Below are 45,156 nucleotides of genomic sequence, written 5' to 3' on the forward strand. Positions count from 1 at the left end.
TGAAGAGTACAAGGTAGATAGGGCAGAGGTGGAAGTGCAGTAATGTATGGAGCTGACTGTTACTAATCGGTCGAGGGCATGACCCAAAGAGAATAACAAACGACAAGCGAAGCTTGAAGAGCTAAGAAGCGTCAAATATTTTTCGAGTTCAATGTGCAGTTTTGAAGATACAATTATGATAAGGCCCGATGGCTCAGTTGGTTAGAGCGCCGCCCTGTCACGGCGGAGGTCGTGGGTTCGAGTCCCATTCGGGTCGCTTTTAATTTTATATTGTTTTACCATGGGATCATAGCTCAGCTGGGAGAGCATCTGCCTTACAAGCAGAGGGTCACAGGTTCGAGCCCTGTTGGTCCCATTTTCATTTTGTAAATTAGTATTTGCCGACGTGGCTCAATTGGCAGAGCAGCTGACTTGTAATCAGCAGGTTATCGGTTCAAGTCCGATCGTCGGCTTGAATTGGGCGCTTAATGACAAATGATTGTTTTTTATGTTAGGTGTTTCATTTTATATGGATGGGTTCCCGAGCGGCCAAAGGGGGCAGACTGTAAATCTGTTGTCTACGACTTCGAAGGTTCGAATCCTTCTCCATCCATTTTTTAAGAATAGTTATTTAGTATATAGCTTACATTATCAAATTATTTATAAGTAATGCAAGAGTTCCATAATTACTTTTGAATAAAATATTAATAACGCGGGGTGGAGCAGTCTGGAAGCTCGTCGGGCTCATAACCCGAAGGTCGTAGGTTCAAATCCTGCCCCCGCAATTTTAAAACTGTATATTGGACATGCCCAGATAGCTCAGTCGGTAGAGCAGAGGACTGAAAATCCTCGTGTCACTGGTTCGATTCCGGTTCTGGGCATTAGATGGGATATTAGCTCAGTTGGTAGAGCACTTGACTTTTAATCAAGTTGTCCGGGGTTCGAATCCCCGATGTCTCATTTGTTATTATATAGGAAGTGTTAGTTTATAGCACTTCCTATTTTTGTATATTCTAATGTTAATTATAAAATAATCGGAATAAAGGAGGTAATATATATTGCTGTCATTATATGAGTTATTAAAAGAATATGATGAATCTAATTATTATCCATTTCATATGCCTGGACACAAGAGAAATCTTTTTAATAAGTTTATTAACCCATTTCAAATTGATATAACTGAAATTGACGGCTTTGATAATTTACATCATAGCGACGGCATTTTATTGGAAGCACAAAAGAGGGCCGCAAAATTATATCATTCTGAGGAAAGCTATTTTTTAATTAATGGAACTACAGTAGGATTGCTGAGTGCTATTTCTGCATGTACAACAAAGGGAGGAACAATATTAATTGCAAGAAATTGCCATAAAGCTGTTTATAATGGAATTTTCCTCAATGAATTAAATAGTATTTATAGTTATCCACAAAATTCGCTTAAATATTGTGTAAATTGTGGATTAAACCCTGAAAATATTAAACAAATGTTAATAAATAACAAAAATATTCAAACAGTTGTAATTACATCACCAACCTATGATGGTATTGTGTCTGATATTGAAAGTATAGCAAGGGAAGTACATAAATTCAATATACCGTTAATTGTAGATGAGGCACATGGAGCACATTTTGGATTTCATCCGTATTTTCCATATAATTCAATAAAAATGGGTGCTGATATCGTAGTTCATAGCGTTCATAAAACTTTACCCTCCTTAACACAAACGGCTTTAATTCATGTGAATGGGACTATTGTTGACAGGGAAAAATTAAAAAAATATTTAAACATATATCAGACAAGCAGTCCATCATATTTATTAATGGCAAGTATTGATTATTGTATAAATCTTATTGATAACAAAGGGAAAGATTTGTTTAGAGAGTATGTAGATCGGTTAATTTATCTGAGATGCGAATTGTCTAAATTAAAAAAGATAGAGATAGTTGATGAATCTATAGTTGGACATAATAGCATATTTGGGTTAGACAGGTCAAAATTAATTATATCTGTTAAAAATACCGATATAACCGGTATGGATTTATATAAAAGACTGTTAAATCAATATCATTTACAGATGGAAATGGCAGCAGGTGACTATGTGTTAGGTATGACATCAATAATGGATAGCATGGAAGGGTTTCAAAGATTAATAGATGCGCTAATTGAAATTGATAAAAGTATAAATTATGTTGATAGTAATTATGATTTCAATTCATGCTTAGAATCTGAGATTTATTATTCAATAGCAGAAGCTCAAAAGCAGGAAGCAGTGAAATGTAATATAGAGTATGCAAAAGGTAGAATTTCTGCGGAGTATTTGTATTTGTATCCGCCCGGTGTACCTCTTTTGGTTCCAGGAGAAGTAATTAGTGGTAATCTAATTAGAAATGTGAGAGAATATAAAAAGCAAGGACTTAGTATAGAAGGTATGTTAGATGAGGAAAATCAGATAATTCAAGTGATTAAGGAATAAATTTATTTAAATTAGTTGATTTAAGTTTTATAGAAATAAAGAGTTAATAAATAATAAAAGGTTGATAAGTGAAGGAATATGTGGATAAATGGGTAAAATATTTTATATTATTGGGAAAAGTTCATCAGGAAAAGATACGATATATAAAAGAGTTCAAAAAGATGCATCGCTCAATTTAAATAGTATTGTAATGTATACAACAAGACCAATTCGCGATGGAGAAACAAACGGCGTTGAGTATTTTTTTGTAAACGATGAAGAGCTTGATGCACTGAAAAGGGAAGGAAAAGTTATTGAAGTAAGAGCTTATCAAACTGTTTATGGACTTTGGAGGTATTTTACCGTAGATGATAATCAGATTAATATTGAAAATAATAATTATTTAATGATTGGAACGGTAGAATCGTTTATAAAAACAAAAAAATATTATGGAAATGATTTGATTATACCAATTTATATAGAGGTAGACGATGGGATTCGATTAGAGAGAGCACTAAGGCGAGAGCAGTTGCAAAAGTTTCCTAAATATGAAGAGATGTGTAGAAGATTTATTGCAGATCAGCAGGATTTTTCAGAAGAAAAGATACTGAAGGCAGGAATAGGAATAAGATTTCAGAACAATAATTTAGAAAATTGTGTCATGGAAGTTTCTAAATATATAAACAAGGTTGTAAATTAAAAATTCTTTATGGTATAATATAAATACATTAGGTAAATAAAGAAATTAAATATTTAGCTGATTGGTAAAGCAAGGATTTAAAATAGAAATTTAAATTAAAAGAGGTGAAAATGTGAATTTAAAGGTTAATGAAAGTTCATCTGCCGCTGCAATTGATAATACTCAAAAGCTACAGCAAAAGGATAATAGTTTTAAGTTTACTTTAATTAGCAGCATACAGGAGAAAGATTTACAAGATAAACTAAATGGCTTGATGCAAGAGATTGGAGAGCAGGGAGACAAGCTTGCCAAGCACATGGATATTCGCGACATGAAGAAATACAGAGGTCTGGTTAAGGAATTTATGAATGAAGTAGTTACCCGTTCACATGAATTCTCCAGAGAAAACTTTCTAGATAGAAGAGGTCGTCATAGAGTATATGGTATTGTGAGACTGGTGGATGAAAATCTGGATGAACTTGCCAAGGAATTAATGAGTGATGAGAAAGATCATCTTAATATTTTAAGTAAGATAGATGAAATAAAAGGATTATTATTGGATATAGCCACATAATAATAGATTGGAGTACCAAAAATGTCTGGATTTAAGAATATAATAGGTCATAAACAGGTTATTGAACATCTAAGGAGTGCAATTAAGCTTGATAAGGTATCTCATGCCTATATATTAAATGGGGAAGAGGGATCAGGTAAGAAAATGTTAGCCTCGGCTTTTGCAATGACGCTTCAATGTGAAACTGGAAATGATGAGCCATGTGGAAAGTGTAAGTCATGTATACAGGCAATGAATAATAATCATCCAGATATTATATGGGTAACCCATGAAAAGCCAGGTAGCATTGGTGTGGATGATATAAGGGTACAATTAAATAATGATATTGGAATTAAACCGTATAGCAGTAATTATAAGATATATATTATAAATGAAGCAGATAAATTGACTTTACAAGCTCAGAACGCATTATTAAAGACTCTGGAGGAACCTCCAGCCTATGCAGTTATTGTTTTACTGACAGTGAATCACGAAGCATTGCTTCAAACTATATTGTCAAGATGTATTACACTTAACTTAAGGTTTGTAGAAGATGATTTAATTAAGAGATATTTGATGGAAGTAAAACAGGTTCCGGATTATAAAGCGAATATAAGTGTAGCATTTGCACAGGGTAATGTTGGAAAGGCTATAAATCTGGCATCAACAGAAGATTTTGATCAGCTTAAAGATGATACATTTTCGATGCTTAGAAATATGAATGATATGGAGATGTATGAGGTAATAGAATATATTAAAAAAATAGCGGAAAATAAATTAAACATTGAAGATTATTTAGATTTAATTACAATGTGGTTTCGGGATGTTTTATTATTTAAAGCTACGAATGATGTAAATAGTTTAGTGTTTAAAGATAGTATATCAGATATTAAAAAGCAAGCAAATGAAAGATCATACAATGGAATAGAGAATATCATAGATGCGATTGATAAAGCAAAGGTGCGTTTAAAAGCAAATGTAAATTTTGAGTTGGTAATGGAGCTTTTATTGCTTACAATGAAAGAAAATTAATGATTTAATATAGAAAGACATGATGAAAGAGACGCGAAAGGAGCAAGGATGATAAAAATTATTGGTGTTAGATTCAGGGCTGCGGGCAAAATTTATTTTTTTGACCCAAAGGATTTTGACATAAATGTGGGAGATCATGTTATTGTGGAAACTGCGAGAGGAATAGAGTATGGTGCAGTTGTAATAGGTCCCAGAGAGGTTGAAGATTCAAAGGTTGTACAGCCATTAAAGGATGTTATCAGAGTTGCAACCTGTGATGATGATGAAATTGAAGCAAATAATAAAGCAAAAGAAAAAGATGCTTTTAAGATTTGCTTAGAGAAAATAAACAAGCATGGATTGGAAATGAAGTTAATCGATGCCGAATATACATTTGATAATAATAAGGTATTGTTTTATTTTACAGCTGACGGAAGAATAGATTTTAGAGAATTGGTTAAGGATTTAGCTGCTGTTTTTAAAACCAGAATAGAGCTTCGTCAAATTGGAGTAAGAGATGAAACAAAAATATTAGGTGGAATTGGAATTTGTGGAAGAAGTCTTTGCTGCAATACCCACTTATCTGAATTTGCACCTGTGTCAATTAAAATGGCAAAAGAACAGAATCTATCTTTAAATCCAACTAAAATATCAGGAGTTTGTGGCAGATTAATGTGCTGTCTTAAAAATGAGGAAGAAACTTATGAGGAATTAAACGGTCGATTACCTAATGTAGGAGATTTTGTAACAACTGATGATAACTTAAAGGGTGAAGTTCAAAGTGTTAATGTACTAAGGCAATTGGTAAAAGTAATTGTTACACTTAATGATGAGAAAGAAATCAGAGAGTATAAGCTAAACCAATTAAGGTTTAAACCAAAGAGAAAGAAAGAAAAAATTGATTTGTCTGATGCCCAGTTAAGAGAATTAGAATATTTAGAAAAAAGTGAAGGGAAATCTAAGCTAGATGACAATTAAGCTTAATCAGAATGAGAGACTGGATGAACTGCACAGAAACGGTTATTACATTATACAAAATCCTGGAAAATTTTGCTTTGGCATGGATGCTGTACTATTATCAGGATATACCAAGGTAAAGCAAGGGGAAAAAGCATTGGATTTGGGTACCGGTACCGGTATTATTCCTATTCTTTTAGAAGCAAAAACGCAGGGGAAACATTTTACTGGTCTTGAAATTCAAGAGGAAAGTGCAGATATGGCACGCAGAAGTGTATCTTATAATCATTTAGAAGATAAAATTAATATTGTAACAGGTGATATTAAGGGGGCCTCAGAATTATTTGGGGCTGCCTCTTTTGATGTTATAACAACAAACCCTCCATATATGACGAATAGCCATGGACTTATTAATCCAGAACAGCCAAAAGCAATCGCGAGGCATGAGATATTTTGCAGCTTGGAGGATATAATTAGAGAAAGTGCCAGAATTTTAAAAGTAAACGGTAGATTTTATATGGTGCATCGTCCATTCCGTTTAGCTGAAATTATGACAACTCTGGTTCAGTATAAATTGGAACCCAAAAGAATGAAGCTGGTATATCCGTTTATTGATAAAGAGCCAAATATGGTATTAATTGAAGCATTAAAGGGAGGAAAATCAAGAATAACGGTTGAGAAACCTTTGATTGTATATAAAGAGCAGGGAAAATATACAGATGAAATCTATGATATTTATGGTTATTAGTAGATGGCAATGCGAAGAGGCAAATTATTTACAAATGTGTGAATAGGAAAGCTTAAAGAGAGGAAAACATGTCAGGAAAATTATATTTATGTGCAACACCAATTGGAAATTTGGAAGATATTACTTTTAGAGTAATAAGAATTTTAAAAGAAGTTGATTTAATTGCAGCGGAGGATACCAGAAACAGCATTAAGCTATTAAACCACTTTGAAATAAAAACGCCAATGACCAGCTATCATGAATTCAATAAGTATGATAAGGCAAAGCAATTAGTTGATAAAATGCTTAACGGTAAGAATATTGCTCTCATTACAGATGCAGGAACACCAGGAATATCGGACCCTGGAGAAGAGTTGGTTAAACAGTGTTATGAAAATGGTATTGAAGTAACGTCTTTGCCCGGAGCAGTTGCATGTATTACTGCATTGACTCTTTCCGGCTTATCGACTAGAAGATTTTGTTTTGAAGCGTTTTTACCGGCTGATAAAAAGGAAAAAGCACTTATTTTGGAAAGTCTTAAAAATGAAACCAGAACAATAATTTGTTACGAAGCACCGCATCGGTTGCTTAAGACCTTAGAGGAGCTGTATCTTAATCTGGGAGATAGAAAAATTACGATTTGCAGAGAGTTAACTAAAAAGCATGAGACTGTATTTTTATCAACCTTTACTCAAGCGTTGGATTATTATAAAGAAAATGAGCCAAAGGGAGAATGCGTGATTGTAATAGAAGGAAAAAGCTTTCAGGAGCTGACTAATGAGAGTAGGCAAAAGTGGTGCGAGTTGTCCTTAAAAGAGCATATGGAGCATTATGAAGAACAAGGGATAGAGCATAAGGAGGCTATGAAATCAGTAGCAAAGGACAGGGGTATTTCGAAAAGAGAGGTATACAGTGCACTTCTAAACGGGAGGTGATATTTTATGGCAGAGGTACTTATCGTTGATGATGAACAAGAAATTGTAGAGCTTTTGACAATTTATCTTAAAAATAGCGGATTTCAGTCTTATGGTGTATACGATGGTCTATCCGCCCTAAAAATTTTAAAGGAAAGAAAAATTGATGTCATATTGTTGGATGTTATGCTGCCTGACACAGATGGATTTTCATTAATCAGAGAAATTCAGAAGACTTATGATGTACCTATTATGTTTTTATCTGCCAAAGGAGAAGATGCAGATAAAATATTGGGTCTGGGTCTGGGAGCAGATGATTATGTGGTTAAGCCTTTTAATCCACTTGAGGTTGTTGCAAGAATTCAGGTTTTATTAAGAAGATATAGAAAAATAAAACAGGGGGAAGAAAATTTAATTCATGAGGAAACGAACCTTAAAGTAGATGAACTTTGTATCAATAGGGCTAGATGTGAAGTGTTTAAAGGAGCTAAAAGACTTGTCTTAACCTCCATGGAATATAAATTACTGTTATTTCTTGCCTTAAATCCTAATCGTGTTTTTACAAAAAGACAATTATATGAAAATGTCTGGGAGGAGGAATATGAGGGAGATGAGAATATTATTATGGTTTATATTTGTAAACTAAGAGACAAGATAGAGGAAGATTCACAAAAACCTAAGTATATTAAGACAATAAGAGGCCTTGGTTATCGCTTTGAAGGGAAATTATTATGAAGCGTAAGAGAACAATTGGACAATTTCTTGTAGGTAATTCTATCACGGCAATTGTCTTGACTGTAATTATTTATATAATTACTATTTTGGTTGGCAATTGGATTTTTGAAAATTTGCTTGTTGTGAATTTGGATTGGAAAGGAATGGAAGCAGAAGACACCTATACCTATCCCTTTGAAAACATTAATTCAAAAAGTATTGAGGCCTTGGGTGGATGGATAGAAATTGCGGATGAAGCCGGTAAAGTGATTTTTGTCAAAGGAAGTAAGCAGGATGATACCTATGATTATGATGTCTATCAGTTGCTTGATTATTCTGTGACGCTTCATAAGGATTCCAAACAGTATCCTTATATCTATAATGTTTATCCGGTGGAAGGACCGGAAAAGGAACAATATCTTTATATTGTTAAGTTTCCAAAAGAGTTGTATCATGTTTCAATTATAGCCAATTTAGCATCTTTGATGAAGCATCCAAATAGTATGCAGCTAATTATTTTAATTTCACTAATGGGGATTTTTTTATTGCTTTTTTTAACGATAATGTATTTTTATCATAGATTTCGTGTCAGGCATATAAATAAACCACTAAAGCTAATGCTGTGTGGAATACAAGAAATGGAAGCACAAAATTATAAGTATAGATTGGATTTTAATGCAGAAAAAGAGTTTGCCTGTATACGAGACAGCTTCAATGAGCTTGCGAAAAGACTGGAAGAGAGTGAGGAGGATAAAAGGAGGATTGAAAAAAGCAAAATGCGTATGCTGACCGAAATCTCTCATGATTTAAAGACACCCATAACTTCAATTTATGGTTTTTCTAAATTGCTTTATGAGTCAAAATTGTTAAGCAGTGAAGAAAGGATGCGCTATATCGGTTATATTTATAAAAAAACGGATTACATTGCACAGTTGATTGATGAACTGTTTGAAATTGCTAAGTTAGATGACAAGGGCTTTGAATTTTCCTATAACAAAGTAGATATGGCAGAATGGTTAAGACAGCTCGTAAGTGAATTTTATCCGGAGTTTGAAAATAAAGATATGAATCCTGACATTGTAATTGATGAGGAGTCAGTTTTTATTGAGATAGATGAAAAGCAAATGAAGAGGGCTGTATGTAATTTGTTAAATAATGCAGTGATCTATAATCCGAATGGGGTAAGCGTGCAGATTTTGTTTAAGCGGGAAAGAAATAAGATTGTCCTTCAAATCGCAGATAATGGAATTGGAATATCAAATGCAATGAAAAGCAGGATATTTGAACCTTTTACGCGTGTAAATGAAAATAAAGCGGGTCAGGGAACCGGACTTGGTCTTGCAATTACTAAAAAAATAATTGAGAGACACAGGGGACGTATTATATTAACATCAAATCAAGAATACAAAACTATATTTAACATACAATTACCAGTATACGATGAGAAGAATATTTAAGATATCTAGATTCAAATTTAAGGCTGCATTAAGATTCCATTAATGGGATAGTAATGCAGCTTGTTTAATATGATATAAGAATCTGTTTATAATACAAGGAGTGGTACAATGAAAGTATTAGAGATGTTTATTCTTATTATTATGGTTGCTTTAGCCATAAATATTACATTTGTAAAAAGAGAAAAGGTAAGCTTAGTGCTGGCAGCAGGATTTGTTGTGACTAGTATTATTAATTTAATTGTTAATGGTTATCGTTTGCAGATGCTTTTGGCATTTATAATAGGCTTGGTGCTTATATCACTGGAACTTTTAGTAATGATAACAGGATTTCGAATTGAAAAAAGAGCAATAAGAATTTTTGTAATATTTTTATTTTCCATATTTATTAGTCTTGCAATCGTATTTCCAATTGTATTTCCGATTGTTACGCTTTCAAATCCTTCAGGAGATTATCAGGTAGGAACGATGGTAATGTCTTTTACTGATGAGTCAAGAACAGGGATTTTTACGCAGGAGAATGAAAGCAGAGAAATTGCGGTACAAATATGGTATCCTTCAACTGTTGAATCAAATCAAAATCCTGTCAATTATTTTTCTGATGGGGTTATAAGTACTTATATGGCAAAACGTCTTGGTTTACCTAATTTATTTAATTATTTTACAATGATAAAAACGCACAGCTATTTAAATGCTAATTTATCAGATGAAGAAAAAACGTATCCGGTTGTTTTGTTCTCTAGTGGGTATGGTAGCTTTGTCGGTCAGAATACACTTCAGATGGAAGAGCTTGCAAGTAATGGATATATTGTTTTTAGTATATCTCATCCTTATGAGGATTTTGCCAGCATCTATCCAGACGGGAAAATTTTATCGTTTAATACAGACCAGCTAAATCGGTTTCAAAATGAGTTAACAATCGTAAGCAAGGGATATTCAGGTGATAAAACAAGCAGTGACTTTGAACGATATGCGATCGCTAATTGTAGTATTGCTTATGAAAGTGTACAGATTTGGAGTGATGACACAATTTTTGTAGCAGATCAGATTGAAAAATTAAATAATGGAGAAATTAAAAGTATCTTTGAAAATAAGATAGATGTTACGAATATGGGAGTTTTTGGACATTCTTTCGGAGGTGCGACAGCAGGGCAAACTTGTCTGAAAGACAGCAGATTTAAAGCGTTTATTAATATGGATGGCACTGCCTTTGGAGATAGTATGAATCAGATAATTGAACAGCCGTTTATGGTTATGAATGGGAATGAGGATAAGGAATTAATTCAGGCAGGCTACGCCGAAGAACAGACAAATTACATAGTTGTTACAATCAATGGGGCAAAACATGCAGATTTTATGGATTTTACTGTATTGCTTCCTTCCTTTCGCTATATTGGTATGTTGGGTGAAATTGAGGGCAGCAGGCAGGAGGAAATTATGAATGACTATGTACTTTCTTTTTTTAACAAATATTTAAAAGGTACCTCAGAGTCACTTTTAACCGAAGGAACATCGAAATACGAAGAGGTGGAAGTAAAATATAAATAGAACTTTGATAGCATAAAGGTCATTGAAAAGGGAAGGATATTTTTGAAAAATAAGTTTTATAAGCCGTATAATAATAAAAATTATGTAGAGTTTATAAACGATAAACGAACTCAAAGATATAATCTTTCATATTAAGCAGAGCCTCTTTTTCTATACTCGATGGATAACACATAAGACAAAGAGGAACACTTTTCGTGTTTTTTTGAAGAATAGGCTGTAAATATTTAATATCGCTTAGTTTAAAATCAAGCCGTTCATAAAAAGAAATTCTACGTTTCGATTCCTTAGTAGCGAAAGCCTCCACTTCAATTATGACAGGACAATTTAGCTGCTTTTGATATTCTCGCATTATCTTTGATCCAAGGCCATTTCCTCTTGTTTTTGGATGCACAGCAAAATGCTCTATATAATGGAATTTTTCAAAGCACCATTCAGCAATAAAAGCTTCAATTATTTTATTTTTTTCTGCTATTAATATGCGGTAGCTTGGATTACTAAACAAAGTAATTGCATCTTGAAAGGATCGTAATTCAGCAGGCGGAAAAGATGCTTGCATTAATTTATAAACAGAAGAAAATTCCTCCTTTTTTAATAATCGATAAGTGATACTCATGATATAACCTCCTGAAATATTATGAAATAGCTGAATGTGATTCATTCATAAAACATTTAGCTATTTAGAATATTTGTTTTACATTCATTTTTAGCTGCCAGTGAGAGTCTTTTTAACAGAAAAAAGGCGATTAATAAAGTAATAACTTCAGTTAATGGCATGGTAAGCCATATTCCATTTACGTGAAATACAAGCGGAAGCAGGTATAAAAAAGTTAAGTTTAAAATGAATCCGCGCAAAAAGCTGATTAGGAGTGCCAGCTTAGGACGTAGCACTGATTGAAAATAAGTATTTAAAAAAATGTTTCCTGCCATTGTAAAAAAGGCAAAGGAATAAAAACGAATTGCCAGCATTGCCATCTCATAAATTTCTTTTGTAGGATTTAAAAATGCATGGATGACCAGATTAGGAAATAAAAAACAGGTTATTGTTAATATTGCACCTGCTGTAAAAGCAGAGAATAATCCATATTTCATAGTTGTCTGAACTCTGCTTTTTCTACCAGCGCCAAAATTTCTAGAAATAATAGGCTGTGCTGCTTGTGCAATTCCATTGTTTAGAGAGGAGACTACAGCAGCAGTATTGGAGAGAATACTGTAAACAGTAATACCTGCAACGCCGGTATAGATAAGTAACTGGCGATTAAAGGCAAAAATTACAATACCTGCAGAAATTTCTACAAAAAATGCTGATAAACCATTAACAATTATAGCGTTCACTCTTTTTATGGATACAGAGGAAAAGCGAAAGTGTAAGGTATTGTTTTTTGTAAATAAATGTGTGCATAAAATCAAAAAAGTAGTAAAAGTACCAATTACAGTTGCGAGTGAAGCTCCTGCCATATCCCAGTCAAAATTAAAAATAAAGATATAATCCAGTATTATATTTAAAATACCGCCGGTCACGACCGCTGACATAGCCTTCTTGGCTGCTCCATCATTTCTGATAAATATTTGTAAAAAAGGAGAAAATATAAAAAAGGGGATACCATATAATAAAAATTTACCATATATACTCACATATTCGTATGTAGTATCTGTGACACCCAAAAGGCGGATGAGAGGTTCGAAGCTGATTGCAAATAGTAATGTGAATAATACAGAAAATAAAAAAGCTAAAAGCAGCGCTGTTGAATAATATTGTTGAGCTCTTTTATAATCTTTCATGCCAAGAGAAACGGACATAAGGATTGCACCTCCGTTGCCCAAAAGATAGCCCAAACCAAAAAATAAGGAAAACATGGGAAGTATAATATTAAGACCAGCTACTGCATTGTCTCCAACTCCTTTTCCAATCATAATGGTATCTGCCAGTATATAAATAGATGTAACCATCGTTGCGCTAATGGATGGAAATAAGTATTTAAAAAACAAAGTTTTTATATTGTCATTTAGTAAATCTAAAGTTTTCATAATAAAGTCTTCTTTCTATTAAATGATGATGCTGTTTAAGAAGCACAAATGTTATTATAAACCTTAAAGCAACTTGAATGTCAATAGAAAGTGTAGTAAGCTATGTAAAAAAATACTTTTTAAGGAGAAATATATGAAACAACCGTTATCGATTGGAGAAATATCACAGCTTTTAAATGTTCCTAAATCGACTCTTAGATATTGGGACAGTGAAAACTTAATTGATTTAACCAGAAATGATGTGAATAATTATAGAGAATATTCGAGACATACATTGATTGCTCTGTCCGATATGGTTTATTACCGATCGCTTAATATGCCATTAAAGGAAATGAAGCGTCTAAAGGCTGTAACACCAAAAGATTTAAAAGACAGTCTGATTGCATTGGATAAAAATCTTGAGAATGAAATAGACAGACTGCTTAAATCGAAAGCGGAACTTAAGAAAAGAATGATCAATATTAATACCTATATGGAAATTGTAAACAGACCGTACCAGCAGGAGGCTATTGATTTTAAAGTGCTTTATTCCTTTGATTATCAAAATCCTGAGGCTTGGTCTGAATGCATAAGTGACCAATATGAGAACCTAATTTACTATGATAACGACACCTCATGTCCCCAAATTGGTATGACAAAAGCGTTTTCAACAAAAAGCAGATTGTTATGGAAAGAAAAGGATAAAAATCAAAGCTATATTACTTTTCCTCTTGCAGTGGGATATGGAAATCCAACAAGAGAAGATTTTTTACCTCATATTGATATATTAAAAAGCATGGGATATGAGACAGGAAAAATATTTGGAAGATATCTTTTTTCTGCTTTTGATAAAAAACACTGTGATTTTTATAAAGGATTTGTAGAGATTATAGATAAAAATAATGGAATTTAAAGGCTTAGAAATATTCTTTGATAATCATATCTATAAGGTGCCAGCACTATGTAGATATGATTATCAAATGAATAAATAATTTTTATAAGACTCTATTTATACTATAATATTTATTAATAAGACAAGTGGAGTCGTGTAATATAAGAAATTTCCTGCTATAGCAAGAGGCTACGCACAAATACGGTCAATATCATTACCGCTTAAGGATTCTTTATCGAGTAATTCGGCTGTTATTTTTTCCAGTAAATGAAGATTAACCTGTAATAGTTGTTTGGTTTCCTCATACAAGGAATTCATCATGCTTCTGCACTTTTCAATCAGATGACTGTCAGAGTCGTATTCAAGGCAGGATAAGCTAAACAATCCAAGCTCTGCATCCATACCTAATTTGTTAATGTAATTAAGTACAAGAGAGGAGGCCTTTTGAATATCATTACTGGCACCGGTCGTCACTTCCTCTGCACCAAAAATTAGTTCCTCTGCAATTCTACCACCCAAAAGAGTTTGTATGGTAGATTTGATTTGTCTTTGATTCTGATATAGTGTATCCTTTGGAATAGTCAGGTTAAAGCCGCCTGCACCATTAACGCTTGGAATAATGGTTACTTTTGAAATATAATTTTCAGGAAGTAACAATTTGGTTATTAGGGCGTGTCCAGCCTCGTGGTAAGCAGTAATTTTCTTATCGCGTTCGGTGATATAGGAGCGATCAATTTTGGGAGAGCCTGCCAAAACTGTATAAAAGGCTTTTTCAATATTTTCGTTTGTTATAATTTGTTGATTGTCATTGGCGGCATAGATGGCAGCTTCATTAAGTAGGTTTTCAAGCATAGCACCGCTAAAATATACCGTCGATTTGGACAGTGCATCCAAATCAATGTCAGAAGCAAGTGGTTTGGTATTTGCGTGAAGTGACAATATTTTCTTTCTGGAGTTGATATCGGGTAAACCAATTTCAATCTGTCGGTCAAATCGACCTGGACGTAGAAGTGCCTCGTCCAATGTATCTAATCGGTTTGTAGCTCCAATTACAATAATTCCAGAATTTTCATGAAAGCCCGACATTTCAGTCAACAATGCGTTTAAAGTCTGATCACGCTCATCATTACTGCTTGAGTTGCCTCGTGCTCGTTTTTTACCAATAGCATCAATTTCATCAATAAAAATAACAGCTTTCTCGCTTTTTTTGGCTTTCTGAAAAAGACTTCGTATACGGCTTGCACCTACTCCAACATACATTTGAACAAAATCAGAACCGCTCATTGCATAAAATGGAACATTAGCTTCACCTGCAACTGCTTTTGCCATAAGGGTTTTACCGGTACCGGGAGGGCCATATAAGAGTACGCCCTTTGGCATTCTGGCTCCAACGGATGCATATTTATCTGGTTCTTTAATAAAGCTTATTACATCTTCAAGCATATTTTTGGCTTCGGCATTTCCAGCCACATGATTAAGTGTAATCAGTGAATTTTTTTCTTTTGTCTTATTGACATTTTTTATTAAAGATTTATTTTTGCGGTTACGAACATACCAGATTCCCCCGCTTCCCAATACAAGAAAAATAAGTATCATTAAGTTCATAGGAACTAAGCCGCTTTTGCCATAGTTCACAGTAATATTTTGCAATAATAACGATTCTGTAAAATTTTCTGTTTTTGGATTGGGTACGCTATAAACAGTATCGTTGTCATTTACAAGCTTTGTTTGAAATGTATTTGTGTTATTTGTAAAAGTTACTTCTTTCACCTGCTGTTCTTCCACTGCTTTTAAAAATTCTGGGTAAGACATTTTAATTATAGTATTATTCTGATCATATATACCAAATAGAATGAAACAGGTTATCAGAAGCAATGAAACCAAAGCGACGATATATTTTTTAGGCATACAATACCTCCTGCTGTATCGTAAATCATTGTTTTATTGTTAAATGAAAAGTATTTTAATATTACTATTAAGTTTACATTTTAATTGTAACGTTTTTTATACATATATTCTATCGATAATTATTGGTAAGTCAGATAAAAATTTACTATTTGTGTAATGTGAAGGTTTGGTGAAGCTTATTGTAATAAATTTTTGATTATGATAATCTAAAATTTGTAAAAAAAAACTCACAATAAAGGCTGTTAGGTATAGGTATGAAGTCAATTGGAATTGTAATTTGTAATTATAATAAAAAGGATTATGTGCTTGCTTGTATACAGGCTGTTTTAGAATCTTCAATTAAAGATTATGATATTTATGTTGTGGATAATGCTTCTACAGATGGTTCAGCAGATGCAATACATAAGCAATATGGAAACACGGTAACGGTAATCAAAAACAAAATGAATTTAGGAGGATCAGGGGGCTTTAATACCGGCATTCGCATAGTGGTAGAACTTGGTTATACTTATGTATGCTGTTTAGATAATGATGCAATGATTGATGAAAAAGCATTGGAATCAATGAAATGCTTTCTTAATATGAATAAAGACGTTGGTATGGTTGGAGCAAAAATATATTTTTCAAAAAATACGAATATAATCCAACAATTTGGTCTTAGAATAGATTTTAAAAAGTTTCAGGCAGAAACGCTGTATAACGAGGTAGAGGATAGTGAAAAAGTGCCTGAAATAGTATATTGTGACACCGTTGCTGCATGTGTTGTTATGGTTCCGACATCGGTAATTAAAATAGTAGGGGGAATGCCAGATGATAATTTCATTTACTGGGATGATATGGAATGGGGATATTGTATTAAACAGGCAGGATATAAGGTCGCAGCGATAGGAAAAGCCAAAGCAATCCATGAGATGGGCGCTCATATCAGAAAAGATAATACATTTATTCAGTATTATATGTGGCGAAATCGTTTTCATTTTTTTATGAAGCATACAAAGGAGAAAGATTTAGATAAAATGAGTGTTAAAATGCTTCAAAATTTATTTGAAAGTGTTTTTGAAGCTATGTATAAAGGTGAATATAATGTAAGTCAAACTTTACTTATTGCATATAAGGATGCTCTGGATGGAATACGAGGACAAGCGATGGAAGGAAGAATTTTAAAAAATGATGGAAACATTAAGGATTTTATCCAGATTTTTCAAAAACTTACAAAGATTAGAGTGGAAAGTGATGTAAGCTGGTTGCAAGCCATTCTAAAAATTTTGTCTTTACCGGTAACAATAGCAGAAGGGTCTGATACATCGGCAGTACCAGTTAAGATTTGTAGTTCTGTGTTAAGAATAAAAGAATATCAAGAGGGTAATGTATATATTGATTATGATTTAAATGTTTTAAATAATAAGCAAGATGCAGAATTAATCAAAGGTTTTGATATGGCGCAAGGGCTTTTTCTGTATATGAACCAGTATTTGTTTTTGCAATCAACTAAAAGAATAAGGAGCAAATACAGGAAGCCTATTGCAAATAATGTATTGCAAGGAGATGAATTATTGTGTCAAGATGATTAACTTAAAATAGTGTAATGATTAGAATTAAAATGGCATAATATACTAAAAAGAATGTTATGGAGTTTACATGCTTAATTATTTATGGGGTGCCATGATTATTATTGGGATTGTATATGGAGCTTTTAATGGTACAATGACGGATATAACGGCAGCAGCTCTGGATTCTGCAAAAGAAGCTGTGGAACTTTGTATAACTATGGTTGGCATCATGGGGGTATGGGTAGGCTTGATGCAAATTGCTCAAGTGTCAGGTATTATAACGTCAGCTACCAATAAGATAAAACCATTTGTAGACTTTATGTTTCCTAATATTCCAAAAGGGCATAAGGCAAGAGAATACATAACAACGAATATAATTGCCAATATTTTAGGACTTGGGTGGGCCGCGACGCCTGCGGGATTGATGGCGATGGAACATCTTAGTGAATTAAACCATAATAAAGATACTGCCAGTATTGAAATGTGTACTTTTTTAATTATTAATATGTCCTCCTTGCAGCTTATTCCAATCAATGTTATTGCATACCGAAGTCAGTACGGATCTGTAAATCCTGCAATTATAACAGCTCCTGCTATAGTAGCAACTTTGATATCAACGATTTTCGGCATTATTTTTGCAAAGATAATGGCGGTGAAGCATAGATGAGCATCTTAATCTTTTTATCAAATTTCATTATGCCACTTATGATATTTTATATTGTAGGTTTTGGATTGTTGATGAAGAAAAATATTTATGATGAGTTTATTAAAGGTGCGGCCGATGGTTTTAAAACAGTAATTAGTATTATGCCTACTCTCATTGGATTAATGATGGGAGTTGGTATTTTAAGAGCTTCCGGCTTTTTAGATTTTATCTCAAAGATGATAGGAAGAGTTACAAATTTAATTCACTTTCCTTCAGCACTTGTTCCGCTTTCCATAGTGAGATTATTTTCCTCCTCAGCGGCTACCGGACTTGCACTTGACTTGTATAAAGAATACGGAACGGATTCACATATTGGATTAACGGCCTCTATTATGATGGGCTGTACGGAAACTGTATTCTACACAATGAGTATCTATTTTATGGCGGCTAAGGTTACGAAAACCAGATGGACACTTGCCGGGGCTTTATTGTCAAATATAGCAGGTATTGTGGCATCCGTTATTTTAGCAGGTATGATGTAGGGATAAGTCACTAGGCAAAAGACTTATCCCTATAGCACATTAAAATTTCTTTAATAAGATAGTGCAGATGACATTTATTTTACTAATCTGAACCGTTAATAAGAATAAGATGCTGTCATTCGATAATTTCAATTTCTAACATTCTCACCTCCAATGGCTCTAAAACAGAAGTAATGGTTAAGTGACCTCCAAGAATTTCCTCGTTATGAATGTATAAGCCTTCAGAGGAGGTTGCTTTTAACAACGCTAAATCTTCTTCATTTAAGGATTCGGCTCCCATACGAACCCAATTATCGAATGAAGAACCATAATTACGGTTTACAAAAAATTCTTTGATGGTGCATCGACGTCCCGGCAGGTTTGAAAGAGTAATTTTGGCAATTGCATCCTGCTCATTTGAGAAAGGAATGTAGCGTTCACTGTTCGTCATATCGAATAACTTTCCAGAAGCAAAGAGCTTTGAATAATGCTCATAGTTATAATAAACAATAATAATTCGGTTATCTTCCTTAGTAACAAACCAGCCATCACCTCTGCCTAGAAATCGGCTTCCGAGACGCTTCATCAGTCTTAGTACGTTATAGGAGGCTTTGGGAACGCCATTCATGGTCAATAAGCCAAATCCACCGTGATAAAGTGAGCTTGGTATTTGCATTTCCTCGTGTCGGTCCGTAATACTCCAATAGCCAAAGGATTGAAGGCGGTCGTAGTTTTCTAATAGATTTTTTGTCAAATAGCAGGATTTAAAACAGGTATCGTTAATTCGATTACGGCAGGATAAGGTAAGATTCCACTCGGAAAGATAGTGAGGTAGTTTTCCATATCCCAGCTCTTTCATATTATTTTTAAATTTATTTAAATAGAAAAAAAAGGCATTAGGGTCTGTATTTAAATTATTTAATATATCATATTGACTCAAATTACTAAAAAACAAAGATTTGTCAAAGCTTTCTTCAAGTTGAATGTTTGTTGCTGCCGCATCATCGTAGTAATGCAAGTCAATGTAATCAGGTGTGCAGTTCTTAGACTTGATATAATCATTAAATCTTTGAAACCATTCAAAGTTTAAAAAAGTCATTGGAGGTGTGCCGATTTTAACAGTAGGCAGCATTTGTTTAATGATACAGAATGTTTCGGTATAGAAGAAAAAGAAATCTTCTTCATCATCAAAGGAAAAGATGCTGGCCGCAGGTTCATTCCAAATATTGACAGGCCATGAGGAAACTTCTTTTAATCCATAACGCTGTATGAAATTCAAAAACAGCTTTTCAACCAGCAGAATCCATTTATTCATATCCTTTGGTTTACTTATGAAGTCTTTTTTAAAATACACCGTTTTAGAAGTATTGTTAGCTAAGTCTCTGGGAATATAATTAAGACGGATAAAAGGTTTTAATTTTTGTCCGATTATAAAATCCAGAATTTCATTGACATAAGTAAAGCTTAATATGGAGTCTCCATAAGCATTTTCATGATAAATCATCATATCATCAGAAAGAAGAGAATTGAAGCTAATATACTGAAAACCAATTTCACTTTGAGCTTTTCGTATCATATCCCGAACGGATTCATATAACAAGAGTTTTGCAGAATTGACGGTCAGCATACTGCGGTAATAGTGATGAAGTATACTAAGAGGAGCATTAAAATCAACTGAGCCGCAGTCTATGGTTTTTATCTGGTAGTCAGATTCCGGTATTTCATGGTCAAACAGCTTCAAATACTTACCGAGTTTTTCCAGTTTAGCTGTATCATTTAGGTTGATGTAAGTCCATTTTGCAGAGGATAGAATCGGCTTTGTAATGCTACAATTGTTTTTAACATAGTTTTTACGATATTCACTTGGGCGGATACCATAATTTTTCTTAAAGGCACTGACAAAGGAACGTGAATCAGAAAAACCATTATTAACAGCAATGTTTTCGATGGTAGCATCACTTGATAACAATTCATTTACAGCATGCTCTAACTTGATGCTATTATAGTAATGAATAAAATTGGTGTGCATGTGTTTTTCAAAAAATTTCGAAAGATAGGATACCGAAAGATTCTGATTTTGGGCTAAATCAGAAAGTGTTACATTTTCTCTGAAATGGTGCTTAATATATTTTGTAATCATACGAATCCGTTCATTATGCTTGTCCGAATGGGAGGAAAAAGAATGAATTTCACAAAAGGAGGTATTTAATTCGTTTAAAAGAGTATAAATAATAGCCATTGTTTTGTGATTGTTTTTAATATCAGAATTAGTCTGAATGATTCTTGCAAGCAAGTAACGAATATAGTTGTAATCTGCATAAGAGCTTTTTTTATTAGTAGAACAACATACAAAATAGTTCTCTAACTTTGCATTATTGTAATAGATGCGTTCTAAATCCATGTGTAATAGTATTATCTCGCAGGCCTCTGATTTTAAATCATGGATTGCATCACCGTTAATAACGATTAAATCGTCTTCATTTAAGGTATATACTAAATCATCTACGTTAACAACAAGCTGACCGCTTAAAACAAGTATGATTTCGCAGCTTGAATGCCAGTGCCTTGTTTCATATCCGCTTAGCTTGCTAATAAAAAAGCGAATTGGTATATCAGCGTCATAATGTATCAGCTCATGACTGTCATTTTCCATCTTTGTACAACCCTTTCTTCATCATTATAAAAATAAATCTATCATAATTAAGACAAGTTGTCAAAAATATGAGTTTTATATTAGCTTTTAAAAGCATAGTTACAATGTAAAGTTTATATTTGAAAGAAATAGAATAAAAAAATGAATAAAAAAAGACAAATATTTGAATAAATTTAATTTAATAAAAGCAATAATTGTTATAGTAAATTAAAATTAGCCCAAATGGACATTTTTTTGTAAAATATTAAATACTTTGTGATGTTGGAATTAAAAAATATTCTAATATAATAGTTTTAAATGAAAGAGCAAGAGTGGAATGAGGGAAATTAGTTTTAACATCTAATTGACAAAAGCAGCCGTGAAATTGGCGGTCTGATTAGAGAAAAATAGATATAAAAGTAAAGAAAGAAGAGGAAAATACAATGGATAAATATTTTGTTATTGATGTTGGTGGAACAGATACGAAATACGGAGTTTTGAATCAGGATGCAGATATTTTAGAAAAGGGTGTGACAAAGACAAGAAGTGACCAAGGCTTAGATGGTTTTCTTGAATTTATCAAGGAACTTTATGAAGAGCATGGGGCAGACACGAAAGGTATTGCGATAAGTATGCCTGGTGTGATTGACGAAGAAAATGGTTTTTGTCATACAGGAGGCTATTTAACATTTAACCAGAATCAACCATTTGCCAGCCTATTATCAAAGAAATGTAATACAAAAGTTCATATCAATAATGATGGTAAGTGTGTTGCACTTGCAGAATATTGGAAAGGTGCCTTAAAGGGATGTAGGAATGGTTTGGTAATGGTACTTGGCAGCGGAATAGGCGGTGGTATTATAATAGATGGAAAAGTTCTTAGAGGGCAGCATTTCTTTGCAGGAGAATTAAGCTATTTATGTACAAATATAAAAGACTACAAAAATCACCAAAGTATGTTTGGCGTGGGATGTTCTTCTGTTTCAATGATAAATAAAATAAAGGCTGCAAAAAACATAGAAGATGAAAACTTTGATGGATATCAGGCATTTGAATTAATACACGAGGGTGATGAGCAGGCGGTAGCGGTGTTTGAGGAGGTTACAAAAAGTTTAGCACTTGAGTTATATAATCTTCAGGTATTGCTTGATATGGAGGTAGTTGCAATCGGAGGTGGAATAAGCAGACAGCCGATATTAATAGAAACGATCAAGAAGAATTGGGATCATATTTTAGAAGAATTGCCTTATCATAAATATTCTAGCTATATGCCTCAGGCAGAAGTAAAAGCATGTGAATTTACAAGCGATGCTAATCTGGTGGGTGCATTATATAGCTATTTAAATCAATATAAACAGATGAAATAAGAAAGATTAGCAATTTCATATTCGACTACTGGGGCAAGAAAAACTTGCTCCTTTTTTGTGCTTGACATCTAGTAAAACTCGTATTAATATTGGTGTTGTATACATGATATAAACATAAACAATACATAAAAAATACGTTCTATTCGAAGTGCGAAAGGAGTTTTATGAAAGCATACACATTAGGAATTTATGAGAAAGCATTGCCGGTGTATTTAACCTGGCAAGAAAAGTTAGAAATAGCAAAAGATGCTGGTTATGATTTCTTAGAAATTAGCATTGATGAAAGTGACGAAAAATTGGCGAGGCTTAATATGAGTCGTGAAGAACGTCTTGAATTAGTTAAGACTATGTATGAAGTCGGTATTCCAATTCGTACTATGTGCTTGTCTGGGCATAGAAAATATCCTTTAGGAAGCCAAGATCCAAAGATTTGTAAGTATGGCATGGAAATTATGGAAAAAGCAATACAGTTGGCTGATGACCTTGGAATTAGGATTATTCAATTGGCTGGATATGATGTTTATTATGAGGAGTCCACTATAGAGACAAGAAAAATATTTGAACATAATCTTAGACAAGCCACACTTATGAGTGCGAGAGCGGGAGTATTGCTGGGATTTGAAACAATGGAAACTGAATTTATGAATACAGTAGAAAAATCAATGAAATATGTAAGTATGATAAACTCAACGTATTTAAATGTATATCCGGATGCAGGAAATATTACAAATGCAGCAGTTTATTATGGAACCTCTGTAGAGGAGGATTTAAAAAGTGGAGCAGGACATATTACTTCAATTCATTTAAAGGAAACGGTTCCGGGAAAGTTCAGAGAAATTTCATTTGGATCCGGTCATGTAAACTTTGAAAGTGTAATAAAAACTGCGTGGGAGTTAGGTATAAGAAAATATGTAACAGAGTTTTGGTATATAGGTCAAGAAAAATGGAAAGAAGATATATTTTGTGCCCGAAAAATGATTGGAGACATATTAGATAAGCAAATGAGAATGCCTACTATGGTCAGTAAAGGAGAAATTGTATGAAAATAGAAAAAAAAGTAATCTCTAATTTAAAAAAGTGCTACTTTCTTGCGCCCTTAGAATATAACAAGAAAAAGCATTTGTTAGTAGCAAGTGAGATAGTAGAACGTTGTCTGCTCTTTGACATGGAGGGAGAGCTGGAAGACACAATTTGGGAGCAGCCTGGCGGAACAATGGGAATGACTCAGGTACCTGGTACGAATGGTCAGTTTTTAGCAATACAACAGTTTTATTCACCAAATGATTCAAAGAAAGCAAAAATTGTTATTGTGACTCCAAGCAAAAAAAGTGATTGGGAGATTCGTACTTTAGTAGAGCTTCCGCATGTACACCGTTTTGATATTTTAAGTATCAAAGGAGTCAATTATCTCATAGCAGCAACGCTTAAATCAGGACATGAATATAATGAGGATTGGAGAAAACCAGGAAAGGTATATGCAGCAATATTACCAACTGATTTGAGTAGCGTTAATCAGGACAATCCCCTAATGCTTGAAGTAATCAAAGATAATCTTTTAAAAAATCATGGTTATTATAGAACAACATTCAATCAACGGCCAGCTTCTATTATTTCTTCAGAGAGCGGGGTTTATCTCTTTGAGCCACCAAAGCATCCAAATGAAAAATGGAGCATAAAAATGCTGCTGAATAAGCCTGCAAGTGATGCTTGTCTGCTAGATATGGATGGGGATCAAGTGCCAGAGTTAGTAACGATCTCTCCTTTTCACGGAAATGAATTAAAAATATATAAATTTACGAATGGTGAATATACTAAGGTTTATGAGCATCAGAGGATGGATTTTTTACACGCTATTTGCTGTGCAAAGATTGGAGGAAAAAATGCTGTGGTGATTGGACACAGACAAGGTAATAAGGCTCTGCTTTATTTTACATATGATAAAACAAAAAAAACTTATCATTGTGAAGTCATAGACCAAGAACGCGGGCCAGCTAATGCAATTTATTTAGAGTATCAAAATCAAGATATAATCGTAGCAACGAATCGAGAAACAGATGAAGTAGCAATGTACTATTTTTCAAAATAATTCATAAAAACCAAAAATATATGTGCATAATTAACAAAAAAATAGCATCATAAATAGTTGAATTGTCGATTGCATTATCTAATAAGTCTGTTGTATACTAGACGTACAGAAGATGCACATAAGAACTATAGAGCAGGTTCTAAAGAAAAGGAGAGAAGGATTATGAAGAAAAAACTATTGGCAATGGGTCTTATTTTAGCTATGACATTTTCAATGGTAGCGTGTTCAAGCGCCAAGGAAGTAAACCGTGATGCAGAAGAAACAAAAACGGAAACAACAACGGAAACAACAACCACAGAAACTAATGGGGCAACTGCAAGTACTAAAGAAGTAAAAAATCCATATGTAGATGACATCAAGATAGCATATGTGGCACATGATATCAGCACACCGGTAAATCAAGCATGGTTAGAAGGAATTCAAAGAGAATGTGAGTACTATCCAAACATTACAATTCAATCTTTCAATGGTGACAGTTCTGCTGAGAATCAAGTAAAGATTATGTCAGAAGTAATTAATCAAGATTATGATGCAATCATTATCCAATGCAGTGATGGAGCAGCTTTAGCAGATAGTGTTGCACAAGCAGAATCAGCTGGTATTCCGGTCATTACTTTAAACTTAGATGCAGACACAACTCACTCTGCACTTGTACAGATGGTGGATTATGATGCAGGTCGTTTGATTGCAGACAAAATTGCAGAAGAAATTGGACAAGAAGGCAATATTGTAGTAATTCAAGGTATTGCAGGGGTATCCAGAACAGATAATTTGGAGCAGGGCTTTAGAGATACCATGGAGAAGAGTTATCCTAATATAAAAATAGTTGCAAGTCAGGCGGCTGATTTTGAAAAAGAAAAAGCAACTACAGTAATGACAAGTTTCTTATCACAATTTAGTGATATCAAAGCAGTTTTTGCAATAAATGATGCTATGGCAGAGGGTGCATCCCTAGCAGTTCAAAATGCAGGCAGACTAAATGACATGGTTATATGGGGAGCTGATGGCGAGAAAGATGCATTGGCAATGATTGAGGAAGGTACACTGACTGGTACTATTTATACAAATTGCTGGGATCAGGGTTCTACAGCAGCTAAGATTGCATTACTAATGATTGGTTCTGAATATGATTCCAGTGTTTTGTCTAAAACACCACAGGTAATCATGGAACCTGTGATTGCCACTAAAGACACCGTAGGAGAAATTGCTGCAGAAGACCGTTGGTAATCTGAGGCATGAAAAAGTTATATCTGGTATTTAGTTAGTTAAGCTGACGGGGGCATAGCCCCTGTCATGCTAATGAGGTGAAAGTATGAAAATTTTTTTCACGACGACCAGAAAGTGCATGCAAAAATCGCACGAATGGAGGAAAATATGAAGCAGAGTAATATTAGAAGATTGATTTCACTTGGATTATTGCTTGTATTAATGATCGCTTTTTCGATATCAAGCACTTACTTTTTGACAGCGGCTAATTTGTTAGAAATCTTTCGTGATGCTTCCGTGGTTGGAATTATTGGAATTGGTGTAACTATGGTTATTATTACGGGAGGAATCGATTTATCTACAGGTTCTATTATGGCACTTGTTGGAATGACAATTGCAAATGTATATCGATATACCTTATTACCAATATGGATTATGATACTTATCGGAATTCTGGTAGGTGTTTTGGCTGGTTTATTTAATGGGTTTATTATTACCCGCCTCCATCTTCCTGAATTTATTGCAACCCTATCAACAATGAGTATTTACAGAGCGATAACATATTTAATTTCGATTAAAGAAAATGGAGTTATTAAAAGTCAGGCTTTAAAATCTTATTCTTACATTATATTAGGAAAATCAGTTGGAAATATTTATTATGTTATTTTAGCGTTTATTATTTTAGCAGTAATTGGTCAAATAATTTTGAAATATACAAGATATGGAACGACTCTGTATGCTGTAGGATCTAATATGAAAGCTGCCCAGCTTTCAAAAATCAATACGGAACGTACAAGAACAATTGCTTATGTAATAACGGGTGCATGTGCTGCTGTTGGAGCTGTTTTTACAACAGCAAGAATGCAGTCTACAACAGCGCTTCTTGGTCAGGGAATGGAATTTGAAGTAATTGCAGCAGTAGTTGTGGGAGGTTGTTCATTGGCAGGCGGACGAGGAGATATTATTGGAACCTTTATCGGAGCACTTTTTATGGCAACACTTGACAATGGTATTTACAAATTTCAAATAAATACAGCATATCAGTTAATTATAAAAGGCATTATTATCATATGTATTGTAGTTTTTGATTCCTGGTATAACAAATATATGGATGCTACTTCCAGGAATAAAAAAGTAAAGGAGGAGGCATCTGTATGAGTCAGGAATATATTTTAGAGGCAAAAATGATTAATAAAAGTTTTTCCGGTGTACAGGTGTTAAAGAATGTCAATCTTGGAATAAAAAAAGGTGAGGTTCATGCTTTAATGGGTGAAAATGGAGCAGGTAAATCTACACTGATTAAAATTATTACAGGAGTTTATACAAAGGACAGTGGCAAAATACTTTGGAAAGGCAAGGAAGTAGATATTAATAACAGCAAAGACTTGCAAAGTCTTGGAATTGCATGTGTGTATCAGGAGCTTTCAGTGATACCCGTATTAACGGTAGCCCAAAATATCTATCTTGGAAAAGAGCCTAAAATTAAAAATACCGGTTTGATTGATTATAAAAAAATGAACCAAATGGCACAAAGCTTAATTGATCAATATGAATTTCCGTTAAAATCAACGGATATTGTGGACACATTAGGAATTGGTTTAAGGCAGTTGGTAGAAATTTTGAAGGGACTAGCAATTGATTCGGAGCTGTTGATTATGGATGAACCTACCGCTTCCTTAAGTGGAAGAGAATCTGCCATTTTATTTAAAATTATTGATTCCTTAAGAAAAAAAGGAGTCAGTATTATTTATATTTCACACCGATTGGAAGAGGTTTATATGCTGTCAGACCGCCTTACCATATTAAGAGATGGAATGAATGCAGCTATATTGGAGAAAGAGGAAATAAAGCCTGTAGCGGTAATTCAAACCATGATTGGAAAAGTAGTAGATGAGTCAGCTGGTTCCGTAAAAACTTTAACTAAAAATAAAAATGAAATTACGCTGAAAGTAGATAATCTTACAAGAAAAGGTGTGTTTGAAGACATTAGCTTTGAAGTACATCGTGGAGAAATTGTAGGCTTTGGAGGTTTAATCGGTGCCGGAAGAACGGAGGTTATGCGTTGCCTGTTTGGTGTAGATAAATATAATAATGGAAAAATATATTTAGAGGGCAAAGAATTTGTTCCAACTTCGACAAGAAAAAGTATTAAAAGCGGTTTTGGTTTTATTCCGGAGGATAGACGTGGTCAGGGATTTATCCCACTTACTTCCATCAATAAAAATATAGCACTAACGAATTATGACATTATTAAAAAAATAGGACTTGCAGTATCATCTAAGGATGAATTAGAGATGTGCCTAAAAGCAATTAAAAAAATTGATATAAGGCCAAATAATCCAGATAAGTCGGTAGGTTTATTATCAGGAGGTAATCAGCAAAAGGTCGTTATCGGAAAATGGCTAATGAGGGATTTAAAGGTTTTAATGGTTGACGAACCGACCGCAGGCATTGACGTCGGTGCCAAAAATGAAATTTACAATATTCTTTCTGAGCTTGCAGATAAGGGTGTTGTAATATTATTGGTTTCTTCTGATTTGCAAGAATTATTACGTGTTTCACATCGAATTGTAATTATGAGAAAGGGTCATATTATAAAAGAATTTTCGGAGGGAACTGTTACGCAGGCGGACATTTTACAGGCAGCTTCTGGAATAGAATCAGATGAGGAGGTAGCATTATGATAAAGAAAATACGCTGGGAGAAATACAGCAGACTGTTTATTCTTTTATTGTTTCTAGTAGTGCTTACCATTATCAGACCGAACAGCTTTCCAACCGTAAATAATATTTCTAACGTATTATGGTCAATTTCTGTTGTAGGTATTTTAACCTCGGGTTCTATTTTTGTAATGCTGCTTGGGGGAATTGATTTATCGGTAGGTTCATTAATGGGATTATCTGCCGTAGTAACGGTACTTACCATACGTCATTTTAATTATTCTAATCAAAGCGTCTTGCTTGGAATAGGATTAGCGCTTTTGGTGGGTGCTGCAGCAGGTATTTTGCATGGACTTATCGTTATTAAGTTTCAGGTTCCTGCATTTTTGGTTACTTTTGCAACACAAAGCATCTTTTTGGGAATTTCAATGGTATTGACTAATAATAAAATACTAAGCTGTTTAGAACCTAAGCTGTTTACAGATATTGGTTTGGGAAAAATAGGTATGTTTACTTTTCCTATTTACTTCATGATTATTATTGCACTAATCAGTTATTTTGTATTAAACAAAACAGTTCTTGGACGCTATATTTACGCAGTTGGAGGTAATCCACAAGCAGCAACGATATCAGGCATTTCAAATGTAAAAATCACCATGATTTCTTATATTGTATCAGGTTTAACGGCAGCAATCGGAGGCGTAGTGTTAGCATCTATGACGCAGCAGGGTATGGCAAGCACTGGCTCAGGCTACGAAACAGAGGTTATTACAGCAGCCGTAATCGGTGGTGTCAGCTTGGTAGGAGGAGCCGGTACGATACAAGGTGCTATTGTAGGAGCTGTATTGGTGGGATTATTGAATAATGGTATGAATCTTATGAATGTGCCTTCAACGCAGCAGGGATTGATTAAAGGAATGGTTATAATAGTTGCAGTGGCAATTGATGTAATGCAAAAATATGAAAGAAAATTTAGCATAAAAAATTTATTAAAGAAAAAAGGTGAAGCAGTATGAAAAAAATAGATGCGCATCTGCATGTAGCAGATATAATAGCTGGCTATTGCAGACGAGGAGAGCTTCGTGCGATAGGTAATGGTAAGGCAATGTGGGGAAACTCAGAAGTATTTGATTTGCTTCCAAAAGGCTATGGGGACAAAAACTTTACAGTAGAATCGGCTCTCCAGATTATGGACCGTAACGAAGTAGAGAAAGCAGTATTAATGCAGGGAAGCATGTATGGTTTTCAGAATCAGTATCATATTGATATTATGAATCGTTATCCAGAGCGCTTCTGTCCATCCTGTACAGTTGATCCGTTTATGACAAACCACTTTGATACCTTATCATCTTACTTAAAAGACAAAAAATTTCATTTGGTTAAATTTGAGATTAGTTCAGGAGGTGGGTTAATGGGGTGCCATGATCCATTTCCACTAGTCACAGACAGAATGATGAAAATATATGATTTAATTGAGAAAAACGAAGGTGTCTTAGCAATGGATGTAGGTGATGTTTTTATGCCAAGTCATCAACCGGGAAACCTTGCAAAAATAGCAGATACTTTTCCAGGTCTTAAGCTTGTAGTTTGTCATCTTCTCGCACCAAATCGTGACAGAGAAAATGAACTGTGGGAAAGCCTTACATTACTTAAAAAAGAAAATGTTTGGTTCGATCTTGCCGCTTTACCAAAGATTATGGCTCCCGATGTATATCCATATCCGGATGTGAAAAGAGTTATAAAAAGGGCAAAAGATATTGTGGGTGTGAAAAGGCTTTTATGGGGAACGGATGCACCATTTGCGGCAACGCAGGATACTTATGAACACTTGGCTGATTATCTGGAACAATCAGACATGTTTAGCACACAAGAGCTAGAGGATATTTATTACAATAATGCAGAATATGTATATTTTACTAAATAATTTGGGGAAGTAAAATTTTTAACAGGTAAAGGAATGGTGGCAACAATGAAAAGAATTGTATCTTTTTTCGGTGATGATTCAGATATTTTTCAAGAATTAAATAAAAAGGCGGATGCATATGCAGCATCACTTGATATGGAATATGAATGGATTCCACAGCTTCCTTTTTCAAAGGATAGTGTGATTCAAGAGCTAAAAAAATCAGATGCAGGAATCATTGATATCGAGCCTTATGATGAAGATATCTTTAGTAAGATAGAAGACCGTGCTAAGATTTTAGTACGCTTTGGTGTAGGCTTTGATAAGGTTGATTTAGAAACTGCAAGTAAACATGGTATTGCAATTGCAAGGACTACAGGAGCGAATACAACCGCAGTGGCAGAAATGGCATTAACACTTATGCTCGCCTGCAAGCGACTGATTATTAAGGGTCAAAAGTGTGTTATGACCGGCAATTGGGTAAAAGATGTAGGACATGAAATCATCAATGGAACAGTTGGAATTATTGGCTTTGGTGTGATAGGGAGAAGACTGGCAAAGCTATTAAGCGGCTTTGATTGCAGAATCGTTGTATATGACCCTTATCCAAATTTGAATCTGATTCAGGAACTGGGGGTTGAACTTTTGCCCTTAGACGAGCTTTTGCAGATATCTGATGCAATTAGCATTCATGTACCATTGCTAAAGGAAACAACAAATATGATTGGCAGAAATGAATTGAAATTAATGAAAGAAAGTGCAGTTCTGGTCAATACCTCAAGAGGAGGAATTGTTGATGAAAATGCTCTTTATGAGGCTTTATCAAATGGTGTGATTGCAGGAGCAGGTTTTGATGTATTTGCAATTGAACCATTGCCACTGGATTCCCCATTATTAAAATTAGAGAATGTAATTTTAACACCACATGTATCAAGTCAGACGGTAGAATCCTTATGGAACATATATAAAATGGCAATTGACATTGTATATGACTTCTACCATAAAAAGGATTTCTCCAATATTTTAAATCCAGATTACATAAATGCAGATAAATACAACGTTTAGCAGGTTTTTAGTTTTTAGGTATTGATATGGGAGGTGATTTGTTGTGAAATATTTTTTGGGACTAGATAATGGTGGGACAGCAACAAAAGCGGCTTTATTTGATGAAACAGGAAAAGAAATTAGTAGTGCTTCAATGGATACTGCAATGATTGTTCCAAAGCCTGGATTTACAGAACGTGACATGAATGAAATGTGGGAGGCAAATTGCAGTGTCATAAAAAAGGCAATTGAAAGGTCAAAAGTAAACAAGGAAGATATTTTATGCGTTACAGTATGTGGACATGGAAAGGGTCTTTATCTTTGGGGAAAGGATGAAAAACCAGTTCGAAATGGGATCATATCTACTGACAATAGAGCGTGGGACTATCCGGTTCGATGGGAGAAAGAGGGGATAGTAGAGAAAGCATTTAAACTCTCTTGCCAGCATGTATTAAGCAGTCAGCCTGTATCTTTGCTTGCATGGCTTAAGGATCATGAGCCTGAGAGCATCAAAAGGACGAAATGGATTTTTTCCTGTAAGGATTATGTCCGCTTTATGCTGACAGGGAAAGCGTTTGGAGAAAGAACAGATTATTCGGGTGCTAACTTTATGAATTTACATACCGGTGAGTACGACGAAAATCTGCTTGCATTATTTGGAATTAAGGAATGCAAGAATATGCTTCCTCCTTTATGCAATGCAACCGATATTTGTGGTTATGTAACGAAAGAAGCGTCGATAAGCTGTGGACTGTACGAAGGAACACCTGTTGCAGGCGGAGCTTTTGATATTGATGCCTGTGCTATTGGTGTTAATGTAGTTGACGAAAATCATATTTGCATGATTGCGGGGACTTGGAGTATTAATGAATACATCAGCAGGCAGCCGATAGAGGATGGTTCTGTTATGATGAATTCTTATTTTTGCCTCCCTGATTATTACTTAATTGAAGAATGCAGTCCAACCTCTGCAGGGAATAATGAATGGTTTATGAAAAACCTTCTTCCAGAATTAAGAGAGGAATGTAGGAAAAGAAAAACAAATATTTATGAAATAATGAATGAATGGGTAGAAAGTATTCCAGCTAAAGAGATTTGTCCGATTTATCTCCCCTTTTTGATGGCCAGTAATGTTCATCCGAATGCACTTGGCAGCTTTGTTGGAATCAGCAATTATCATACCAGAAAACATTTACTTAGAAGTGTATATGAGGGAGTTACTTTTTCTCATCGCTATCATTTGGAAAAACTAATGCGTACGAATCGAAATCAGGTAGAGTCTATTCGCCTTGCCGGAGGTGCAGCAAGATCACGGATGTGGACACAAATGTTTGCAGATATAATGAATCTTCCGGTAGAGAGTGTATCTGTCAATGAGACGGGAGCATTAGGGTGTGCCATTATAGGAGCAGTTGCAACAGGGCTTTATAAAAATTTAAAGGAAGCGGCCGACAAAATGTCTTTGGTAGGAGAACTTATCAAGCCCGATCCCCAAAATGTATTAATTTATAACAAAAAGTATCAATTGTATAAGAAGACGATAGATGCTTTGGATGCGGTATGGGATGATTTTCAAATTATAAAAGAAGTGTAAAATAAAGCTATGGATTTCTTCTACATTTTGTAAAAGAAATCCATAGCTGCTTTACGGCAATTTGCAATATGGGAACGCATCTGGGATGCGGCCTGTTCATAATTTTGTTCAATTAAAGAATCTAAAATCTCAATATGCTCTTGACGTGCGTCATGTATATGTGAGCTGTTTTGTTTGCTGTAAACAATGATTCTGGTATTTTTCTCGAAGACTTTCTTCATCATATCAATGATATAAAAATTACCGCAATTTTCTATAATAAATAAATGCATCGCAGTATCCATTTTATGATCTGTAACAGAACCAACAGGCTGGTTCTCAAACTGCTTTTTCCACGCAATAAGCTCTTCAGTTGGTAAATTATAGCTTGCAAGCCGTAAAGTAAGAGGCTCAATTTCCATACGTGCTTGAAAAATCTGAAAAACATCACTTAGTAAAATGTCTGTAACTAAAATCCCCTTTTTGGGAAGTACTTTTACCAGATTTTCAACTTCAAGTATACTGATGGCTTCTCTGATGGGAGTACGGCTAAAGTTTAATTCTTTCGATAGATTAGCCTCTGTTAGTATACTTCCGGGTGGATATTCACAATTTATTAGCTTGCTTTTTATAATTGAATAAACTTGGTTTTTTAAATTTGTATTTAAAGTTGAGTTCATTATTTATACCCTATCTAATTTTTGATTGGCAGTTACTAGTTTCATTATATAATTTTTTGTAAAAAACAGCAAGTCTTTTTGCATTATGACAGGAATAACAATCTTTTGACAGAATACAAAAACCTTATAATGTATTGTGAAAAGAGCATAAATATTGTATAATGTGGATAATACAAGGGAAAGTCGGTGGCGTCGTGGATATCTACAATAGTTTTAACGAAATGTTAGTAAAACTTTTTAACGATATTATGGATATTGAACAAAAAGCCCTAATTACGGAAGAGTTTAAGGACATAACAAGCAATGATATGCATATTATTGATGCAATAGGAATTGGCAATCCAAGGAATATGTCCTCGGTTGCCAAAAGTATGTCAGTCACAGTAGGAACGTTAACTATTGCGATTAATAGTCTTGTGAAAAAAAACTATGTAGATAGAGTCAGAAGTGAAGAGGACAGGCGTGTTGTATTGTTGTCTTTATCGGATAAGGGTAGATTAGCATATTATCATCATAAGAAATTCCATGACGACATGATAAAAGCCACTGTAAAAGGTTTTAATAAAGAAGAAAAAGTTATTTTGGAAAAGGCGATTACAAATCTCATTGATTTTTTTAAAACTTATAATTAAGATTTGGCAAGTTCTTTCATCCATGTATTCATATATTTATCTATAATATAAAATGGAGCAGGACCGGTATCAAGTATAAATTCATGAAAATCTTTTAACTGAAAGTTACTACCAAGCTCTTTCTCGGCAGTCTTTTTTAATTCCATAAATTCCAGATAGCCAATGCAGTATTTTAAATAGTTAGTCGGTTCTGATATTATTGCGCAATAGACCTTAGAGACTGCATTTTCATCACTAATCCCATAATTTGACAGGTAATCACTGGTGTCTTTAAGCGACCACCCATTATAGTTTATACCAATATCCATATTAGCATAAAGATATAATGTTATGGCATTATTTAGTTGGAGAAACTTTGATAAATTAGAGTCAATGTTTGTCAACTGATAGGAGTACATTTCGACATAGGTAGCCCATCCCTCTGTATAGCCTCCATAGTTTAAAAGCTTACGTATTAAATCACTGTTATTTGCATTAAAATAAATATTTTGATACAGGTGACCAGGGTAGCCTTCATGCGCAAGCGTTGTATAAAGATCAATTTTTGAGTAATTACTGTCAGGATTAATATAGATGGAGTTATTGGTAATATTATCAATTGGCGGTGTTAGATAAAATGCCGGGCTAAGGTGTTTTGACAACGATGAATCAATATATTTAACTGTGTAATCAGCATTTGGTGGTTCAGGAAAATCAGTTGTTATTTTTGATTTCAAATCCTCCAGTATTGTATTAGGGTCAGATAAATCAAAGCTGTAAGTATCAGAGGTTGCTAATATGGAAGGATTATCAGTTGCAATTTGTGCCAATTGCTTTAAATCATTTTTCATATAGGTATTGAGTAACTTTTTTAACTCAAATATACTTTTGGACGAGCCAGTATTATTTTTTACAAGATACTCATAGTACTTTTGACCGTTTTCAAAATAGCATAAGCCTTGCTCGTTGGTGCAGCTATCTTCTAGAGATGATAGTCCTTTAATCAATATTTTATAGGCTGGAATTACATGACTGTATAAGATGGATTTATTTTGCAGCTTATAATTATTTTTTATCGTGTCACTGATACCATCAAGGCTGTCAACACGAGTATTAAAGGTAGAAATAAGAAAGTTATTTTCCGGGTCATTAATGAAGTCACTACACTGAGAAATTACTTCATGGGCTGCATCACTAGCCATAAAAAGTCCTTGCTTGGATTTTTCCTTTTCAAAATTAATAATAGAGGTATAATAGTCATCCATCTGTGCAAGAAGTGTTAAATAATTAAGAATATCCTGCTCATTGTTGAAGGTATATTCTGCCATAAGAATTGGGAGCTGTGCCTGTGTTCCAGTAGTTGGGCTTAATGCTTCGCTGTAGTAGATTAAATCAGATTGCTCAAGTGAGTGTTGATAGTAATCGTGTAAAATATCATAGGTAAGCTGCTGTCCGCTGCTCAGCATTTCATAATCAAAGGTTTCAAGTGCCTTAAGATTTTCCTTTATTTTCAAATCTGCTTCATGAAATGAATCTTCGGAAATGTTTCCAAATGTAATAGGATAATTATCGATATTATACTTTTCAGGATTTTCTAAAGTATAGTGTAGTATAAGGGTATTGGAGGTTACTTCGCTTTTAAAAAGCTCATCAGTAAATAACTGAAAAGAAGCTTGAGAGGATTCTATATTAGAGGTTTGATATAGAACGCTTTTAATAGAAGTAAAGTAGAATACAGTTGCGATTGCAAATAATAGGCAGCATATAATCCCAAGATGCTTTTTGATTTTATAAAACATGATAGCTCCAGTCTGGATTGTTACTATAATATACAAATAATATAGAATAATTATGTCTGTAAGCTGTAAAATGGGTGCAAATTTTTGAAAGGAAGGAAAACAATATTATCAAGGAAACCTTTATGTTCTGGATTATTTTAAGCTTTTAATGAAAACGAGTAAATAATTAACGTAATATTTACAAGCGTAGGCTTGACATCTGATTTTTACTGTGATAACCTAAAAACTATATTGAAAACACTTTGACGAAGAGAGTAAACTTGTAATTCATTTTACAGAGAAATCCCATGATATCAATCAGGCTGAGAGGGATAAGTGAAAACATTTTGAAGATGGCTTCTGAGTGGCGCTCCGACCAGCATTGCTGTTAGATTGCGACAGGTATTCGCCTGTTATAGCGAGAAAGTATAAAGGAAAGTGTAATACTGACTATAGTACTTTGTGAGTTCTGTTTCGTGAGAAATGGAAAAAGAGAAGTGGTAACGCGATTTATGTCGTCTTCTATGTGTTTGCATAGAAGGCGGCTTTTTTATTTCACAGGAAAGACCTTTTTGTGGTAACGTATAAAAGTATTGATTCCTATGAAATAAAAACACAATGCGCACGAATGCAAGTGGAAAATGTCACTGCGTGACTGCATTGGGCATGCAAAGTACATTTTTATGATAATGAAAGAGAGGATAATTATGGAAAACAAAAAGTATTATATGACAACAGCAATAGCCTATACTTCCGGAAAACCACATATTGGGAACACCTATGAAATAGTTTTGGCAGACAGTATTGCAAGATTTAAAAGATTTGAAGGTTATGAGGTATTCTTTCAGACTGGAACAGACGAACATGGACAAAAAATTGAGCTAAAGGCACAAGACGCAGGCATTACACCAAAGGAATTTGTTGACGATGTAGCTTCACAGATTAAGAATATTTGGGATTTAATGAATACTTCTTATGATAAGTTCGTTCGTACAACGGACACATATCATGAAAAACAAGTACAAAAGATGTTTAAGAAATTATATGAACAGGGTGATATTTATAAGGGAACCTACGAAGGAATGTATTGTACACCTTGCGAAGCCTTTTTCACAGCCTCTCAGCTTGTCGATGGAAAATGTCCTGACTGTGGTGCAGAATGTAAACCGGCTAAAGAAGAAGCTTATTTTCTTAAATTAAGTAATTATACGGACAAATTGATTGAGCATATTAATACTCATCCTGAGTTTATACAGCCTGAATCCAGAAAAAATGAAATGATGAACAACTTCTTATTACCGGGACTTCAGGATTTGTGTGTTTCAAGAACTTCTTTCAAATGGGGTATTCCGGTAGATTTTGATGAAAAGCATGTTGTATATGTATGGTTGGATGCATTAAGTAACTATATCACAGGAATTGGTTATGATGTAGATGGTAACCATGATGAGAAATTTAATAAAAACTGGCCTGCCGATTTACATTTAATAGGCAAGGATATTTTAAGGTTCCATACCATTTATTGGCCAATTATGCTAATGGCGCTAGACCTACCTCTTCCAAAGCAGATTTTCGGTCATCCTTGGCTGTTGCAGGGAGAAGGAAAAATGAGCAAGTCAAAGGGAAATGTTATTTATGCAGATAATTTGGTTAAAATATTTGGTGTAGATGCAGTTCGATATTTTGTATTACATGAAATGCCTTTTGATAACGATGGTATTATGTCATGGGAATTGTTAGTAGAAAGAATTAATTCCGATTTGGCCAATACTCTTGGCAATCTAGTAAACAGAACCGTATCCATGTCAAATAAATACTTTAATGGAATTGTAAATAATTCTAATGTTACAGAAGCAGTAGACGAAGAGCTAAAAGCCATTGCACTGGAAACAACAAAAAAGGTATCTGCGAAAATGGAAAAATTAAGAGTTGCAGATGCGATTACAGAAATATTTACGCTATTTAAAAGATGCAATAAATATATTGATGAAACAATGCCTTGGGTACTTGCAAAGGAAGAAAAAGATAAGCCTCGCTTAGATACGGTTTTATACAATCTGATAGAAAGCATTACAATCGGAGCATCCTTACTGTCCTCATTTATGCCTGAAACAGCAAAAAAGATTTTGACACAGTTAAATACAAAGCAAAGAACACTTGAGCAATTAAAAGAATATGGTTTGTATCCATCAGGAAATCAGGTGGTTCAAAAGCCGGAAATTTTATTTGCCCGTCTGGACTTAGAAGAGGTATTAGCTAAGGCAGAAGAGCAAAAAGCAGAAAACGACCATCCAAAAATCGATGAAAATGTAATTGATATAGAAGCAAAGCCAGAGATTACCTATGACGATTTTGACAAGCTACAGTTTCAGGTGGGAGAAATTATTGCCTGTGAAGAAGTGAAAAAGTCAAAGAAGCTGTTATGTTCACAGGTTAAGGTTGGAGGCCAAGTAAGACAAATCGTATCCGGAATAAAGGCACATTATACTCCTGAGCAAATGGTGGGCAAGAAAGTCATGGTGGTAACTAACCTAAAACCGGCTAAGTTAGCAGGAATTTTGTCAGAAGGAATGCTATTATGTGCAGAGGATGCAGAAGGAAATCTAGGACTTATGATACCGGAAAAGGATATGCCAGCAGGTGCAGAAATCTGTTAATGAGGATGGTGTAAAGTGATGATATTTGAAAGTCATGCTCATTACGATGATGAGGCATTTAATGATGACAGAGATGAATTATTAAATTCCATGACAGAACATGGTATAGAATATGTTGTGAATGTGGGAGCAAGCCTCGCTTCCACAGCCACAACGGTTCAGTTGGTTAAAAAATATTCTTTTATGTATGGTGCTATAGGCGTTCATCCAAATGAAACGAAAGAGCTGAATGAGAACAATTATGAGTGGTTAAAGCAACAGTGTAAACAGGATAAAATTGTTGCGATAGGTGAAATAGGATTGGATTATTATTGGGATGAGCCTGATAAGGAGATTCAGATAAAATGGTTTAAAAGACAACTTGAATTAGCTAAAGAGGCAAGGTTACCCATTATTATTCACAGCCGAGATGCGGCAAAAGATACTCTGTCTATTATGAAAGAGGAAAAGGCACAGGAATTAAACGGAGTAATTCACTGTTTTTCTTATTCAAAGGATATGGCAAGAGAATATTTGAATATGGGATATTACTTAGGAATAGGCGGAGTTGTAACCTTTTCAAATGCTAAAAAGTTAAAAGAAGTAGTGGAATATGTTCCGGTTGAAAATATGCTTTTAGAAACAGATTCACCTTATCTTTCACCGGTGCCTAACAGAGGAAAACGAAATTCATCCTTAAATATTCCATATATTGCAAAAGCGATTGCAGCAATTAAGAATATAGATTATGATGAAATCATTAATATAACAAATAATAACGCACGAAAGTTATTCAATATAAGATAAGCGGGTCTTATGATGCCGGTTCATGTTGGACTATATTAAAATAGGCGCATGCCGGCAAATTGTTTTTCGTGTGATTGATGAAAATGAAAGCAGGTAAGAATGGCTACACTAGGTAATCCTAAAAACACAATCGAAATATTAAATAAATACAAATTTGTTTTTCAAAAAAAATTTGGGCAGAATTTTTTAATTGATACACATGTACTCGATAAAATTATCAATTCATCTCACATTACAAAGGAAGACTTTGTATTAGAAATCGGACCTGGAATTGGTACTATGACACAATACCTTGCAGAGGCAGCAAGAAAGGTAATTGCAGTAGAAATAGACAAAATGTTGATTCCAATTCTTCAAGATACATTAAGCCCCTATGATAATATATCAATCATAAATAATGACATATTGGCACTTAATATAAATGAGCTGGTTGAAAAAGAAAATGCAGGAAAACCGATTAAGGTAGTAGCAAATCTTCCATATTATATAACTACGCCGATTATTATGGGACTATTTGAAAGCCATGTTCCAATAGACAGTATCACAATAATGGTTCAAAAAGAAGTTGCAGATCGTATGCAAGCAGGTCCTGGCAGCAAAAATTACGGAGCACTTTCTTTGGCTGTTCAATATTACGCAGAACCCTATATTGTTGCCAATGTACCTCCAAATTGCTTTATGCCAAGACCTAATGTTGGTTCAGCAGTCATTCGGCTCAGCAGATATCAGTATCCACCCGTTCAGGTGGAAAATGAAAAGCTGATGTTTCAACTTATTAGAGCTTCATTCAATCAAAGAAGAAAAACTTTAATAAATGCAATAAATAACGACCCCAATATTCCTTATAGTAAAGAAATATTATCCAGTACTCTTGAAATGATGAACTTGTCGGTTAATATAAGAGGCGAGGCGCTTTTATTGTCACAATTTGCTGAATTATCTAATAGATTATCACAACTATAAGGTCTATATTTATAGAAAAGTTGAAAAAAATACCAATATATTATATAATTATACTAAATTCAACTCTTACAAAAGCGAAAACAATAACTTATGTTAAAACATGGGGTGTGGTAAATGATTAATATAAAAAAAATAAAAGCCTTAAAGCCTGGAATGGTAGTTGCTAAGGATATCTATACACCTTCTGATGAACTTATTGTAGCAAATAATACAGTGCTTACAGCAAGAGGTATCAAAAGATTAGAATCTTATAATCTAAAAGAAATTCCTATAATAATTATTGAAGCTTCAGCTAAAAACAATGAACCAATAAAGACAAATTATACTGCATCCGAGAAAATGAAACAGTCAGTAAGCTTTAAGAAATTTTATAAGGCTTTTGATGAATCGGTTAAAGTATCAGAAAAAGTAATAAATGAGATTGCACTTCGCGGTGGTGAAATTAATGAAAAGCTAATCAACACGATGGTGGATAGAGTTGTAGATGTTAGCAATAATGGGATTTTTATATTTGACATGCTTCACTGTATGAGAGAGTTAGACGATTTAACATATGCCCATTCCATGAGCGTAGCACTTATATGCAAAGTATTTGGAGAATGGCTTCGGATGCCGAAAGAAGAAGTAAACTCTCTTAAGGTAGCAGGTTTTTGTCATGACATAGGTAAAGTGAAAGTGCCCAAAGAAATTATTTGTAAAAAGGGTAAACTGACTCAGGTAGAATACGAAATTGTAAAAAAACATACAGAGTTTGGTTATGATATTTTAAGAAACAAAAAGGTAGAGGACAGAGTAATTATGACAGCTTTGATGCATCATGAAAGATGCGATGGTTCGGGCTATCCAAACAAGTTAAAGAGCAATCATATTGATGAGTTTGCTAAAATAGTAGCGATAGCTGATTCGTATGAAGCTATGACAGCAACTCGTTGTTACAGAGAGGCGATTTGTCCGTTTACAGTGATTGAAGAATTTGAAGCTAATGCATTAAATCATTATGAACCGAAATACATTCTGCCACTGATGGAAATGATTGTGCAGTCCTATATAGGAAATAACGTAGAATTAAATAATGGGGTTGTGGGTGAAGTTATAATGATTAATCGACATAACTTATCCAGACCAGTTATTAAAACTGAAACAGAATATATTGATTTATCAAAGACAAAAAAATTAAAAATTAAATCCGTCCTATAATAAGCTAAGTTATTGCCAACCTATGACAATAGCTTAGCTTGTTTTCTTACTTAATAAAAATGACTTTGTTCTTTTTGTGAAAAATAAGGAATATAATGCCTATATAATGATTAATTAGGAGGCCAAGTCCGTGTCTGAGTATCAAAGACTTGTATCTTACATATATTTATATGATAAAGGAATCAAAGTAAAAAACTCAGGATTTGCAAAAATAGAATGCAAGGATAATACGCTTCGGATAAAGATGAATTTGAAAGGAATATTCAATAACTATTATGATAATTGGAAAGTTTATTTGCTCATAGAAAGAAACAAAGAATTGCTTGGAATCTATATAGGTGATGTGAAAGGAAAAGGATCTAACGCCGAGTTTCAAACGAGCTGCCAACAGGATAATATTGGTAATACATCTCAATCTTTTGAAGATATAATAGGGTTGGCGGTCATTTCGTCTGGTAATAAAAAGTATGCAACTTTTTGGAAAGATACAAATATTACGGTAGACAATTTTAAAGAATATGAAGAAAAAACAATAGCAGAAAAAATTAACACCGGGTTGGAAAAAATATTCAATATCAATCATACAAAAGAAACCAAAGAAGAATTGGTAACAGCAATGGCAGTAGAAACTGAGGAAGAAAACAAAATAGAACAAACAGTGAATACAGAGAAGGAAGAACTTGTTGAATGTGAAAAGGAAAACCTTAGAAAGAATGAAACAGAAGAAATAAATCTGAATGAAAACTGGGATAAATTAATTTCACAGTTTAAGATCATAAATTCGTTTTCTGATAAAGAAGTTGAATGTATACGGATTGAATTAAAGGATTTAAAAATTCTTCCTAAATCGCAGTGGATATTAAGCAATAATAGCTTTGTTCTTCATGGTTACTATAATTATAAATATTTGATATTAGGTAAAATTAATAATAGATTTATAATAGGGGTTCCGGGGGTATTTTGCAATAAAGAAAAGCTTGTAGCTGGAATTTTTGGCTTCAACGATTTTAAGCCGGCACAGGTATCTGAGTACAAGACAGGACGATTTGGATATTGGTATAAATATTTGTGATAACGTTGCAATTGCTTCAACAATCATGTATCAGAGAGTATTGTTCGTGATCCTCCCAATTATCTTGGATAATTATACATTTTCTTGCGATTCCCTCCAAAGTAAAGCCGATGCGTTCAATAAGCCTTTTGGAAGATGTGTTATTTGGCATAATATATGCATTAATCCTGTGGAGATGACACTCGTTAAAGATGATATCTATTAATTGATTAAGAGCCTCAAATGCATAACCTTGGTGGTGATAATATTTATCGAATTTATAACCGATATTGCAACTGGAATAGATGTAAGGCTGTATATTAGAAAAAGATACGGTTCCGATAATTTTATCGGGATCCTCTTTTTTAAATACCCAAAATCTTACATTCTGCATTTTTGTAATGGAATTATATTCATATCCTAACAGCGCTTTTTGATATTCTTCGGTATAAAAATTTTCTGGTCTTGATGGCTCATATGTTTCAAAAATATCTTTGTTAGTTACATAAAAATCAAGTACCTTTTTAGCATAGTTTGGAGTTATAATCTGTAAAATAAGTCTGTTTGTTTCATAATAAGTTAACATAAATTTCTCCCCCTAATCAATGCCTCTTATTTGTACATGTTTCATATATTTGGATAAGTGTTGTTGAAAAACAAGTAATTCATCCTTACTAAAGCTGGTAAAAATAGGATTAATCACATTTTCATTCTCCCTGTAGGCTTGTAAAAAATAAGATTTGCATCCTTTTATCCATTCTCCGATTTGGTTTATATCATCCATGCTATGAAGCTCCTTTATGAGCGTTGTTCTAAATTCATAATCGATTCCAGATTCCATAATCATATGAATAGAATTATCTATCTTATTCATATCCAGCCGATCTAATCCTGCTACTTTGTAATAATTTTCATAGGAGGACTTAATATCCATAGCTATATAGTCCAACATATGATCTTTCATAAGTGCACTCAACATTTCAGGCCGATAACCGTTCGTATCAAGTTTAACTAAAAGTCCCACTCTTTTAATTTGAGAAATGAATTCATACAAATCAGATGATAAAGTAGGCTCACCACCTGTAATACAAATTCCCTCCAATATATTTTTGCGTTTGTTTATGTGTTCAAGAACTAACTCAGTTGGTATGACAGGCTCTTTTTCCGGACATAGAACCAATCCCCTATTATGGCAAAAAGGACATCTGAAATTACAATTTCCTAAAAAAACAGTGCTTGCCAAATGCCCTGGATAATCAAGTAACGTAGTTTTGTTAAAACCATGTATTTGCACACTATCACCTTCATATGTTAAAATTATAGTAAATATTCAATACTTTATTATTACAAAGTATATTTATTATAACGCATATCAAGTAAGAAAAAAATAGAAAACGGTTCGATTTCGGAGGAAAAAATGACAAACAGTGAAAAATTTATGAAAGAAGCGCTTAATCAGGCTAATAAGGCTTATCAAATTAAAGAGGTACCCATTGGATGTGTTATCACTTATCAGAATAAAATTATAGCCAGGGGATACAATAGAAGAAACACAGATAAAAATACACTTGCGCATGCCGAAATTACAGCTATTAATAAAGCCAGTAAAAAGATTGGAGACTGGCGTCTAGAGGGATGTACACTTTATGTAACCTTAGAACCATGTCAGATGTGTGCAGGAGCTATTGTTCAATCAAGGATTGATAAAGTAGTAATTGGAAGTATGAACTCAAAAGCAGGGTGTGCAGGTTCAATTCTTAATTTATTGCAAATGAAAGAATTTAATCACCAGGTGGAAACAGAGTATGGAATTTTGGAAGAGGAATGCAGCACAATACTGAAAGAATTTTTTAAAGAATTACGTGAAAGAAATAAAAGTGAAAAAATTTAAATTATTAGGTAGATGCATATTATTGACAAATTATAAAAAACACGATATACTTAACATTCTAAAGTAAGTCTATATTACTATGTCATAAGATTTCCACGCAGCTGGGGAGTTAGCGGTGCCCTGTACCTGCAATCCGCTACAGCAGGAGTGATGCTTTGCCTAGGGTATTCTATTGTAGAGCAGCCCTATATAAGTGATGTTGACGCTTGGGTCTTACGCAACAAAAATCTATGAACCGTGTCAGGTCAGGAATGAAGCAGCACTAAGTAGAACCTTTTGTGTGCCGTAAGGCTGCCTGAGCCGAGTTAACTGTATAGGTAACGTCTATGGTAGATATTCAAAGTGAGGCGCGTGGATTAAAATAAATTAAAAATATAAGTAAAGAGGTCGTTGCGAAGCAACGGCTTTATTATTTTATAGGAGCGTGTCCAGCGAAGCTGGACCACACCAGTCGGTGCAAGTCCGATTATGGTAATCGCCAGTGAGCCATATAGTCAAACTCGGTGCGTTGTAGTAATGCAGGGTGCTAAGCGAGTGGGTAATGTAACTTCGAAAGAGGTG

Annotated in this window: 39 protein-coding genes, 7 tRNA genes, 1 rRNA gene and 1 other RNA gene; 40 read left to right on the top strand and 8 right to left on the bottom strand. The window is 34.0% G+C overall.

The genetic code is table 11. From position 1 onward, the window contains the following. From C8E03_RS20760 to C8E03_RS20845, 18 genes are all read left to right on the top strand, one after another. Positions 1–86: ribosomal RNA gene (locus C8E03_RS20760) — 23S ribosomal RNA — on the top strand; the annotation flags it as partial. Positions 87–182: 96 nt separating this feature from the next. Then, positions 183–256, top strand: a tRNA-Asp gene (locus C8E03_RS20765). Between the two features lie 26 nt (positions 257–282). Further along, a tRNA-Val gene (locus C8E03_RS20770) sits at positions 283–355 on the top strand. A 24-nt stretch (positions 356–379) separates the two neighbouring features. Continuing rightward, positions 380–452 (top strand) — tRNA-Thr (locus C8E03_RS20775). A gap of 58 nt (positions 453–510) precedes the next feature. After that, positions 511–592: transfer RNA gene (locus C8E03_RS20780), tRNA-Tyr, on the top strand. 98 nt (positions 593–690) lie between these two features. After that, positions 691–764 (top strand) — tRNA-Met (locus C8E03_RS20785). A gap of 23 nt (positions 765–787) precedes the next feature. After that, positions 788–860: transfer RNA gene (locus C8E03_RS20790), tRNA-Phe, on the top strand. 6 nt (positions 861–866) lie between these two features. Next, positions 867–939 (top strand) — tRNA-Lys (locus C8E03_RS20795). A gap of 98 nt (positions 940–1,037) precedes the next feature. Then, the gene (locus C8E03_RS20800) at positions 1,038–2,453 is read left to right on the top strand and encodes an aminotransferase class I/II-fold pyridoxal phosphate-dependent enzyme (protein WP_110292030.1); all 1,416 of its coding nucleotides are present in this window, start codon (positions 1,038–1,040) and stop codon (positions 2,451–2,453) included. An 88-nt stretch (positions 2,454–2,541) separates the two neighbouring features. Then, positions 2,542–3,132 carry a nucleoside/nucleotide kinase family protein gene (locus C8E03_RS20805; protein WP_094376942.1) on the top strand — a complete coding sequence of 197 codons (591 nt, stop codon included), beginning with the start codon at positions 2,542–2,544 and terminating at the stop codon, positions 3,130–3,132. 112 nt (positions 3,133–3,244) lie between these two features. Then, complete coding sequence (locus C8E03_RS20810; protein ID WP_094376943.1) at positions 3,245–3,685, top strand: YaaR family protein; 441 nt, start codon at positions 3,245–3,247, stop codon at positions 3,683–3,685. A gap of 21 nt (positions 3,686–3,706) precedes the next feature. Next, positions 3,707–4,696, top strand: coding sequence for a DNA polymerase III subunit delta' (gene holB / locus C8E03_RS20815; RefSeq protein WP_094376944.1), 990 nt, complete (start codon positions 3,707–3,709; stop codon positions 4,694–4,696). Positions 4,697–4,744: 48 nt separating this feature from the next. Beyond that, entirely contained in the window at positions 4,745–5,653 is a 909-nt protein-coding gene (locus tag C8E03_RS20820) for a PSP1 domain-containing protein (RefSeq protein ID WP_094376945.1), read from the top strand. Further along, positions 5,643–6,380, top strand: a complete 738-nt coding sequence (locus C8E03_RS20825; RefSeq protein ID WP_094376946.1) for a tRNA1(Val) (adenine(37)-N6)-methyltransferase — start codon at positions 5,643–5,645, stop codon at positions 6,378–6,380. The genes C8E03_RS20820 and C8E03_RS20825 overlap by 11 nt, the downstream gene beginning before the upstream one ends. Positions 6,381–6,448: 68 nt before the next feature. Continuing rightward, complete coding sequence (gene rsmI, locus C8E03_RS20830) at positions 6,449–7,294, top strand: 16S rRNA (cytidine(1402)-2'-O)-methyltransferase (RefSeq protein WP_110292031.1); 846 nt, start codon at positions 6,449–6,451, stop codon at positions 7,292–7,294. A gap of 6 nt (positions 7,295–7,300) precedes the next feature. Then, on the top strand, positions 7,301–8,008 hold the full coding sequence (locus tag C8E03_RS20835) for a response regulator transcription factor (protein WP_094376948.1): 708 nt from the start codon (positions 7,301–7,303) through the stop codon (positions 8,006–8,008). Next, positions 8,005–9,444, top strand: coding sequence for a HAMP domain-containing sensor histidine kinase (locus C8E03_RS20840; protein WP_094376949.1), 1,440 nt, complete (start codon positions 8,005–8,007; stop codon positions 9,442–9,444). Before C8E03_RS20835 ends, C8E03_RS20840 begins: the two co-directional genes overlap by 4 nt. A 108-nt stretch (positions 9,445–9,552) precedes the next feature. Then, positions 9,553–10,989: an alpha/beta hydrolase family protein gene (locus C8E03_RS20845; protein WP_094376950.1), complete on the top strand. Its 1,437-nt coding sequence runs from the start codon at positions 9,553–9,555 to the stop codon at positions 10,987–10,989. A gap of 91 nt (positions 10,990–11,080) precedes the next feature. Here C8E03_RS20845 and C8E03_RS20850 read toward each other — a convergent pair whose 3' ends face one another. Both C8E03_RS20850 and C8E03_RS20855 read right to left on the bottom strand, forming a co-directional pair. After that, entirely contained in the window at positions 11,081–11,602 is a 522-nt protein-coding gene (locus tag C8E03_RS20850; RefSeq protein ID WP_170123088.1) for a GNAT family N-acetyltransferase, read from the bottom strand. A 56-nt stretch (positions 11,603–11,658) separates the two neighbouring features. Then, positions 11,659–13,014: an MATE family efflux transporter gene (locus C8E03_RS20855; RefSeq protein WP_094376952.1), complete on the bottom strand. Its 1,356-nt coding sequence runs from the start codon at positions 13,012–13,014 to the stop codon at positions 11,659–11,661. 133 nt (positions 13,015–13,147) lie between these two features. On the opposite strand from C8E03_RS20855, the gene C8E03_RS20860 reads away from it, so the two are divergent. Continuing rightward, positions 13,148–13,906, top strand: a complete 759-nt coding sequence (locus tag C8E03_RS20860; RefSeq protein WP_110292032.1) for a MerR family transcriptional regulator — start codon at positions 13,148–13,150, stop codon at positions 13,904–13,906. Positions 13,907–14,074: 168 nt separating this feature from the next. Here the strand turns inward: C8E03_RS20860 and C8E03_RS20865 are convergent, their stop codons facing one another. After that, positions 14,075–15,793 carry an ATP-dependent metallopeptidase FtsH/Yme1/Tma family protein gene (locus C8E03_RS20865; RefSeq protein WP_110292033.1) on the bottom strand — a complete coding sequence of 573 codons (1,719 nt, stop codon included), beginning with the start codon at positions 15,791–15,793 and terminating at the stop codon, positions 14,075–14,077. 254 nt (positions 15,794–16,047) lie between these two features. Here C8E03_RS20865 and C8E03_RS20870 point away from each other — a divergent pair, with 254 nt between their 5' ends. From C8E03_RS20870 to C8E03_RS20880, 3 genes are all read left to right on the top strand, one after another. Next, positions 16,048–17,364: a glycosyltransferase family 2 protein gene (locus C8E03_RS20870; protein ID WP_110292034.1), complete on the top strand. Its 1,317-nt coding sequence runs from the start codon at positions 16,048–16,050 to the stop codon at positions 17,362–17,364. 67 nt (positions 17,365–17,431) lie between these two features. After that, the gene (locus C8E03_RS20875; protein ID WP_094376956.1) at positions 17,432–18,010 is read left to right on the top strand and encodes a nucleoside recognition protein; all 579 of its coding nucleotides are present in this window, start codon (positions 17,432–17,434) and stop codon (positions 18,008–18,010) included. Further along, complete coding sequence (locus C8E03_RS20880) at positions 18,007–18,531, top strand: spore maturation protein (protein WP_110292035.1); 525 nt, start codon at positions 18,007–18,009, stop codon at positions 18,529–18,531. The genes C8E03_RS20875 and C8E03_RS20880 overlap by 4 nt, the downstream gene beginning before the upstream one ends. Before the next feature lie 115 nt (positions 18,532–18,646). Here C8E03_RS20880 and C8E03_RS20885 read toward each other — a convergent pair whose 3' ends face one another. Further along, positions 18,647–21,163, bottom strand: coding sequence for a GH39 family glycosyl hydrolase (locus C8E03_RS20885; RefSeq protein WP_110292036.1), 2,517 nt, complete (start codon positions 21,161–21,163; stop codon positions 18,647–18,649). A gap of 422 nt (positions 21,164–21,585) precedes the next feature. Between C8E03_RS20885 and C8E03_RS20890 the strand changes: the two genes are divergently transcribed. From C8E03_RS20890 to C8E03_RS20935, 10 genes are all read left to right on the top strand, one after another. Further along, complete coding sequence (locus tag C8E03_RS20890; RefSeq protein ID WP_094376959.1) at positions 21,586–22,509, top strand: ROK family protein; 924 nt, start codon at positions 21,586–21,588, stop codon at positions 22,507–22,509. A 164-nt stretch (positions 22,510–22,673) separates the two neighbouring features. After that, positions 22,674–23,552 (top strand): L-ribulose-5-phosphate 3-epimerase, encoded by an 879-nt coding sequence (locus C8E03_RS20895; RefSeq protein WP_110292037.1) that lies wholly within the window; start codon positions 22,674–22,676, stop codon positions 23,550–23,552. Beyond that, positions 23,549–24,595, top strand: a complete 1,047-nt coding sequence (locus C8E03_RS20900) for a hypothetical protein (protein WP_110292038.1) — start codon at positions 23,549–23,551, stop codon at positions 24,593–24,595. The genes C8E03_RS20895 and C8E03_RS20900 overlap by 4 nt, the downstream gene beginning before the upstream one ends. 162 nt (positions 24,596–24,757) lie before the next feature. Then, entirely contained in the window at positions 24,758–25,822 is a 1,065-nt protein-coding gene (locus tag C8E03_RS20905) for a sugar ABC transporter substrate-binding protein (RefSeq protein ID WP_110292039.1), read from the top strand. 147 nt (positions 25,823–25,969) lie between these two features. Next, on the top strand, positions 25,970–26,959 hold the full coding sequence (locus C8E03_RS20910) for an ABC transporter permease (RefSeq protein ID WP_094376963.1): 990 nt from the start codon (positions 25,970–25,972) through the stop codon (positions 26,957–26,959). Continuing rightward, the gene (locus C8E03_RS20915; protein ID WP_110292040.1) at positions 26,956–28,485 is read left to right on the top strand and encodes a sugar ABC transporter ATP-binding protein; all 1,530 of its coding nucleotides are present in this window, start codon (positions 26,956–26,958) and stop codon (positions 28,483–28,485) included. The genes C8E03_RS20910 and C8E03_RS20915 overlap by 4 nt, the downstream gene beginning before the upstream one ends. After that, positions 28,482–29,477, top strand: coding sequence for an ABC transporter permease (locus tag C8E03_RS20920; protein ID WP_094376965.1), 996 nt, complete (start codon positions 28,482–28,484; stop codon positions 29,475–29,477). Before C8E03_RS20915 ends, C8E03_RS20920 begins: the two co-directional genes overlap by 4 nt. Beyond that, positions 29,474–30,385, top strand: a complete 912-nt coding sequence (locus C8E03_RS20925) for an amidohydrolase family protein (RefSeq protein WP_094376966.1) — start codon at positions 29,474–29,476, stop codon at positions 30,383–30,385. Before C8E03_RS20920 ends, C8E03_RS20925 begins: the two co-directional genes overlap by 4 nt. A 45-nt stretch (positions 30,386–30,430) precedes the next feature. Further along, positions 30,431–31,429, top strand: a complete 999-nt coding sequence (locus C8E03_RS20930; protein ID WP_170123089.1) for a phosphoglycerate dehydrogenase — start codon at positions 30,431–30,433, stop codon at positions 31,427–31,429. 43 nt (positions 31,430–31,472) lie between these two features. After that, entirely contained in the window at positions 31,473–33,002 is a 1,530-nt protein-coding gene (locus tag C8E03_RS20935; protein ID WP_094376968.1) for an FGGY-family carbohydrate kinase, read from the top strand. A 20-nt stretch (positions 33,003–33,022) separates the two neighbouring features. On the opposite strand, the gene C8E03_RS20940 is transcribed toward C8E03_RS20935, so the two are convergent. Continuing rightward, positions 33,023–33,661: a GntR family transcriptional regulator gene (locus C8E03_RS20940; protein WP_094376969.1), complete on the bottom strand. Its 639-nt coding sequence runs from the start codon at positions 33,659–33,661 to the stop codon at positions 33,023–33,025. Between the two features lie 194 nt (positions 33,662–33,855). Between C8E03_RS20940 and C8E03_RS20945 the strand changes: the two genes are divergently transcribed. Then, positions 33,856–34,293, top strand: a complete 438-nt coding sequence (locus tag C8E03_RS20945) for a MarR family winged helix-turn-helix transcriptional regulator (RefSeq protein WP_242993673.1) — start codon at positions 33,856–33,858, stop codon at positions 34,291–34,293. Here the strand turns inward: C8E03_RS20945 and C8E03_RS20950 are convergent. Next, entirely contained in the window at positions 34,290–36,071 is a 1,782-nt protein-coding gene (locus C8E03_RS20950; protein ID WP_110292041.1) for a DUF885 domain-containing protein, read from the bottom strand. The genes C8E03_RS20945 and C8E03_RS20950 overlap by 4 nt on opposite strands. A 686-nt stretch (positions 36,072–36,757) precedes the next feature. On the opposite strand from C8E03_RS20950, the gene metG reads away from it, so the two are divergent. The 5 genes from metG (at position 36,758) to C8E03_RS20975 (ending at position 42,725) form a co-directional block, all read left to right on the top strand. Next, positions 36,758–38,707, top strand: coding sequence for a methionine--tRNA ligase (metG, locus tag C8E03_RS20955; RefSeq protein ID WP_094376972.1), 1,950 nt, complete (start codon positions 36,758–36,760; stop codon positions 38,705–38,707). 18 nt (positions 38,708–38,725) lie between these two features. Beyond that, positions 38,726–39,493, top strand: a complete 768-nt coding sequence (locus C8E03_RS20960; protein ID WP_110292046.1) for a TatD family hydrolase — start codon at positions 38,726–38,728, stop codon at positions 39,491–39,493. Positions 39,494–39,592: 99 nt separating this feature from the next. Further along, on the top strand, positions 39,593–40,456 hold the full coding sequence (rsmA, locus tag C8E03_RS20965; RefSeq protein WP_110292042.1) for a 16S rRNA (adenine(1518)-N(6)/adenine(1519)-N(6))-dimethyltransferase RsmA: 864 nt from the start codon (positions 39,593–39,595) through the stop codon (positions 40,454–40,456). 114 nt (positions 40,457–40,570) lie between these two features. Further along, positions 40,571–41,653, top strand: a complete 1,083-nt coding sequence (locus tag C8E03_RS20970) for an HD-GYP domain-containing protein (protein ID WP_110292043.1) — start codon at positions 40,571–40,573, stop codon at positions 41,651–41,653. A gap of 130 nt (positions 41,654–41,783) precedes the next feature. Beyond that, positions 41,784–42,725 (top strand): DUF6128 domain-containing protein, encoded by a 942-nt coding sequence (locus C8E03_RS20975; protein ID WP_110292044.1) that lies wholly within the window; start codon positions 41,784–41,786, stop codon positions 42,723–42,725. A gap of 16 nt (positions 42,726–42,741) precedes the next feature. Here the strand turns inward: C8E03_RS20975 and C8E03_RS20980 are convergent, their stop codons facing one another. Both C8E03_RS20980 and C8E03_RS20985 read right to left on the bottom strand, forming a co-directional pair. Continuing rightward, on the bottom strand, positions 42,742–43,290 hold the full coding sequence (locus C8E03_RS20980; protein ID WP_094376976.1) for a GNAT family N-acetyltransferase: 549 nt from the start codon (positions 43,288–43,290) through the stop codon (positions 42,742–42,744). A 12-nt stretch (positions 43,291–43,302) separates the two neighbouring features. Further along, a complete protein-coding gene (locus C8E03_RS20985) occupies positions 43,303–43,998 on the bottom strand; it encodes an anaerobic ribonucleoside-triphosphate reductase activating protein (RefSeq protein ID WP_094376977.1) in 696 nt (231 codons plus the stop codon). A gap of 123 nt (positions 43,999–44,121) precedes the next feature. Between C8E03_RS20985 and tadA the strand changes: the two genes are divergently transcribed. Both tadA and ffs read left to right on the top strand, forming a co-directional pair. Continuing rightward, positions 44,122–44,595 (top strand): tRNA adenosine(34) deaminase TadA, encoded by a 474-nt coding sequence (gene tadA, locus C8E03_RS20990; protein ID WP_110292045.1) that lies wholly within the window; start codon positions 44,122–44,124, stop codon positions 44,593–44,595. Between the two features lie 93 nt (positions 44,596–44,688). After that, positions 44,689–44,950, top strand: an RNA gene (gene ffs / locus C8E03_RS20995) — signal recognition particle sRNA large type. The last annotated feature ends 206 nt before the right edge of the window (positions 44,951–45,156 follow it).

It is taken from the genome of Lachnotalea glycerini (assembly GCF_003201285.1).
Taxonomy (GTDB): domain Bacteria; phylum Bacillota; class Clostridia; order Lachnospirales; family Lachnospiraceae; genus Lachnotalea; species Lachnotalea glycerini.

Excerpts from the sequence above, each read along its gene's own strand:
- C8E03_RS20805 (WP_094376942.1), top strand. The coding sequence starts at position 2,542 with ATGGGTAAAATATTTTATATTATTGGGAAAAGTTCATCAGGAAAAGAT.
- holB (WP_094376944.1), top strand. The coding sequence starts at position 3,707 with ATGTCTGGATTTAAGAATATAATAGGTCATAAACAGGTTATTGAACAT.
- C8E03_RS20820 (WP_094376945.1), top strand. The coding sequence starts at position 4,745 with ATGATAAAAATTATTGGTGTTAGATTCAGGGCTGCGGGCAAAATTTAT.
- C8E03_RS20825 (WP_094376946.1), top strand. The coding sequence starts at position 5,643 with ATGACAATTAAGCTTAATCAGAATGAGAGACTGGATGAACTGCACAGA.
- rsmI (WP_110292031.1), top strand. The coding sequence starts at position 6,449 with ATGTCAGGAAAATTATATTTATGTGCAACACCAATTGGAAATTTGGAA.
- C8E03_RS20835 (WP_094376948.1), top strand. The coding sequence starts at position 7,301 with ATGGCAGAGGTACTTATCGTTGATGATGAACAAGAAATTGTAGAGCTT.
- C8E03_RS20840 (WP_094376949.1), top strand. The coding sequence starts at position 8,005 with ATGAAGCGTAAGAGAACAATTGGACAATTTCTTGTAGGTAATTCTATC.
- C8E03_RS20845 (WP_094376950.1), top strand. The coding sequence starts at position 9,553 with ATGAAAGTATTAGAGATGTTTATTCTTATTATTATGGTTGCTTTAGCC.
- C8E03_RS20850 (WP_170123088.1), bottom strand. The coding sequence starts at position 11,602 with ATGAGTATCACTTATCGATTATTAAAAAAGGAGGAATTTTCTTCTGTT.
- C8E03_RS20855 (WP_094376952.1), bottom strand. The coding sequence starts at position 13,014 with ATGAAAACTTTAGATTTACTAAATGACAATATAAAAACTTTGTTTTTT.
- C8E03_RS20860 (WP_110292032.1), top strand. The coding sequence starts at position 13,148 with ATGAAACAACCGTTATCGATTGGAGAAATATCACAGCTTTTAAATGTT.
- C8E03_RS20865 (WP_110292033.1), bottom strand. The coding sequence starts at position 15,793 with ATGCCTAAAAAATATATCGTCGCTTTGGTTTCATTGCTTCTGATAACC.
- C8E03_RS20870 (WP_110292034.1), top strand. The coding sequence starts at position 16,048 with ATGAAGTCAATTGGAATTGTAATTTGTAATTATAATAAAAAGGATTAT.
- C8E03_RS20875 (WP_094376956.1), top strand. The coding sequence starts at position 17,432 with ATGCTTAATTATTTATGGGGTGCCATGATTATTATTGGGATTGTATAT.
- C8E03_RS20880 (WP_110292035.1), top strand. The coding sequence starts at position 18,007 with ATGAGCATCTTAATCTTTTTATCAAATTTCATTATGCCACTTATGATA.
- C8E03_RS20885 (WP_110292036.1), bottom strand. The coding sequence starts at position 21,163 with ATGGAAAATGACAGTCATGAGCTGATACATTATGACGCTGATATACCA.
- C8E03_RS20890 (WP_094376959.1), top strand. The coding sequence starts at position 21,586 with ATGGATAAATATTTTGTTATTGATGTTGGTGGAACAGATACGAAATAC.
- C8E03_RS20895 (WP_110292037.1), top strand. The coding sequence starts at position 22,674 with ATGAAAGCATACACATTAGGAATTTATGAGAAAGCATTGCCGGTGTAT.
- C8E03_RS20900 (WP_110292038.1), top strand. The coding sequence starts at position 23,549 with ATGAAAATAGAAAAAAAAGTAATCTCTAATTTAAAAAAGTGCTACTTT.
- C8E03_RS20905 (WP_110292039.1), top strand. The coding sequence starts at position 24,758 with ATGAAGAAAAAACTATTGGCAATGGGTCTTATTTTAGCTATGACATTT.
- C8E03_RS20910 (WP_094376963.1), top strand. The coding sequence starts at position 25,970 with ATGAAGCAGAGTAATATTAGAAGATTGATTTCACTTGGATTATTGCTT.
- C8E03_RS20915 (WP_110292040.1), top strand. The coding sequence starts at position 26,956 with ATGAGTCAGGAATATATTTTAGAGGCAAAAATGATTAATAAAAGTTTT.
- C8E03_RS20920 (WP_094376965.1), top strand. The coding sequence starts at position 28,482 with ATGATAAAGAAAATACGCTGGGAGAAATACAGCAGACTGTTTATTCTT.
- C8E03_RS20925 (WP_094376966.1), top strand. The coding sequence starts at position 29,474 with ATGAAAAAAATAGATGCGCATCTGCATGTAGCAGATATAATAGCTGGC.
- C8E03_RS20930 (WP_170123089.1), top strand. The coding sequence starts at position 30,431 with ATGAAAAGAATTGTATCTTTTTTCGGTGATGATTCAGATATTTTTCAA.
- C8E03_RS20940 (WP_094376969.1), bottom strand. The coding sequence starts at position 33,661 with ATGAACTCAACTTTAAATACAAATTTAAAAAACCAAGTTTATTCAATT.
- C8E03_RS20950 (WP_110292041.1), bottom strand. The coding sequence starts at position 36,071 with ATGTTTTATAAAATCAAAAAGCATCTTGGGATTATATGCTGCCTATTA.
- metG (WP_094376972.1), top strand. The coding sequence starts at position 36,758 with ATGGAAAACAAAAAGTATTATATGACAACAGCAATAGCCTATACTTCC.
- C8E03_RS20960 (WP_110292046.1), top strand. The coding sequence starts at position 38,726 with ATGATATTTGAAAGTCATGCTCATTACGATGATGAGGCATTTAATGAT.
- rsmA (WP_110292042.1), top strand. The coding sequence starts at position 39,593 with ATGGCTACACTAGGTAATCCTAAAAACACAATCGAAATATTAAATAAA.
- C8E03_RS20970 (WP_110292043.1), top strand. The coding sequence starts at position 40,571 with ATGATTAATATAAAAAAAATAAAAGCCTTAAAGCCTGGAATGGTAGTT.
- C8E03_RS20980 (WP_094376976.1), bottom strand. The coding sequence starts at position 43,290 with ATGTTAACTTATTATGAAACAAACAGACTTATTTTACAGATTATAACT.
- tadA (WP_110292045.1), top strand. The coding sequence starts at position 44,122 with ATGACAAACAGTGAAAAATTTATGAAAGAAGCGCTTAATCAGGCTAAT.